This is a genomic window from Janthinobacterium sp. TPC_1, from assembly GCF_056037845.1.
In genome coordinates, this window is the sequence record NZ_CP195157.1 from 4,681,650 (window position 1) to 4,736,823 (window position 55,174).

Consider the following 55,174-nt stretch of genomic DNA (forward strand, 5'->3'; position numbering starts at 1 on the left):
GTTATAGTCCCAGCCATCTTTCCAACGCCACCTGACCTTGCCATGACCATTAGCACCAGCAACACCACCATCGCGCCCCGCACCTTCGGCACGCCCCTGTCTTCCACCGCCATCAAAGTCATGCTGTTGGGTTCTGGCGAACTGGGCAAGGAAGTGATCATCGCGCTGCAGCGCCTGGGCGTGGAAGTGATCGCCGTCGACCGCTACCCGAACGCGCCGGGCCACCCGGTGGCGCACCGCTCGCACGTGATCGACATGAGCGACGGCGTGGCGCTGGCTTCCCTGATCGCCCTGGAAAAGCCGGATCTGATCGTGCCGGAAATCGAAGCCATCGCCACCGAGACCCTGGCGGCGCTGGAAGCGGCGGGCCAGATCACCTGCATCCCGAATGCGCGCGCGGCCGTGCTGACGATGAACCGCGAAGGCATCCGCACGCTGGCCGCCGAAACGCTCGGCGTGGCGACTTCTCCCTACCGCTTCGCCAGCAGCCTGCAGGAGCTGCAGGCCGCTTGCCAGGAAATCGGCTTCCCGTGCGTCGTCAAACCAGTGATGTCCTCGTCGGGCAAGGGCCAGTCCAAGCTCGATAGCGCCGCTGACGTGGATGCGGCGTGGGCGTATGCGGCCAGCGGCAGCCGGGTCGATACGGGCCGGGTCATCGTCGAAGGCTTCATCGACTTCGACTACGAAATCACCCTGCTGACGGTGCGCGCCGTCGGTGCCTCGGGCCAGATCGAGACGCAGTTCTGCGAGCCGATCGGCCACTTGCAGGTGCACGGCGACTACGTGGAATCGTGGCAGCCGGCCCGCATGGCGCCGCTGGCCCTTGAGCGTTCGCGCGACATCGCGCGCAAGGTGACGGACAACCTGGGCGGCCTGGGCCTGTTCGGCGTGGAGCTGTTCGTCAAGGACGACATGGTGTGGTTCTCGGAAGTGAGCCCCCGTCCGCATGACACGGGCATGGTCACCATGGCCAGCCAGGTGCAGAGCGAATTCGAGCTGCACGCGAAAGCCATCCTCGGCTTGCCCGTCAACGTGGCGCTGCGTTCGCCCGGCGCCTCGGCCGTCATCTACGGCCAGCTGGAAGCGAAAGGCATCGCCTTCGAAGGCGTGGCCGACGCCTTGAATGTGCCGGGCGCCGACTTGCGCCTGTTCGGCAAGCCGGAATCGTTCGCCCGCCGCCGCATGGGCGTGGCACTGGCCACGGCCGACGATATCGACACGGCCCGCCAGCGCGCCGTGCTGGCCGCGTCCAAAGTGAAGCCGGTGGCGAAGTAAGCCTGTTTACGGATACAACAGTCATCAACATGGAAGCCGGGGCATGACGGAACTCGATACTTATCTCGCGCAGCACTATCTGGACGAGACGCAGCTGGCGGCAGCCGCCGCCATGGGCATGGACGAAATCGATGCCCTGATCCGGGCTGGCCTGGTTCCGGCGCCTGCATACGTGGTCGATGACGGCGGCAATCTGTGTTCCTTCGTCTTTGGCGCCATGGCGGCGCCCGGTTCCAGGGCCGGCCGCTATTTTCCGCCGGCCCAGCTGGGATGGATCGCCATTGCGCGCCACGCCCTCGCCGAGGGAGCGGAAACGGCGCAAGCGCGCCTGAAAGCGCAATTTACGTCGCGCTATGCGGCCGCGCTGGCGACCCTGAACCTGACGACCTGGCGCCTGCGCGACAGTTTCGACGACAGGGGCGGCCCGATCGCCGACGGTTTACTGGCCCGTACCGACAGCGCCTGGACATATTTTTTGAACGGCACGTTTTCCCTGTGCGTGGCCAATCCCATGTCGGAAGCGCACATCGCCTGGAAGGAAGTGCTGCAGGAAAAGCTCGCGCAGCAAAGCGAAAACGGCAGCAAGACGCTGCTGCCGCAGCAGCAGGCGCAGGAAATGCATGCGCTGATCGATGCCTATGCCGCGGCGGCCATGCCTTTTTCTCCCGTCGAATACGCCTTGAGCAGCCGCAAGCGCCTGGTCGAGGATTTGCGGGCCAACATGCGCGTGGCCGTCACGGACCCCGCATGACGGCATCCGTGACGCACAGCCTGCCGCTGGCCGACGCCGGCGGCGGCGACATCAAGCGCAAGCTGCGCGGCCACATCGCGCGGCGCAACCTGGCCGGGGCCGCCAATGACTGCAAGTGGAACGAGCTGCTGGCCTTCATGCGCGGGCGCACCGACTGGGTGCCGTCGTACCGCTACGGCTCCGTGTCCGGCTACGTGTCGCGCTGGGACACGGAGTGGGATTACCACCCGCCATTCCCGTTCATGGGCGTGGAATGGTTCGACATCGGCCTGACCTCGGAAGAACACGTGGCCATGCTGCTGCCGAAGAAACTCATCGACCATGGCGTGTGGATCGTGCCGGAGCTGGAACGCATCGGCTTCGATTTCGAGGTGCGGGACCGGGTGGCGCGCATCTGGGGCTATCTGCCCCGTTCCTACCATGACTTCCCGCCTGCCGACTAATTTAATGAGTATTGATATGCCTGACAACGATATTCCCCAAGTACCGCAACCGGACGACGCCGTCGTCGGCAAGGAAGCGGGTGCGCAGATGCTGGCGCGGCCTGCGCCGCGCGCGACGCCTTCTATGCCACCCTGGGCACCGTCGACGCCGACGTACTGGCGCCGCTGGTCAACCCGGCTTTCATGGGAGGCCCCCGCTGGCCGTCGCTGCGCCAGGCGTGGCGCGTGATCCGCCGTGCCGATTCCATCCTCATCGCCAGCGACGGCTTGAGCGATCCGTTCGAGGATGACGACGACGTGTTTGTGCCGCGCGGCCACCTGCTGGAAGTGTGCATCGAGGCGCCGCTGTCCGCCTTTGACGGCAAGGACGTGGCGCATTCCTGGCTGTTCGACGTGATCTACCAGGTCAGCCAGAACGTGGCCGACCACGGTTCCATCGATTTGCTGGTGCAGCGCCACGGCAGCGTCTCGATGGTGCTGGACGTGCAGGATGCGCCGGCAGGCCTCGAAGACGAGGATGAGCAGGTGGGCGTGCTGCTGGCCCAGGGAGCGGCCACGCTTCCTCCAGCGTTCGCCACGCCGTATGGCGAAGTACTGCTGCTCGCTGTCACCGCGCTGCAGCCGGCGGAACTGGCGTTCATCAGCGAGGCCGCCGACAAGGCGCAATCGCGGCGCGACCTGGCCGCCGCGCTGGCCGCCTCGCCGCCGGGCCACCTGAGCGTGGCCCGGCGGCCAGCCCTCATTCCCCGCTAGGTTCTTCGACCGGCGGCATGGCTGGTTCTTCCGTTTTCGGTGCTTCCTTCGCTTCAACGACGGCCGGCGCCGGCGGCGGTTCGCGCCACTTGCCCGCCGCCTTCAGCTTGTTCTTCAGCCCCGGCAAGGGAAAGCCCAGCGCATAGGCTTTTTGCGCGTGCGCGCTGGCCTTCTCGTACTCCTTCTTTTTCACGTACATCAGCCCCAGGTTGTACTGGATGGTGGCCTGCTCGGGCGCCAGGCGGCTGGCCGTGTCCAGCTGCTCCAGCGCCGCCGCGTCCTGGCCCGTGGCCAGCAGGTAGCTGCCGTACACCATGCGCGCCGTCACGTCGTGCGGCGCGAAGGCGATGGCGCGCTCGAAAAAACAGCTGACCGTGTAGCGGGCGCCCGGCGGCTGCGCGCTTTTCAGGCGCAAGCCCAGTTTCGCCATCGAGGCCAGCGCCCGGTGGTGGTTCGGAAAGTGCTCCAGGGTGTAGCTGATGTCGCCGCCAAGGCTGCTCGTCATGCCTTGCGTGAGCGTTTCCACGGCGCGCGAAAAATGGAATTTCTCGACCACGGACAGGCCTTCGCGGTCTTCCGCGCTCGTGTAGTCGCCGCCCGTGGTGCCCTTGACGTAGGGCGGGCATTCGGCCGCCGCCATGCCGCAGCAGGCGGCCAGGGTGCAGGCAAGTATGCGGTGCTTCATGCTGTTCTCCTGTGCCTGACCTGGTCCAGCACGTCGGCCAGGGCGTTGCTGCGGGCTTGCCGCGATTGCAGGGCGATGGCCGCGGGGCTGGCCAGCGGCGCGCGGCTCTGGCGCGCCAGTGCCAGGAAGCGCAGCAGCGCGTGCGCGCAATCGCCGCTCGAGGCCAGCTGTCCGATGGTGTCGATGCCGCAGTGGCGCAGCTTGGCCGCGCTGTCGCCCGCCAGGTCCGTCAGCGCGAGGATGGGGCGGCGGCAGCGCAGGTATTCATACAGCTTGGCGGGAATCTGCGCATTGCAGTTGGCCGCCTGCAGCAGCAGCAAGCCGTCGGCGGCCAGCATTTCCTGCAGCGCCGCGCCGTGCGGCTGCAGCGGTTCAAGGCTGACCAGGTCCCCGATGCCGTATTTCGCCAGCAATTGCGCCAGCCACGCATCGTGGCCGGTGGCGCGCAGCACCAGCTGGAAATTGCGCGCATGCAGCACGCCGTCGCGGCGCAGCCGGGCCAGGGCCTCGAACAGCGCTTGCGGATCGCGCTCGGACGGGTAGATCACGCCGCTGTGCAGCAGCAAGAAACGGCCGCGGCGGCCCGTGGGCGCAGGGCTGTCCGGGTAGCCGTCTTCGTCGTAGCCGTTTTCGATCAGGTGGAAACGTTCGCGCGCCAGCTGCGCCAGGCGCCGCCGGTGCGCGTCGATGGCGCCCGGCGTGGTGCAGATGATGGCCGCACTGCGCGCCGCGATGCGCTGCTCGATCCACGCATGCATGCGGTGCAGGCGCGGCTCGGGCGGATACGGCGCCAGCGGGTCGCTGTCGTCCAGCATGGGGTCGCGCTGGTCGGCGATCCACGGCAGGCCGCTGAGTTTTTGCAGGGTCAGCGCGATCAGGTGGGCCGTGGCGATCGGATACGTCGACCAGATGGCGTCGGGGCGGTACTCGCGGATCATGCGCAGGCCGGCCGGCACGGCGCTCAGCCACCAGGAACTCCAGCGGTCCGGCAGGGCCAGGCAGCGCGGATAGTGCCCGGCGATGGCCAAATGGCGCGCCGCGTCCAGCGCCAGGGTGCGCCGCACGGTGGCGCGCTGCCCGATCTGCGCCAGCTGCGACGTTCCTTTCTGCGCATACGCGACGGGGCTGGGACTGAGCACCAGCGGCTGCCAGCCCCAGCCGCAGTCGGGCAGATGGCGCGCAAAGCCCAGCGTGCGCAAAATGCCGCTGCCGCCGGCCAGCGGCGGAAAATGGTAGGCCACCATCAGCACCCGTTTTGGTCGGGCCGCGCTCGGTCGGGCCGCGTTCGGCGAGGTTTTTACCATGACCGCAGCCATTGTGCGCACCGCTGTTCCACTGCGCCGCGCCAGGCGGCGCTGGCGAACGTGTGGTTGGCGCCCGCCACTTGCGCCTGCGTCCATTGCGCGCGGGCGGCCACGGCGCGCCAGGCAGGATCGCCGGCGAGCAGCGCTTGCCACTCGCGCGCGCCGAGGTCGTCGCCGCTGAGAATCAGGAGCACCTTGCCCTGGAATTGCGTCAATGCCCGCAGCAGGGCCGGCGCGGGCGCATCGTTGTCTGGCGTCGTCTGTTCCTGCGTGGCGGCCGCCACCTGCCGCAGCGACGCCAGGCTGGCGCCCAGCCGCAGTCCGCCTTTGGCCAGCTTGCGCCAGAAACTGCCTTGCAGCAGGCGCTGCAAATAATAATGGCGCAAGGTGGCGCGCGCCAGGCCGGCGCTGCTGCGCACCCAGGGATTGAGCAGCACCAGGGCTTGGACGCGCGCGTCGCGCGGCGCATGGCAGGCGGCCGCCGTGGCGCCGTCGCACAAGCCCCACAGCGCCACTTCGCGCAACGAGGGCACGGCGTCGAAGAATTGCGCCAGCGCGCCGGCGATGTCGGGACCGGCGGCGCGGTAGTCGCGCGCGCTGCCCTCGCTGTCGCCCATGCCGCGCAGGTCGAAACGCAGCACGGGCCAGCCTTGCGCGGCCAGGGCGCGGGCCAGCAGGACGAACTGGCGGTGGCTGCCGATTCTGTACTGCGGCCCGCCCGTGACGATCAACACGCCGCGCGGGCCCGGTACGGCGGGCAGGCTGAGGATGCCGACCATGTGCGCCCGCGCCTCGCCGTCTTCGGCAGCGCTGCGAAAGCGCAGGGCCAGCTCGCGCACGCCGTGCCCTGCGCGTGGTGCGGCTGACTGCTGTCGCGTTTCATGGCCGCGTCCCTTCCTCGTCGAGCCAGTCGCGGCAGAGTAGCCGCGTGGCGTGCAGCAGCTGCGGACAGGCCAGCAGTTCGCCGCTGTGCCAGAACGGGCCGTCGCCGAAGCTGGCCACGTGCACGGCGGCGCCGTGTGCGCGCCAGTGGCGCGCCAGCGGCGGCAAGGGAGCGGCAGCTTGTTCCGGCGCCTGGTAATCGAGCCAGTAGACGGGCACGGACGGCAGCAGGGCGGATGCGCTGACACTATCGATGGCCTGCGCCAGTTCTGGCGCCAGCAGGTAGCCTGCCACTTCCACAGAATCTCCATTCGCCAGCGCGGCGCGGGCATGGCCGGGCGCCTCATGCGTGCCGCCGGCCAGCATGCCCGACGCCAGGCGCAGGCGCAGGAAGCGGTCGATGACGCGCCGTCCATCGGCTTCCGGTTGCCACAGCAGCAGGCGCGCCAGCGGCAGCGGCGCGCGGCTGGCGAAATCGAGGGCCAGCAGGGCGCCCAGGCGCAAGCCCCATACGCTCAAGGCACCGTCGACGCGCTGCGCCAGCCACGCGCAGGCCAGGTGCAGGTCGTTGTGCCAGATGTCCCAGCGCGCTTCGCCAAAGTCGCCGCTGCTGTCGCCGCAGCCGTACAGGTCGATCTGCAGCACGCTGTAGCCTGCGGCGGCAAAGGCGCGCGCCTGCGCGGCGGCCACGTGGCGGCTTTTATTGAGTTCTTCCGCAAATGGATGCACGTAGACGATGCCGCCGCGCGCGCTGCGGCCCGGCGCCGGAAGGTGCAGCAGGCAGTAGCGCTGGCCGCCGCTGGCGGGCAGGAAGAAGGGCAGCAGCGGCAGCGCGTCGAGGGCGGCGCCGTTCATGGCCGCAGCTGCGCAAACACGAAATCGTGCAGGGTGCCCACGGTGGCGAAGTGGCGCGCATGGATGTCGTCGTCGGCGACGATGATGCCGAAATGGTCTTCCAGCGCGGCGATCACGCCGATCACGGCCATCGAATCGAGTTCCGGCACGCTGCCCAGCAGCGGCGTGTGGGCTTCCAGCGCGCGCCCGTTCAAGCCCAGGGTGGTGTCGAGGATGCGTTTTACTGCTTCAAGATGCGGCATGTCAGCTCCAGGGAAGGGAAGTGCGGCAGGGTCGACGTATCGAAGGCGAGGCAGGGGATGTCGTCGGGGCGGCGCGACAGGTGGATATATGGCGGCAGGCTGGCGGCCATCCATTGCCAGCGCCCGCAGCGGATAAAGGTGGCCGTGCCCAGCGCGTGCGTGCCCAGGCGCGCATGGGCGCCCAGCGAGGCGCGGTTGAAGCGCGAGATGCGGCTGCACGTCCAGCGCACGCCCTGCGCGTGCAGCACGGCGTTGGCTTCTTCCCACAGGCGGGCGAAGACCAGGCCGCCCCGCCGCTCGGGATGCACCCACACGTCCAGGTCCCACGACGACTGGTTTGAGGCCAGCGCATAGCGGGCGCGCACCTCGTCTTCCTGGCAGCCGTGGCGCAACAGCCAGATCCAGCCGGCCATGCCGGACTTGTCGCGCGCCACCAGGCATTGCGCGCCTTGCCGGTAGCGTTCGCGCAGCGCGCCGGGCCGGCGTTCGGGACCGGGCGGCAAATCCGCCTCCGCCAGGCAGGGCGCGACGGCAATCGACTGGCCGCGTCCGCGGCACAGCGAACCGGGCGCCACGGCCTGCGCGACGAATTGATAACGATATAGCGCGCAGCGCCCGCCCGGCACGCTTTCCAGCAGGCGTGCCACGGCCAGCCAGGCGCTGTCGCGCCAGCCCAGCTGATCGAGGCTGGCGGCAAGCCGTTGCAGCAGGGGAAATCGCGGGGACGGAGCCATGGTGGTAACGGATGGGGCGGCTATGCAGCCAACGCTGTCCATTAGAACGCAGCGGCCGGGGGGCGATGTTGCGCCGGCTCAAGCTGTGCTGCTGAAACTGTTAATTGATCAAAATCAAGACCGTTGTGGCCGTTTGTCTGAATCATAGGGGAATGCATGGCAATCATGGCAACCCGGGGATGAAACGATGGCGACACTGATACACGATCTGATCTTTGATACGGCGCAGCGCGCGCCCCACGCGCCGGGCCTGTCGTGGCAGGGCGAAGAAACAAGCTATGCCGCGCTGGCGCAATCCGTGCGCGAAGCGGCCGCTACCCTGCTGACCCTGGGCTTGCGGCGCGGCGCGCGCGTGGCCGTGTACCTGGAAAAGCGCCCGGAAAACGTCAGCGCCATGTTTGGCGCGGCGGCCGCCGGCGGCGTGTTCGTGCCCGTCAATCCGCTGCTCAAGCCGGAACAGGTGGCGTACATCCTGGCCGATTGCAACGTGGCCATCCTCGTCACCTCGCGCGAACGCCTGGCCCAGCTGGGCCCCGCGCTGGCCGCCTGCCCGGACTTGCAAACGGTGCTGCTGACGGGCGAACCGCTGCCGGAATCGCGCCTGGGCAAGCTGCGCGTGCTGCCGTGGACTGCGGTGTCCAGCAGCGATGTGCCCGCTACCGGCGGACCCGCGCCGAGGCCGCATGCGGCGATCGACACGGACATGGCCGCCATTTTATATACCTCGGGCAGCACGGGGCGGCCGCCGAAAGGCGTGGTGCTGTCGCACCGCAACATGCTGGCGGGCGCGCTCAGCGTGTCGGGCTATCTGCGCAATACGCCGGACGACCGGATTTTGTGCGTGCTGCCGCTCAGCTTTGACTACGGCCTGAGCCAGCTGACGACGGCCTTTGCCAGCGGCGCCTGTGCCGTGCTGATGAATTATCTGTTGCTGCGCGACATAGTCGAAGCCGTGGAGCAGGAAGCCATCACGGGCCTGGCCGCCGTGCCGCCCCTGTGGGTGCAGCTGTCGCAGCTCAGCTGGCCCCTGTCCACGCCCTTGCGCTACATCACCAATTCGGGCGGCGTGATGCAGCGCGCCACGCTCGACCGGCTGCGCCAGTCGCTGCCGCGCGCGCAGGTCTACCTGATGTATGGCTTGACGGAAGCGTTCCGTTCCACCTACCTGGCGCCGGAACAGCTGGAGCGGCGCCCCGATTCCATCGGCCAGGCGATCCCGAACGCGGAAGTGCTGGTGCTGCGTCCCGACGGCAGCGTGTGCGACGCCGACGAGCCGGGCGAACTCGTGCACCGTGGCGCGCTGGTGGCGCTCGGCTACTGGAACGATGCGGCGCGCACGGCGGAGCGCTTCAAGCCCTTGCCGCCGCAGGCCAGCGGGCTGGTGCTGCCGGAACTGGCCGTCTGGTCGGGCGACACCGTGCGCCGCGATGCGGAAGGCTATCTGTATTTCGTGGGCCGCAGCGACGACATGATCAAGACATCCGGCTACCGGGTCAGCCCCGCCGAGGTCGAGGAAGTCGCGTATGCGAGCGGGCTGGTGGGCGAGGCGGCAGCGCTGGGCTTGCCCCATGCCGTGCTGGGCCAGGCCATCGCCTTGCTCGTCACGCCCGCGCCCGGTGTCGCATTGCAGCGCGACGGCATACTGGCCGCCTGCCGCGCGCGCCTGCCCAGTTATATGGTGCCGCTGTGGGTGGAAATCCGCGACGGCGTGCTGCCGCGCAATCCGAACGGCAAGATCGACCGCCCCTTGCTGGCCAGGGAACTGGCGCAGGCGTATGCGGTCCAATCAGGAGATGCGGCATGAAGGACTTGATCCGCTCGAACAATATGGAATTGCCGTTGCACGCGGCCCTGGGGCAGCAGTTCGCCGTGGAAAACGACGTGCTGCAGGTGGGCGGGGTGCCCTTGCACCGCCTGGCCCAGCGCGTGGGCAGCACGCCGTTCTATGCGTATGAACGGGCGCACATCACGCGCCGCGTGGCGCAATTGCGCGCCGCCTTGCCCGCTGGCGTGCACGTGCATTACGCGATGAAGGCCAATCCCATGCCGGCCGTGGTGCAGTGGCTGGCGGGCCTGGTTGACGGCATCGATGTGGCCTCGGGCGGCGAACTGGCGACCGCGCTCGATACGCCCATACCGGCCGAACGCATCAGTTTTGCGGGGCCGGGCAAGCGCGATGGCGAACTGGCGCGGGCCGTGGCCGCGGGCGTCTTGATCAACGTGGAGTCCGGCGCGCAGCTGGAAAGGACGGCGCTGGCCAGCGAACGACTGGGCATGACGGCCCGGGTGGCCGTGCGCGTGAATCCCGATTTCGCCTTGCGCCGCACGGGCATGCGCATGGGCGGCGGGGCGCAGCCGTTTGGCGTCGATGCGGCCCTGGTGCCCGCGTTGCTGGGCCGCATCGGCCAGCTGGGGCTCGATTTCCACGGCTTTCACCTGTATGCGGGGTCGCAAAGCCTGTCGGGCGCGGCCCTGGCCGAGGCGCAGGCGCTGAGCGTGCAACTGGCCCTGCAGCTGGCCGACAGCGCGCCGTCGCCCTTGCGCACCCTGAATATCGGCGGCGGCTTCGGCGTGCCGTATTTTCCCGGCGACCAGGCCCTCGATCTGGCGCCCGTGGCCGAAGGCTTGCAGCGGCAGCTCGATCTGCTGGCCCAGGCGGCGCCCGGGGTGCGCCTGAACCTGGAACTGGGGCGCTACCTGGTGGCCGAGGCCGGTATCTATGTGTGCAAGGTGCTCGAACGCAAGGTATCGCATGGACAGGTATTTTTAGTGACGGACGGCGGCTTGCACCATCACCTGGCCGCTTCCGGCAATTTTGGCCAGCTGATCCGCAAGAATTACCCGGTCGCCATCGGCAACCGGCTGCACGGCGGGCCGCGCGAAGTGGCGTCCGTCGTGGGGCCGCTGTGCACGCCGCTGGACTTGCTGGCCGACCAGATGGAAATGGCGCGCGCCGAGGAGGGCGACCTGGTGGTGGTGTTCCAGTCGGGTGCCTACGGTCTGACGGCCAGCCCGACGGCCTTTCTCGGCCATCCCTTGCCGGCGGAGGTGCTCGTATGAGCGGCCTGTGCGGTTGGCTGGGGAAGGCAGGCGGCGCTGCTGGCCTGGCCGCCGCCGATGCCGATGATGGCGCGGCCACGGCGCTGGCTGGCGGCATGGCCGCGCCCCTGTCGCGTTTCGATGGCGCGCCCCTGGCCGCCAGCCTCAGCGAAGTGGGCGGCGTGGCCGTGGCCGCCATCGACGGCAGCCGCCATGTGTATCAGCAAGATGGCTTGCAAGTGGCCATCTGGGGCCGGCCCGTGCTCGACGGTTCGGCCGACGACGTGGCGTGCCGCCTCGCGTCCCTGTGGCTGAGCCGGGGCGTGGCCGCCTGCGCCAGCCTGTCCGGGCCATTCTGTTTAGCCATCCTCGACGCCTTTTCCGGCTCGGCCCTGCTGGCCGTGGACCGCGCCGGCATGCATCCGCTCAGCTATGCGAGCAATGCGCAGGGGCTGTTCTTTGCCTCTTCCCACGATGCCTTGCTGGCCCATCCATCCGTGCGCGGGGCACTCGATCCGCAAGCCTTGTATCACTATTTGTATTTCCACATGGTGCCAGGCCCGGCCACGGCCTATCTGGGCCAGCAGCGCTTGCTGCCCGGCGAATCCTGCATGTACGGGGCGGCAAGCAATGCAAGGGCAGCTACTGGCAACTGGCTTTCCACGAGCCGGCGGCAGGGCGCGCGCGCGCCAGCTTTGCCGCCAACAAGCAGGAATTCCTGCGCCTGCTGCGCCAGGCCGTGGAAAGCAGCCTGGGCGCGGATGGGGCGGATACGGGCGCGTTTCTCAGCGGCGGCACGGACAGTTCCACCCTGGCCGCCATCATGGGGCAAGTGACGGGCCGCCCCGCGCGCACGTATTCCATCGGCTTCGATGCGCCCGGCTATGACGAAATGGCGTATGCGCGCCTGGCCGCCAGCCATGCGGGCAGCATCCACCACGAGCGCTACGTGACGCCCGGCGACGTGCTGGCCGCCATCCCCGCCATGGCGGCCATCTTCGACCAGCCTTTCGGCAATGCCTCGGCCATTCCCGCCTACTATTGCGCGCGCATGGCGCGCGAGGATGGCGTGACGCGCCTGCTGGGCGGCGACGGCGGCGATGAATTGTTCGGCGGCAACGAGCGCTATGCGCACCAGGCCTTGCTGTCGCAGTACGAGCGCTTGCCCGTCATCTTGCGCCAGGCCATCATCGAGCCGCTGCTGTTCCGTGAACGGATAAATCAACCGTGGCGCCTGGGCGACAAGGCGCGCCGCTATATCGAACAGGCGAGCTTGCCGCTGCCGGCCCGCCTGGACGGCTATAACCTGCTGCTGCGCCATGGCTACCGCACGGTGCTGGAAGCGGGTTTTATCGACACCATCGACCCGGGCGTGGCGCCCGGCTGCGTGAATGGCGCGTATTGGGAGCGGCAAGGCCAGGGCTTGAGCCAGATCAATGAGCTGCTGGCCCTGGACATGCGTTTTACCCTGGCCGACAACGACCTGTTCAAGGTGCGCAAGGCGTGCGAGCTGGCCGGCGTGGAAGCGGCGTTTCCCTTCCTGCACGACGCGATGGTGGCGTTTGCGTCGCGCCTGGCGCCACGGGACAAGCTCGACGGCCGGCAATTGCGGCCCTTCTTCAAGCGGGCGCTGGCGGAAATCCTGCCGCCGGCCATCGTGCGCAAGAAAAAGCATGGCTTCGGCTTGCCTTTCGGCCAGTGGCTGCACAGCCACGCCCCGCTGCGCGAATTTGCCTTCGACAACCTGACGCAGCTGCGCGGGCGCGGCATCGTGCGGCCCGCCTTCATCGACGATTTGAAGGGGCGCTTGCTGGCGGAACATCCGGCCTATCACGGCACCATGGTGTGGCTGCTGCTGATGCTGGAACAGTGGCTCAGCCAGCATCCGGCGGCGCTGGGGGCGCTTGCCGGCGGTTTTGCCGCAAGCGCCACAGAAACGCCAGCCGTCCTCGATCCCACGGCGTAAAGCGGGGCAGTTGCAGCAGGTCCAGCCCCGCGCCGGGGCGCGCCACGCCCCAGTCCGTCGCCACGGCCGCCTGGAAACCCAGGCGGCGCACCATCGCCACGTGCGGCGCGCCGTAATCGCGCCCGGCCTTGCCGTTCGGATACGCAAACAGGGTGACGGGCGCCTGTATCAAGTCTTCCAGCCGGCGCTTGCCATCGGCGATGTCGCGCTGCGCGGCGTGGTCCGGCAAGGTGGACAGAATCGGGTGGCTGGCCGTGTGCGCGCCCAGCCCCATGCCGGCCGCCTGCAATTGGCGCAGCTGGGCCGTGCTCAGCATGGCGGCCGGGCCCGCCGTGGCGCTTGCCTGGCGGCGGATATGCATGGCCAGCTGCTGGCGCCGGGCAAATGGCAGGTATTTGAGCTGGCCCAGCAAGGCGGCGATGGCCGCCTGCCGCTGCGCCAGGCTGGCGACGGGCAGGCAGTCCAGGCCGAGTTCCCGCAAGTCGAGCCGGGGTCCGGACGCGTGGCGCACGGCCTCGATCACCGTGTCATTCCACATCTGCCCCCCATCGAGGTAGCCCGTGGCGATAAAAAACGTGGCGTGCAAGCCGTGGCGCTGCAGCAGGGGCAGGGCCACTTGCGCATTGTCCGCATAGCCGTCGTCGAAGGTGATGCAGGCGGCGCGCGGCGGCAGGCTGCCATCCTGCAGCCGCTGCACGGCCTCGGACAGGGGCAGCGGCGCATAAAACCGTTTGACAAGGCGCAGCTGGCGCTCGAACAGGGCCGCATCGACTTCGCCGGGAAACAGCGGGTCGGGCCGCGCCAGCACGCGGTGGTAGATCAGGATGGACAAGGTGGCCGTCATGGCTGCTCCGCGACGGCGGCCCTGGCCTCGGCCTTGGCCTGGCGCGACATGGGCGCCGGCGCGCGCAATTCGCGCTCGACGACGATGCGCGTGGCGATCAGGGCGGCCATCAGGTAGTACGGCATGTCGAAATACAGCAGGCTGAGGAAGGCGCCGCCCACGGCAAAGCCGATCAGGCTGGCCTGGCTCATGGTGGCCAGGCCGTGCGCCCAGCGCAGTTCCGGCTGGCCCCGCGTGCGGCGGATGATGGCGGCCGCCGTGCGCCAGGTGGCGAAGCCCAGCGCCAGGTAAATCAGCAAGCCGACGAAGCCGTGTTCGCCCAGCGCCTGGAAATAGATGCTGTGCGCCGCATGCACGTCCATGGGGTTCGGCGCGTAGCGGGCAAAGATGGCGGCGTCGGACACGTCGAAGCCGCCGCCCAGGAAACGGTCGCGCGCCAGGTTCCAGGCCATGCGCCAGGCATTCAGGCGGCCCATGGCGGACACATCGTCCTGATAGGTGTTGATGGTGTCCATGCGTTCGGCCCAGCGCTCGGGCATGAAGGCCAGCAGCAAGGGCGTGACCGCACCGAGCAGCGCGCCCAGCATCAGCTTGCGTTCGCTTTTCAGCCACATGAACAGGCCCATGGCGGCAATCGCCAGCAGCGCGCCGCGCGAATACGAGCCCAGCGCGGCCAGGGCCGACAGCAGCATCGCGGCGGACAAGCCATGGCGCACCCAGCGCCGCTGTTTCTCCGTGTTTTGCTGCAGGTAATACATGAGGGGAATCGTGATGATCAGGGCCAGGGCCAGGGCATTGTTATCCCCAATAAATGTTTCCTCCGGTCCCCAGACCCGTTCCGTGCCGCCGCTGCGGATGGTGAAGATGCCGCCTTTCACGCCGTAATAGCCGATCGAGCCCACCAGCACCCAGATCAGGCGCACGATGTCGCGCCGCGTGCGTATCACCATCATGATCACAAAGCTCATCAGCATGATCTTCATGACCTTGTTCCACTGCACCCACGACGCTTCCGGCAGCAGGGCGAACGGGGCCGTGACATTCATCCACGCGACGAACAGCAGCAGCAGCACGCTGACGGGCGTGAGCGGCAGGCTTTTCGGCTCGCGCGTCATGAGCAGGCTGACCATGGTGGCGATGGCGATGATGAAGGCGAACGGCAAGTGGGTGGCAAAGCCCCAGGCTTGCGTGTGCGGGTTCATCACGCTGACCCATACCCACATCAGGCCGCCGATGGCCGGCGACTTCAGGATGAAGGGCAGGGAACCCAGGATGATGATGGTAATCAAGATGTCGCGCATGAAGGGGGACGCTCCTGGTTTTGCCCGGGTTGCCATGGTCTTGATGCCTGTCAACGGGCTGGCGGGCAGGCTCAGTACACTGGATCAATACTGTTGAGTGTTGTTGAAACCATCAATCAGTTTTGTCATGGTAAGACCAAGGAGGCATGTCCTTGTTGACCGTTCTCATGGCGACCTACAATGGCGCCGGCACCTTGCCCCAGGTATTGCGCGCCTACATGGGCTTGCGCCCGCCCGTGGGCGGCTGGCGCCTCGTCATCGCCGACAATGGCAGCACGGACGCCACGGCCCGGGTGATCGCCGCCTTTCGCGGGCGCTTGCCCTTGAACTATATCTATGTGGCGCGGCGCGGCCGCAGTCCCGCCCTGAACGGCGCCGTCGAACACGCCCTGCGCCTGGGCGGAGACGGCGGCGAGCTGTTCGTCTTCGGCGACGACGACGCCATGCCCGCGCCCGACTGGCTGTGCCGCTTGCAGGACTGCGCGCGCGCGCGCCCACCCCGGCTACGCCCTGTTCGGCGGCGCCATCGTGCCCGCCTGGCGGGAACGGCCGGCCGACTGGCTGCTGCGCCTGACCCCGGTCGGTTTGACGTGGGGCATCACCAGCCCCGATTTGCGCGACGCGCCCATCTATCCGGGCCTGGTGTGGGGCGCCAATATGGCGATCCGCCGCCGCATCTTCGAGGCGGGCGCCCGCTATGACGAAAGCATCGGCCCGCAAGGGGCCAATTACGCCATGGGCAGCGAAACCCGGCTCAACCTGGAGATGCATGCGGCCGGCAACCCATCCTGGTTCTGTCCGCAAGCGCGGGTGGCGCACATCATCCGCGCCCCGCAAGTGCGGCGCGCCTGGATACTGCGCCGCGCCATGCTGTTCGGCCGGGGCCAGTGCCGGCTGGCGACCTTTGCGCCGACCGTGGAGCTGCTGGGCGTGCCACGCTGGATGCTGGGCAGATACGTGCGCGATACCTTCGGCGCCGTGCGGGCCTGGCTGCGGCGCGACCACGCCGACCTGTTCCTGCGCCAGTGGGAGCGGGCCTGGCTGCGCGGCTTTTTCCATGAAGCGTGGCGCGGAAGGCGAAAACGGCTGCCGCGCATCGTCATCAGCAGTTATTCCGGCGAGCTGGGCGGCATGGAGCTGCGCATGGCGCAAGAGGCGACAATACTGGGCGCGAACGGCTATGACAGCGTGCTGGCGCTGCGGCGCTTTCCCGGTTTTACCGCCTGGGCACAAGACTTGCGCGCAAGGCAGGTGCAGGTGCGCGTGTATGAGCCGCCCCTGTTTCTCGAACACTGGGCCTGGCGCCGCTGGAACTGGCTGCGCGCCAGGGTCACGGGCGCGTGGCGGCTGCGGCGGCTGCGCCCGGACCTGGTGCACGTGGCGTTTTGCTGGACCGCATATGGCGCTTCCATCCTGTGGCTGGCGCGGCAATGCCGGCTGCCGGCCGTGATCAGCGTGCACAATGCGTTTCCGCTGGAAACCTTCAGCGACTGGCAGCGGGCCCCGGTTGCAGGAGGCGTTTCGCACCGTAAAGGGCGTGTATGCCGTGTCGGCCTCGTCCATGCGGCATTTCCTCGACCTGTACCGCGACATGCTGGCGCCGCAGACGCGGCTGGCCGTCATTCCCAATGGCGTCGATACGGATACGTTCATCGTCTCGCCCGAACGGAAAATACTGGCGCGCAAGGAACTCGGGTTGCCGCCGGACGCCCTCGTGCTCGGCTGCGTGGCCAGATTGTCCGCGCAAAAGCGTCCGCAAGCGCTGCTGGCCCTGTTCGCCGGGCTGGCGCCGCAATTTCCCCACTTATATCTGGTGCTGGTGGGCACGGGGCCGCTGGAAGCCATGCTGCGGCTGCAGGCGCAGCAATCGGGTTTGCACGACAGGGTCGTGTTTGCCGGCTTCCGGCAGCGCGTCGAGCTGCTGATGCCGGCCTTCGACTTGCACGTGCTGCTGAGCAAGAACGAGGGCTTCGGCATCGCCACCATCGAGGCGATGGCCTGCGGCGTGCCGGCCGTGGGGACGGACGTGCCGGGCACGCACGATATCCTGCACGATAGCGCAGGCGGGCTGCTGCTGCCGCTCGATGACGAGCACGCGGCCTGCGGCGCCGTGGCGCAGCTGCTGGCAGACGCGCCCCGGCGCGCCCGCATGGGACGGCTGGCGCGCGAGGAAACCGTGCAGCGCTATTCGATGCCGCGCCTGGAACGCCAGCTGCGCCAGTTCTATGCGGGCCTCGTGTAGGCGCCGGCCACGGGGATGAACGCCACCCGCCACTCGTTTTTCTTTTCGTTTGCCGAAAAATACACGGTGCTGCTGCTCGGTATCGTCGCCACCATGGTGCTGTCGCGGCTGCTGACGCCGGCCGAGGTGGGCGTGTATTCGCTGGGGGCCGTGCTGGTGGCGCTGGCGCAAGTGGTGCGCGATTTCGGCGTGGGGCAATACCTGATCCAGGAAAAGCGGCTCGATGCCGTCAAATTGCGGGCCGCGCTGGCCACCAGCCTGCTCGTCGCCTGGCTGCTGGCGGGCCTGGTGCTGCTGGCCAGCGCGCCGCTCGCGCATTTCTATGGCGAACCCCGGCTGACCCTCGTGCTGCGGCTGCTGTCGGTCAATTTCCTGCTGATCCCGTTCAGTGCCTTGACCTTGCCCATGCTGCGCCGTCAACTGCGCTTTCGCGCCATCTATGCGATCAATGCCGCCAACAGCGTGGTCAACCTGCTGGTGGCCGTGCTGCTGGCGCTGCAGGGCTACAGTTACATGAGCATGGTATGGGCGGCGCTGGCCGGTTCCTGCGCCTCGCTGCTGGTGAGCCTGCTGGTGCGGCCCCGCGAATTGCCGTGGCTGCCGGGACGGCGCGGCATCGGCGATATCGCCCGCTTTGGCGCGTATGCGACCGGGGGCGGCCTCGTCGACGAGGCGGGCGTGGCGGCGCCGGACCTGATCATCGGCAAGCTGATCGGCATTGAAAGCCTGGCCCTGTTCGGCAAGGCGCAAAGCGTGCTGAATATTTTTAACCAGGCCATCACCAGCGCCATTTCTCCCGTCGTGTTTCCCCTGTTCGCGGCCCGCGCGCGGGAGGGGAGTGGACAAGGGGGGCAGGGCGGGGCGGAACGCGTGTATCTGCGCACGATCAGCTACATGACGGCGCTGGCCTGGCCGTTTTTTCTGTTCCTCGCCTGTATGGCTTTGCCCCTGGTCAAGGTGTTGTACGGCACGCAATGGCTGGACTGTGTGCCCTTGATCCGCATCATGTGCCTGTCCTCGGCCGTGTATAGCATGTTCAGCATGGCCCGCTACCTGTTCGTGGCGACGGGCCAGTTGCATGCGCAGGTGCGGCTCGATGCCTGGGCGGGCGCCAGCAAGGTGGCGCTGCTGCTGGCGGCGGCGCCGTTCGGCCTGGTGGCCGTGGCCTGGGCCGTGGTGCTCAGCAATGTGCTGCGCAGCTGGATGAGCTACGGCTGCCTGCAGCGCTTGAGTGCACTCGACTGGCGCATCCTGGCGCGGGCCTTGCGCAAGAGCTTGCTGCTGTGCGGTGTCAGCGCCATCGCGCCCGTCGCTTCGCTGTTGTGGCTGCCTATTGACACGCCGGCGCTGCTGGCGCTGGCTGGCGGGCACGGCGCTGGCGACCTTGCTGTGCTGGCTGGCCGGTCTGTTCCTGTTGAAGCATGAACTGGCCGGTGAGTTTTTGTTGTTGCAACGCAAGCTGGCCGGCCGCTGGCTGGCCGTCAAATCACCGCACTGAGCCGTTGATAGCGGCGCGGGCGCACGAAAGGAAGACCATGCGTGTCGGTATCCTGTCCTACCCGATGCTGTTCCAGCGCGACGGCGGCTTGCAGATCCAGGTACGCGAAACCATCGCCGCGCTGAACCGGCTGCCCCAGCAACCGGCACGGCCCCTGGACGTGCAGCTGGTCGACGCCAACCATCAGCGGCTGGCCGATTTCGACGTGCTGCACGTGTTTTCGGCCAGTAATGGCACTTATCGCATCATGGAAATGGCCAGCGAGCAAGGCGAGCAAGGCGTGCCCGTGGTGCTGTCGCCGCTGCTGTCGCCGGGCTGGGGCCGCGCCAGCGCCTGGCGCGCGCGGCTGGCCGACCGGCTGGCAGGGCGCTTGACGGAGTGGATGGTGCAAACGAGCTATGCGCAAACGCGGCGCGCCCTGCAGCTGGCCGACGTGGTGATCGCGCTGGGCGAGGCCGAACGCGACGCCATCGTGCAAGGCTTCGGCATGCCGTCCGACGCCATCCGCGTCTTGCCGAACGGGATTAACCCGCATTTCTTCACGGCCAATGGCGATCTGTTCCTGCGCGAGACGGGCATCACCGGGCCGTTCGCGCTGATGGTGGGCAGCATTTCGCCGTATAAAAACCAGCTGGGACTGGCACAGGCGCTGGCGGGGGCCGGCTTGCCCCTGGTGCTGATCGGCGCCGCGCCCCGGGAACAGCAGGCGTATCTGCAGCAATTGCTGGACTTGCCGTACGTCAGGTGGCTGGGCGCGCTCGACCACGCCGACCCGCTGCTGGCCAGCGCCTACCATGCGGCAGCCGTGGCGGCCTTGCCCAGCCAGGGCGAAGTGTTTCCCTTGAGCGTGCTCGAAGCGCTGGCGGCCGGCACGCCCGTCGTCATGACGGCGCAAAGCGCGCTCGACTTGCCCGATTCCGCGTTCGCGCTGCGCAAGGTGGCCTGGGACGATGGCGCCGCGCAGCGCCAGGCCATCCTCGACCTGCTGGCGCTGCCGCCCGAACGCGCGCGCGTGCAAGCCCTGGTGGAACGCTTTACGTGGGAACGGGTGGCGGCCCGGATCGCCGAATGTTACTACCAGGTGCAATCCTTGCCTGCCAGGAGACGCCATGCTGTTTAATTCCTTCGCCTTCCTGTTCGCCTATCTGCCCATCGTGCTGGCCGGCTATTTTCTGCTGGACCGCTGGGCGACCTCCGGCGGCACCTCTGCCAGCGGGCGCCGCCTGGCGCCCGCGATTTGGCTGGCGCTGGCCTCGCTGTTCTTCTATGCCTGGTGGGACGTGCGCTATCTGCCGCTGCTGCTGGCCTCGATCTGCGTCAACTACGGCGCCGGGCGCCTGCTCAGTGCCAGCGCGGGCGCGGCCCGCAAGCGCGTGCTGGTGGCGGCCCTGGCACTGAACCTGGGCTTGCTCGCCTACTATAAATATGCGAATTTCTTCATCGACAGCGTGAACGCGGTCGCCGTCGCCGCCGGTGCCGCCGGTGCCAATACTGGCAGCCTGCCGTGGTCCGGCCTCGACATCATCTTGCCGATCGGCATCTCGTTCTTTACCTTCACGCAGATCGCCTTCCTCGTCGATTGCTACCGGGGCGAGGTGCGCGAGTACCGCTTCATCCATTACGTGCTGTTCGTCAGCTACTTTCCCCACCTGATCGCCGGCCCCGTGCTGCACCACCGCGACATGATGCCGCAGTTCGCCGACCCGGCCAACGCCCACCCGCGCGCGGCCAATTTCGCCATCGGCCTGTCGATTTTTACGATAGGCCTGGCAAAAAAGGTGCTGATCGCCGACAACCTGTCGCCGCTGGCCATGCCCGTTTTCGCGGCCGGCGCCACGCCGACCCTGATCGAGGCGTGGATCGGCGTGCTGGCCTACACTTTTCAGCTGTATTTCGACTTTTCCGGCTATTCGGACATGGCCATCGGCCTGTCGCGCCTGTTCGGCGTGAAATTGCCGCTGAACTTCAACTCACCGTACAAGGCGGCCAATATCGCGGACTTCTGGCGCCGCTGGCACATGACCTTGTCGCGTTTCCTGCGCGACTATCTGTACATACCCTTGGGCGGCAGCCGGCGCGGCGAAGCCATGCGCTACCGCAACCTGATGCTGACCATGCTGCTGGGCGGCCTGTGGCACGGCGCCGGCTGGACCTTCGTCATCTGGGGTGGCTTGCACGGCCTGTACCTGGTGCTGCAGCAGGCGTGGCAGCGGCTCTTCGGCGCGGCGCCGGGGTACCGCTGGCTGCGCTGGTGGCCCGGCGTCCTGACTTTTTTTGCCGTGATGCTGGCCTGGGTCTTCTTCCGCGCGCCCGACGTGGCCACGGCCTGGGACATCGCGGGCGCGCTGCTGGGGGCGAACGGCCTGAGCCTGCCGCGCGGCCTGGCCAGCCATGGGGCCAGCCTGGCGCAGTGGGGCGTGCATCCCGCGTTCGACGGCATCCGCTGGATCGAGCTGATGGGGCCGGGCTTGCCCGCGCTGCTGGCGGCCATGCTGCTGGCCTTCAAGGCGCCGAATACGCAAGAAATATTCTTTCTCTACGAGCCTGCCATTGAAAGAATATTTCAGCCGACAGGGCGCTGGGCCTTCAGCTGGCGCCCCACGGCCCGCTGGAGCGTGGGCTTTGCCGCGTTGTTCGTCGCCTGCATCTTCGGCATGAACCGGGTCACCGAATTTCTCTATTTCCAGTTCTGAGCATGGACGCCGCCGCCCGCCGCTACCTTGTCTGCTTCTGCGCCTGCGCCGGCCTGGCGCTGGGCGCCGTCTCGCTGCTGAATTACCAGGTCGACCCCTACCTGCTGCACCAGTGGGACAGTCCCTTGCTGCAGCGCCCGCGCCAGATCAATGAAAAGCTCGGTGCCTGGGCCAAGACCTATGCCGTGGCGCGCTACCGGCCGGCCATCGTCTACATCGGCAATTCGCGCACGGAAATGGGCTTGCCGACGGGCGTGCGCGCGCTGTTTGACGGCAAGCGCGTGTTCAACAGCGCCGTGTCCGGCGCCTCGATCGGCGACGCCATCCGCCTGGCCGAGCATGCGGCCAGGGTCAGCCGCATCGACACCATGGTGTGGGGCATGGACGCGCCCACCTTTTCCCTGGAGATGGGCGCGGCGCGCGTGGAAAACAGCCTGACGGGGACCGGACGGGGCTTTTTCGCCCGGCGCGCCCTGGTCAACCTGCAGCGCGGCCTGACGGTGGACATGACGCAGGACAGCGTGCGCATCCTCACCGGCAATGCCGGCGATACCTGCCGCTCCAGCCTGGCCGTGTATGGCCAGCGCGACGAGTCGTGCACCCGCAAGGGCATCGCGCACTGGCTGGGAACGAAGGACGCGATACCCGTGCGGCTGCAGGAATTCGGCGATGGCCTGGGGCCGACGCCGCCCTCGACGTTGGCGCTTGACGCCAGCATCGGCAAGCTGTGCCGGGAAGGCATGCGCTTGCGCCTGTATATCAACCCCACGCACGCGCTGACCTTGTACGCGCTGCACTGGCGCGGCAAGTGGGATGCCATGCAGGCCTGGCAGCGCGGCCTGGTGAGTATTGCCGAGCGACACCGCCGCCAGGGCTGCGACGTGCGCCTGGTTGATTTTTCCGGCTTTAACAGCATCACGACGGAAGCGACGCCGCTCGTCAGCGGCAAGCCCGACATGCATTATTACTGGGAAGTATCGCATTACCGGGACAATGTCGGCCACCTGATCCTGGCGCGCCTGTTCGGCGGCGGCACGCCGGCGCCGGCCGATTTCGGCGTGGAGCTGACGCCAGCCAACGTCGGCGCCCACCAGGCGGCCATGCGCGCCGCGCGCGACCGCTACCGTGTGGAACACGCGCGCGAAACGGCCTATGCGCAGCAGGTGCTGGACGGGCCGCTGATCCGGCGTTGATGCAAGACTCCGCATACGCCACTTCTGCACTTCCTATGCCGACCATGGACACTACCGCCCGCCGCTACCTCGCCATCTTCTTTGCCTGCGCGCTGGCCGCGCTGGCCCTGATCTCCGCCGTGAATTACCACGTCGATCCGTATCTGCTGCACCAGTGGGACACGCCGCTGGTGCAGCGTTTGCGTCCCACCTACGAAAAGCTCGCCGTGTGGGGCAAGACGTATGCCGTGGCCCGCTACCGGCCCGCCGTCGTCTACATCGGCAATTCGCGCACGGAAATGGGCTTGCCCACCAGGGTGCGCGCCTTGTTCGATGGCAAGAGCATCTTCAACAGCGCCGTCTCGGGCGCCTCGATCGGCGAAGCGATCCGCCTGGCCGAGCACGCGGCCAGGGTCAGCCATGTCGACACCATGGTGTGGGGCATCGACGCGCCCTCGTTTTCGCTGGAACTGGGCTCGGCCGGCGTGGAGCCGGGCTTGACGGCTGGCGGCCCCGCGTTTTTCGCGCGGCGCGCCTTGCTCAACATCAAGCGCGGCCTCACCGTCGACATGACCCAGGACACCTGGCGCATCCTCAGCGGCAGCTATGACGGCGTGTGCCTGTCCAGCCTGGCCCTGGACGGCCAGCGCGACCAGGGCTGCATCACGGCCCGCAACCATGGCTGGGTGGGTACGGCGCGCGCGTTCAAGCCGCGGTTGCAGGAATTCGGCGACGGCCTGGGGCCGACGGCGCCCGCGCTGCAAGCCTTCGATGCCAGCGTCGGCAAGCTGTGCCGGGGCGGCACGCGCTTGCGCCTGTACATCAACCCCACGCACGCGCTCACGCTCGACGCCCTGTACTGGCGCGGCAAGTGGGACGCCATGCAGCAGTGGCAGCGCGCGACCTGGCGCAACTGGCGCAGCGCCACCGCAGCCAGGGCTGCGACGTGCGCGTGTACGATTTTTCCGGCTTCAACAGCATCACCAGCGAGCCTATCCCGCAGGTGACGGGCAGGCGCGAAATGCGTTATTACTGGGAAGCATCGCATTACCGCGACAACGTGGGCCATTTCATCCTGGCGCGCCTGTTCGGCGGCGCCGTGCCGGTGCCGGCCGATTTCGGCGTCGAGCTGACGACGGCAAGCATCGCGGCCCACCAGGCGGCCATGCGCGCCGCGCGCGAACGCTACCACGCGCAGCACGCCGAGGAAACGGCCTACCTGCGCCACGTGCTGACCTTGCCGCGCGAGCCCAAATAGGCAGTCAAGGAGGCAGACGTACGCCGGGAAGCGGGGCGCTTGCGCTATGATGATGTTTTGCCATTCAGCAAGTTCCAGGACGCCCCATGAAAATCGCCTTCTTCGCCAGCCAGCCCTACGACCGCCGCTTCTTCGACGAAGCCTTGCCGTCCCAGCCCGATCCGGCTGGCATCGAACTGGTCTACCACAGCGCCTTGCTGAGCCAGGAAACCGTAGTGCTGGCGCAAGGCGCGGACGCCGTCTGCGTCTTCGTCAACGACGTGCTCGACGCGCCCGTGCTGGAAGCGCTGCACGGCTACGGCGTGCGCGCCATTTTGCTGCGCTGCGCCGGCTACAACAACCTCGACCTGGAAGCGGCCAGACGCCTGGGCCTGTTCGTTGCCCGCGTGCCCGCGTATTCGCCGGAAGCCGTGGCCGAATACACCTTGGCCCTGGTGCAGACCCTGAACCGCCACACGCACCGCGCCTACGCCCGCGTGCGCGAAGGCAATTTCTCGCTCGACGGCTTGCTGGGTTCCACCTTGCACGGCAAGACCGTGGGCATCGTCGGCACGGGCAAGATCGGCCTGGCCACGGCGCGCATTTTTAAAGGTTTCGGCTGCACGGTGCTGGGCCACGACCCGTATCCGGCGCCCGCGTTCGCGCAGCTGGGCACGATGGTGGAACTGCCGCAGCTGCTGGCCGAAGCCGACATCGTCTCGCTGCATTGCCCGCTGATGGAGAGCACGCGCCACATGATCAGCGAAGCCACGTTGCCGCTGATGAAGAAGGGCGCCATGCTGGTGAATACCTCGCGCGGCGGCCTGATCGACACGGGCGCCGTCATCGAGGCGCTCAAATCGCGCCAGCTGGGTTCGCTCGCCATCGACGTGTACGAGCAGGAAAGCAATCTGTTCTTCCAGGACCGCTCGTCCGACATCATCGACGACGACGTCTTCCAGCGCTTGATGACCTTCCCGAACGTGCTGGTGACGGGCCACCAGGGCTTCTTTACCATCGAGGCGCTGCGCGAGATCGCCGCCATCACCTACCACAACCTGCAATGCTTCCTGCAGGGCAAGGCGTGCGAGAACAGCGTACTAGCTGTTTGATGCCGTTTTTTTCGGCTTGGGCGGCGGCTTGGGTTTCGGCTGCGGCAAGGCATCGGCCGTGCGCCGCGCCAGCTGGGACAACCAGTCGCGCTCGTCCCACAGCCCGCCATCGATGAGGAAATACGGCTTGGCTTGCGGATAGGGCGGCGCTTCCTGCAGCGTGCCCATGGTACTGATCCAGGCGCGGCCCGCATCCGTCGGCTTGATGAAGAGCATGTCGTCGGCGACGATGGCGAACATCTTGCCGTCGCAATACAGGCCGTACTCGCCAAACATCTTTTTTGCGCTGATACTGCCCGCGCCCGCCATCTGGTCGAGCAAAAAATCCACCGTGCCTTGCTGTGATGCCATGTTGTCCTCCGTAGGAAGCAATAGTGTAGCGCACTGGCCAGGACAGGGCGGTGCGGCTACACTATCGCCATTATTTATTTTGCATTAGCTGCCATGACACCCCAGCATATTATTCACCGCGGCATCACCATCGCCACCCTGGCCGCCGATCAGGCGCTTGAAACCCATTGCGCGCCGGGCCAGACGGCCATCCGCGAACAGGGCGGCGGCTGGTGGCTGTATTTTGTCGATGAAGACGGCAATATCGACGGCTACGACAGCCCGTTCGCCAGCCACGCCGAAGCGCTGTGGGCAGCCAAGGCCGCAGCCGAGTTCAGCGCGCAATGAAGGCTAGTCCCTGGGCCTTCCTGGGCTTGCCGCAAGCGCCCGTGGCGGAAGCGGAAAGCGCCGACTACGGCGCCTGCCGCGCCGAACTGCACGGCAAGCGGCTGGTCTTGCGCGTGGCCAAGACCACGCCGACGAAAACGGGCCAGTTCGTCACCGTCTGGAAGCGCCCCCATCCCGACGCCGACATCGCCCCGCTGGACGAAGCCGACCCCGTCGATGCCGTCATCATCGCCGTGACCGACGACGGCGGCGCGCGGCACGGCTTTTTCATCTTCCCGCGCAGCGTGCTGCTGGAACGGGGCGTGATGTCGCGCGCCGGAGCTGGAGGCAAGCGCGCGCTGCGCGTGTATCCGCCCTGGTGCGCGCCGGAGTCGTTCAGGCACAGCGCACGCAGCGCTGGCAGGGGGAGTGGTTTGTGGCGGCGGGGGATCAGCGAAGGCTGGAACAGCTGCTGGGGCAGTGATTGTTTCCGTTCTCATGTTTGCGGCAGGGCAGTTGGAAGGCATGGCGCATGATGTTGCGCTCCATTTTGCCTGGTCCGCTATCGGTCCACAAGCGGACATTCGCGGTCGTGTGACAATGTGTGATTTTTTTTGCTTGGCAATCCGCTATTCTCTGGGGCCGCTGTCGTCCAGAAGCAGGACTTTCAGACGCTTATTTCTTCAGGGTTTTAAATGCGAATTAGATTTATCGGCGCCAGTGACGATCATGTAACAGGCTCATGCACACACTTTTCTTACGACCGCAAAGAAGTGCAATTCTTGGTTGACTGTGGTTTGCATCAGGGCGAAAACCATGCACTTCTCAAAAACCGGCAAAAATTTCCTTTCGATGCCGCCGACATCAAATTTGTGCTTCTGACGCATGCGCACATCGATCACTGCGGGCTCATTCCCAAACTTTATCGCGATGGTTTTCAAGGCGTCGTTTTTTGCACAACGGCCACGGCGCAGCTTGCACGGCTGTCACTGCTAGACAGTGTCCGTTTCTCTTCGGGCCTTTACTCTGAGGACGACGTCAAAGCGATTCAGTTCAGCTGCGTGGATCAGCGGCCTGATTTTGGCTTGTCACGCTATATTCCTGTCGATGACGATCTATTCGTGTCGTTCACACGCACTGCCCATATTCTCGGGGCGATGTCGCTCAAGATTTCATGGAATCGCGACGATGGCACGCGTGGAGATATTGTCATGAGCGGCGACCTGGGAAACAACACGAAGGACAATCCTTGCCAGCCGCTGCTCGCCGGTCGGCAGGAGCCGTTTGGTGTGCCTGAATATATGGTGGTGGAGAGCACCTATGGGGCACGGGTTCGCTCTCCGCATTTTTCAAATTATCTTGCACGCCTTGATGCGCTCACCGACGTGATCAGGATGCTGCGTTCAATCGAGGCAAGATTTTGATTCCCGCATTCTCGTTACAGCGGACGCAGGAAATTCTGTTGGATCTAGTTTGCATTCTTGAATCACCAAACGGCCGCTTGCCTGCCAATATTCCGATCTTACCGGTCTTCTCCATAGCCGATTGCATCGCTGCAGGTTCGTGGGATGAAGCCACCAATGGGCGCATCAAGCGGGCATTGGAAGCACAGTCCGAAGCGGTGCAAGAGCAGTGGCGTGATGCGATAGAGGCGCGTGAACCAGATGAGAGCAACGCACCGCGCTATGGATTTGTCGACAATGCAAAGGTGAATTTCGCTGAGTTCCGATCCATTATGATGGGATATACGAAACCACTGGCATTGAAAATCGATGTGGACTCTCCTCTGACGCTGAGGATGACCGGCGTTTTCGGTACCGAATTATGCCGCAGGCAAAAACGCGCTCCCGACGAAACGCTGTACCGCAACAGGCTTATGGCCGAACGCTTGCGACTGTCATCGGAAGCGGAAGTCGATGACAAGATCCGCACCATTTTCCCCATCAATAAAGAATTGACCGGCATCGAAATTGCGCTCGGGCCCCATCTGCTGCGCTACCAAGGACTGATTTCTTCGAAGAAAAACGATTACAAGAGTAAGAAGCCAGTACTCAGGCCAAAAGTTCCGCCACCAGCTCACATTACGATTTCGGGCGGCGGAATGTGCGAGGGAGGTCGCGTGGTCGATCACCTTGAACAGCTGTTACCTTCGAACCAGGCTGTGATTCTGATTACAGGTTATATGGCCAGCGGCACGCTGGGCGGAAAATTGGCACAATTAGGCAAATGCCGTATCGAAGGAGCGCTTCCTGACTTCACGGAAATCCAGGTCAACGACACGGTATTTCGCCTTGACGACATCCACGCGCAGATAATCGATGTGGGCGGCTATTACTCAGGCCATGCCGACCAGAGCGGATTACTGCAATACATTTTTACTGATCACAAACTTCCTCCGGAAGAAGGCGACAAAGCCACAACTGTGTTCTTGAACCACGGTACAAAACAATCGCGCGAGATGTTGAAAGAGGCGATCGAATTGCATGTTCCCGGGGCTCTGGAGCGCAAGGTTGCGAAAGTCGAGTTTGCGGATTCTAGCCGGTGGTACAGCCTGGATCTGCATGAATGGATCGATCCGCCCGCACCAGAACCGGCACTTGCTGACAACGGTTGGCAGGTCCTGGTGGCCGAGCAGAAGCGCACGAATGCGCTCTTGGAACGATTAATTGACCTCATGTCACCGCGGCAGTGAGCCCATGTATCACAAGCCTGCTGATTCAAATACCAAAGATGACCAAAGGCGGCAACTGTTCAGGAGCGGCCATTGCGATAGCCCGAGATTACCACACCCAGGAAAGGACTCAGATGGCTGCTGACGTAGCTTTCGTCGAAGGCCCCCTCAAGTTCCAGCTTTGGTTTGCAGAAGTAGATCCGATGGATCTCGGCGTCCGGTCCGGCTTGAAGTTGAGTATTCAAGCGGAAGCCAGAGTTTCAACTGGACTGCGGAGCACCTTTGGTTTGCGTATGACGCCCTCGTTCAATTCGAAAGTGACCTCCGTGACGGCAGCGACGCGGGACTGCATGACATGAGCGAGTACCCAATACTTCACTTCGAACGGCATTCATCTGAGGAGTATCTAACGATCAATCCTCGTTCGAAAAGGCAGTCACAAGATGGCGACAACATCGCAATTCGACTGAAGATCAATGCCGGGTCAATGCTTGCGCTGCATTTAGCGCTCAACAAGTTCGGCAAATGGTGGTGACGCGATTACGTCCGCTCTGGGGCGCAAGCTGCCAATAGCAGCAACCGCCCAGAAGCGCTCGCGCCCGCCAATGCGGCCCGCAACCCATCCGGGAAAATGACCGCCCATGACTGATATCTGACGGCCTGTCGCAATGCTGCATGGTGGCCGGGCAAGGTGACGTATCGTCAACCTTTCCTTACTGATATCCGTCATTCACCATTGAAAGAGGCGCTCATGCGAGTTCATTCCCTGGCAGTAATCGTTACCCTGTTGTTCGCAAGTGGCGCCCGGGCGGACGCATTGGACGACATTATCAAAGCCGAAATGCAGATGCGGAAGATCCCCGGACTGTCGCTTGCCATCATCGACAACGGCAAGATTGTCAGGGTGCAAGGGTACGGTGTCACGGAAAAGGGCGGCAAGACGCCGGTCGGTCCGCACACACTGTTCCAGGCCGGTTCGGTCAGCAAGCCGGTAGCCGCGCTGGGGGCGCTGCACCTGGTAGAGCAGGGCAAGCTTGCCCTTGACGAGGACGTCAATACCCGGCTGCTCACGTGGAAGCTGCCGGACAGCGCCCTGACGGCCGAACAGAAGGTGACCTTGCGCAGGCTGCTCAGCCACAACGCGGGGCTGACCGTGCACGGCTTCCCCGGTTACGCCAGCAATGCGCCGCTGCCCACCGTCGTCCAGGTGCTGAACGGCGAGCAACCGGCGAATACCGTGCCCATCCGCGTTGACATCGTTCCAGGCAGCAAGGTGCGTTACTCCGGTGGCGGCTATACCGTCATGCAGCAAATGGTGGCCGACGTGAGCGGCCAGGCGTATCCCGATTACATGCGCGACGCGGTCCTCATGCCCTTGGGCATGCAGGAGAGCTCCTATCTGCAACCGCCGCCAGCCGAACGCGCGCGCCTGAATGCCAGCGGCCACCTTGCCGACCGCAGCCTGGTGGCGGGACGCTGGCACCTGTATCCGGAAATGGCGGCGGCCGGTTTATGGACCAACGCGTCGGACCTGGCGCGCTTCGCCATCGGCGTGCAGCAATCCTTGGCCGGCACGTCCAACCCGGTCATCTCGGCAGCCTTGACGCAACAGATGCTGACCCCGCAAATAGAGAACGCGGGCCTGGGCGTCTTCCTGCACGGCAGCGGCAGCGCGCAACGCTTCTCGCACGGCGGGCGCGACGAAGGCTTCGATACCTTGCTGACGGACGGCATTTTCCCGCACGGGCCAGGGCGCCGTGATCATGATTAACGCGAATGACAATTCCCGCATGATGGACCGCCTGACCGCCGCCATCGGCCGCGCCTATCGCTGGCCGGATGCCGACTACGACGTATTGCGCAAGCAGCCCGCCATCCACATCGATGCCAGGGCGCTCGGCCGCTACACGGGCCGCTACGAGTTGGCGAACAACACGATGGGCACCTTCGATATGCAGGGTGGCCAGCTGCGCAGCATTTACGATGGCTTGCCCGACGAAACTTTCGTGCCTGCCGGCGCGCACCGTTTCCATTCGACGTCGCGCAATTGCGAACTGGCTTTCGTCGTCGATGCACAAGGAGAGGTGACGGACGTCGTCGTGACGACCAAGGGCAAAGCCAACAAGGCGCCGCGCATCGGCCCGCTGATGCACACTTTGAAAGCGCGCCCCGACCCCCAGCCTGCGCGTACCCGGAGTGTGCAGGCCTTGCTGGCCGACATTGCGCGTGGCGGCAGCGCCCTGGCCAATTCGGCCTTCGCCACAGCGGGCGTCAAGAACAACTTTGGCACGCAAGCCATTGGCGAACTCGTCAATGTTAAGTCGCTCACTTTTTTGCACGAGCAAGTGGTTGCTGGCCGGGAGATCGAACGTCATGGCAGCAAGGTGGACAGCGTCCTTGCCTACCATGTCAGCGGAATCAAGCCGGAGCGCAAATTGCTGGTTTACCTGACCGCGGACGGTTTGCTTGCCGACTTCGATCTGGTGGACGACTGAATGCCCGGCGTGCCCAGCCTTCCTTCTTTTGCCAGCCTGGATCCGCACTCACTGACAGGCCTGCACTTGTCATATCGTTAATCCTGCAGGACTTCTTGTGATGAAAATACGCGTTTACATGGCAATAATAAATCAAATCAGAATCTCCATACTGAAAGAAAAACGATGCTGCCACTGAAAATATCCGCGCTATATTTTTTTGTTGACGATCTCCGCATGCGTGCATGCCCCAGGTTGGATAGCATTCACATGCGGAAAAGGCAGATGATTATTCCGCCAAAATCGACAGCGTGGCAAGATCAACAAGTCCAAGAAGTTTCAATGGCGTCATCCTCCTCACGAAATATGGCCAGACCAGATACTCAAAAGCCTTTGGCTATTCGGATATTGAAAATAGAACACGGTTAAATCCGGGCGATAATTTTCGGATCATGGATAGACTTGCAAAGGCCCGTGAGTAGATACCTGCCCGATTTGCCACAGGTCTGGGCCTGGGATTTACATCCATTGAAATGTATTTTCCTGAGAAAAAGGTCGAGGTCATTGTTTTGGAAAATCAGTTTGGCGAAGATAGTGGCGTTAATTGCCATTTCGAAATAAAAGTATCGGCTTCATATTGCATGTTTTTCCTTGTTTTGCCTTGTAAGTTGGGCGCGATTAAAAATACAATATAAGAAAATTACCAAGGGGAAATATGGGTATCAAATATCGCGTCGATGAAGACCTCGCATTCCTGCCGTATTGCAAGGAAGAGGATTTGCGTGTTTTGGCGGGCTATCTCACGCACGACAAAGATGGATCGGCTCGCATCGCCAGCGAACTTCTTGAGGACGACAACTTCAAGAAGTTTGCTGGAAAGAAGGACCAGCACCGGCAATGCTGGAAGTTGATTGCCGGCGAGCTTCAGCATTTCGGCGGCGACACGATCGTCAACCTGTTTCGCGGCGATGGCGTGCTTTACAAGGAGATTTTATCGGACGTGTGCGATAACCAGAAAGTCAAGACGGAAAAAAACAGTTCCGCCTATCTGATGGAAAACAAGCTGCTGGAGAAATTCATCGGCGATGCCTGGGAAAAGCTCGGTGCGGAACAACGTGCTTCGCTGCTGAAGGAATTTGATATCGGCAATAACTTACGCGATGCGGAAGGATTGGCCTTGCTGAAAGCGGCCTTGTCGAGCGGCATCGGTTCTTTGCAGATATCGGCACTGATCGCCACATCCGCTGCAAGCATGTTCGCGGGACGGGCACTTGGCGTCATTGCGACAGGTGGACTGGGCAGAAGCCTGGCCATGTTTGCCGGACCGGTCGGATTGGCCGTGTCGGCAGCGCTCACCGTGCCCGCAATCAGCGGCGCCGCATATCGCGTAACGATCCCTGCCGTCATTCAGATCGCTTATATGCGGCGGGAATGCGAAGCACGTGAATTTTTCTAAGGAAATGTAAATGTTGCAAGAAACGATATGGATCATCGACCAGGCCAAATTGAAGCCGGTGTTGATACAAGCGATGGCGGAAGGCAAGGCAGCCATACATGACGGCGTGGCATACTGGGCCGAGGGTAGCGGCGGGTCTGGCATCATCCAGCATCTTCCATTCAAGGAAAGTGCGGCCAAGAGCGTGGAAGAAGCGCTGAAAATGGCGCAGGCGACGACGGCGATCGCCGCGGCCGTTTCGACCGGCATTATTCTTGCCGCGATCGTGGTGCAGACAAAATATCTGGCAAAGAAACTGGATAAAATCCAGGCCACTGTCGATGTCATTGCGCAAGATGTGCGCTCGCAGCACATTGTATTTTACATGGATAAGATCAGTGAATATGTAGGACTGGTGGAGGCAGCGCGAACCTTGTTGCAGGATCGTAGCCTGGCATCGGAAATACGCGAGCTTGCCATTCCGCTGTTGACCAGCATGGCGGCGAAACGCAATGAAGTGTTGTCCTTTATCGATAATATTCTTGCCTTGACGAAGTCGTCCAAAGACGTGTCCGCAACGCATTTTGAGCTGATCACCAATTTCGCCCAATTAATGCTCGACATGATGCCTGCGGGAATTCATATCGAATACCTGCTTTGCGCGCGTATCGGCAAACTGCGGCTTGCAGAGCATATCCTGCTCGACGGTGCAGGGCGATTCAACGATGGTCTGCAAATTTTCCGTCATTTCATGAATGAGTTACACCGCGAAGTGATACGCGGCGTCGCCGGAGCGCGCAGCGAGGTCTATCGTTCGATCGAGGCCAATGCGAAACAGCTTTTCCAATCCGAGCACGGAAAAATGCTGCTGTCGCTGCCGGCGGGCCGGGTGGCAATGTAACGCAGGTTGCCTGCCTACGCCACCTCGCTCACCACATAGCGGTACTTGCCCGACGCCTCCGCCGCGATCTCGTCGACTTCCTCGATGGCGATGTCGACTTGCGCGCCCAGCCTGGCCTGGAAGCCCCTGACGATGGCGCTGCGCGTGGCGTCGTCCAGGCGCGGCTGGCAGACCAGCAGCACGCGCGTGCGCAGCAGGCTTTCCTGGATGATTTTAAAGCTGCGCACCTGCGGCAGTTCGCGCACGATGTAGACGAGGGCCAGGCCGTGCATGACGGTGCCGTCGAGCGCCGTGAGGAAATCCGTGCTGCGCCCTTCGATCTTTTGCAGCAGGGGCAGGCCGCGTCCGCAGGCGCAGGGCTGCGTGCCCAGCGCGCCCACGTCGCCCGTGGCGTAGCGGATGAAGGGGTAGTCCTGCGTGGCCAGGTGGGTGACGACGATGTCGCCCGTGACCCCTGGCGGCAGCGGCTGGCCCTGGCCATCGACAATTTCCACGATGATGTCTTCGGCCGTGATGTGCATGCCGCCGTCCGGGCATTCGTGGGCGATGAAGCCCGCGTCGCGCCCGCCGTAGCCGTTGGCGACGGGGCAGCCGAAGGCGGCGGCGATCTGCGCGCGCTGCTCGTCGTACAGGCGTTCGGCCGTGACGAAGGCCACTTTGACGCCCAGGCCATCGAGCGGCAGGTCGCGCGCGCTCGCGTGGCTGGCGATGCGGCACAGTGCCGACGGATAGCCGAACAGCATGCGCGGGCGCCAGCGGCGCAACTGCCGCACGTAGCCGTCCAGGCGGTCGGGCGACATGGCAAACGCGGGCAGCAGGGTGGTGCGCAGCAGCGCGTCGCGCAGGCGGCGCACGCGATCCTGCGCATGCAGCTCGATGGGCGAGCCCCACAGCACGGCTTCGCGGTCGCCGATATCGACGCCCCACCAGCGCGTGGCGCGCCACTTGGCGGCGATGTCGTGGCTGACCCTGCGGCGTCCCAGGAAAAACTGCAGCGGCTGGCCGCTGGAGCCGCCCGTGGCGAACGGGCGCAAGCCCACGGCGCGGGCGGATTTGAAGCTGTCGCGCGCGCCCGCAATGTCAGCCTTGCGCAGCAGCGGCAGGCGCGCCAGGTCGGAAAGCTGGCGCAGCTGCTCCGGATCGAAGCCGCAGCGGGCGAACAGGGCGCGGTAGTAGGGCACGTGCCGGCCCGCGTGGCGCAGCAGGTGGCGCAGGCGCGCCAGTTGCCACTCCCCCGCAGCTGCTCCGCGCTCCACCACTGCGAGCGTTCCAGGCGGCGCAGCAGGCGCGCACTATGGTGGCCCTTGAGCCATTCGTGCAGGGGAAACAGCCAGCGGGCGACGAGCCGCGTATAGGCGCCGGGGCGCGGCGCGGCGAGGATGCGGCGGTAATGCGCGGCCAGCCTGGGCCTGGGCGCGATGCCGGGCCAGCCAAAGGCGGCCCCATGTGCCAGGCCCGCGTCCGCCAGCGCCCGCGCGCGGCGCGGGTCGCGCAGCAGCGCCACGATGGCCTGCGCCATGGCGGCCGGATCGCCGGGCGGCACCAGCAGCGCCGTCACGCCGTCTTGCAGCAGGGCGGGAATGCCGCCCACGTTGGTGCTGACGACGGGCACGCCGCAGGCCAGCGCCTCGAGCACGGAATTGGGCATGTTGTCGGCCAGGCTGGGGTTGAGCACGATGTCGCTGGCCTGGTACAGCGCCGGCATGGCGGCGTTGTCGACGGGGCCGGCGAAGCGCACGGCAGCGTCCACGCCCAGGGATCTGGCCAGGCGCGCCAGCGCAGCGCGCTGCGGCCCGCCGCCGGCCAGCACCAGGCGCGCCGTGGGATAGCTGCGTCGCACGATGGCCAGGGCGCGCACGGCGCTGGCATTGTCGTACAGGCTTTCCAGGTGGCGCGCCACGAGGATGCACGGGCCGGCAGCGCCATGCGCACGCGGCGCGGCGGGCGCAAAGCGCTGCAAGTCCACCACGTTGGGCACGATGTGGGCCGTATGGCCGTACTGCTCGAAGATGCCGGCCAGGTAGGCCGAGGGCACGACGATGGCGCTGGCGCGGCGCAGGCTCATGGAGACCAGACGCGGCGAACGGGCGAAAAAAGCGGCCGCTTCGCCGCCCCGGTAGTTGAGCAGGGCCGGCTTGCCTTTCAGGCTGGCGATCCACAGGGCCGGCGCGGCCTGCAGATGCCAGGACCAGCCGGAATTGGCCATGATGTGGAACAGGTCGACCGTATTGGCGGCGCGCCACAGGCGCCACAGGTGCACGGGCAGGCGCAACGCGGCGCGCAGGTAGCGGATGCGCGCCAGCCAGGGCGGCAGCGCGGGACCGTTGACGGCCAGCAGCTGCACTTGCGCGCCGTCGTCGCGCAACAGCTTCGCCAGCTGCGCCGTCTGATTCGCCATGCCGCCGGCCGGCGGCGGCAGCGGGCCGACCAGCGCGATGCGCAAGCCCGTGAAGATCATGGCATCGCTCCCGCCGCCACGCGCGCCGCGGTTACGCGCGCATACACTGGCGCATAGCGGCCCACGCTGGCGCCCCAGCTGCGCTCCGTCTCGACGAAGGCGCGCGCCTGGCGCCGCAGCAGCGGCCAGCTGTCGGGCGCCAGCAGCAGGTGCAATACGGCCTGCGCCAGCGCCGCGGCGTCGCCGGCGCGAAACAGCATGCCCGTCTTGCCATGTTCGACCAGTTCGCGGTGGCCGCCCACGTCGGAGGCCACCACCAGGCGCCCCTGCGCCATCGCCTCTAACGGTTTCAAGGGCGTTACCAGTTCCGTCAGGCGCATGGGCAGGCGCGGATACACGCAGATGTCGACCAGCTGATAATACGCGGCCACCTGCGCGTGCGGCACTCTGCCCGCGAAGACCACTGCACCCTCGATGCCCAGTTGCGCCGCCAGCGCGCGCAGCGCCGCTTCCTGCGGGCCGCCGCCGGCCAGCAGCAGGCGCAATGCCGGATGCGCCGCCAGCAGGCGCGGCATGGCGCGCAGCAGCAGGGCCAGTCCCTCGTAGGCATAGAAGGAGCCGATGAAGCCGATGACCAGGTGGCCATGCAAGCCCAGTTTGTGCGCCAGCCAGAGGTCGTCGGGCGCGGTGGTGCTGAAAGCGCCGGCATCGACGGCGTTCGGGATCACCGTGATCTTATGCGCGGGCACGCCGCGCGCGCACAGTTCGCGCCGCAAGCCCTCGCAGATGGTGGTGACGGCGTCGGCGCGGCGCAGCGCATAGGTTTCCAGCGCCCGCGTGAGGCGGTAGCGCAGGCCGCCGGGCCGGCTGCTGCCATGGTCGGCGGCCGCGTCTTCCCAGAAGGCGCGCACCTCATACACGACGGGGATGCCCAGCGCGCGTCCCGCATTGATGGCGGCGATGGCGTTCAGGGCGGGCGAGTGCGCATGCAGGATGTCGGGCTCGAGCCGTTGCGCCAGCTGGCTGGCGCAGGCGCACGGCCAGGCCGAGGATGACGGCCACTTGCCGCAGCACGGGCAGGCGCGCCCACCAGCGGGCATCGGGCGCCGTGCGGTAGAAATGCCAGCCTTCCACCAGCTGCTGCGCGCCGTCGGCCGGCCCCTGCTTGGCACTCGTGAGCTGCGTGGTGTGCCAGCCCAGCGCGCGCTGCTGCCGCAGGATGGCCAGGGTGCGGAAGGTGTAGCCGCTGTGCAGCGGCAGCGAGTGGTCGAGGATGTGCAGGATGCGCATGGATTCACTCCATGGCCATGGCCGGCGCGGCTACCGCCGCCTTGCGGCCATCGACGGGCAGCACCTGGCGCAAAAAGGCTTCGAACATCAGCAGCGCCCACAGGGGCGCGCTGTAGTCGCGCCGCCCGCTCGCATGCTGTTCCAGCAGCAGGCGCACGTAATCCATGTCGAACAGGCCGCACTGCGCCAGGGTGGGCCCCAGCAGCCGCTGCTGCAGGCGCTGGCGCAGCGGGGCCGCGCAGCCAGTCGGCCAGCGGCACGGAAAAGCCCATCTTCTGGCGGTACAGCAGGCTGTCGGGCAGCAGCGGGCGCAGGGCTTTTTTCAGCAGGTACTTGCCTTCGCCGCGCCGCAGCTTGAATTGCGGCGGCAGGCCCGACATCCACGCCACCAGTTCATGGTCGAGCAGGGGCGAGCGCACTTCCAGCGCATGCGCCATGCTGGCCCGGTCGACTTTCGTGAGGATGTCGCCAGGCAGGTAGGTTTTCAGGTCCAGATACTGCACCTGCGACAGCGGATCCTGCGCGGGACTGGCCAGCGCGTGGCGGCGCAGCACCTCGACGGCGCGGTAGCCGTGCAGGCTGCGGCGCAGCTCGGGGCTGAACAGGCGCGCGCGCATGGCGTCGCCCAGCAGGCTGACGCCGTGAAAATACGCGTCCGTCGTGTCGCGCGCCAGGCCTTCGAAGGTGGTCTTGGCGCGCAGGAAGCGGGGTGCCCAGTCGGCCTTCGGATACAGAGCCGCCCCAGGGTGCCGAACAGCGACTGGCGCAGGCCGGCCGGCAGCAGCGGATCCATCGCCTTGCGCACTTTTTCCTCGCGCGTGTGCAGGCGGTAGCGCCGGTAGCCGGCCAGGCTTTCATCGCCGCCGTCGCCCGACAGGGCCACCGTGACCCGCTGGCGCGCCAGCTGGCAAACGCGGTAGGTGGGCATGGCGGAACTGTCGGCGAACGGTTCGTCGTACAAATTGGCCAGCAGGTCGATCAGCTCGAAGTCGTCTTGCTCGACCTGGCGCGCGTGGTGCGCCGTGCCGTAGCGGCGCGCCACCAGGTCGGCGTAGCGCGCCTCGTTGTACGCCGGGTCGCCGAACGAGATGGAGCAGGTGTTGACGGGCGTGCTGCTGGCCCCCGCCATCAGCGCCACGACGGCGCTCGAATCGACGCCGCCCGACAGGAATGCCCCCAGCGGCACTTCGGCCACCATGCGGATGCGCACCGCTTCGCGCAGGCGCGCCAGCAGTTCGTCGGCCGCCTGCGCCTCGCTGGCGGGGGGATTCGGCGTGAACGGAATATCCCAGTACGCTTGCGGCGCGGGCAGCGGCTGGCCGGCGCGGATCGACAGGGTATGCCCGGGCGGCAGCTTGCGCGCATGCTGGAAGATGCTGCGCGGCTCGGGCACGTAGCCGTAGGCGAAATACTCTTCCACGGCCAGCGGGTCGAGCGCGCGCGGCATGGCCGGATGCGCGAGCAGGGCTTTCAGTTCGGAGCCGAACAGCAGGGTGCCGTCCTGCGCCTCGCCGTAATACAGGGGTTTGACGCCCAGGCGGTCGCGCGCCAGGAACAGCAGGTGGCGCCGGCGGTCCCACAGGGCGAAGGCGAACATGCCGCGCAGGCGCCGCACGCATTGTTCTCCCCACTGTTCCCAGGCGTGGACGATGACTTCCGTGTCGCTGCTGGTGCGGAAGGTGTGGCCGAACTGGCGCAGTTCCGCCATCAGGCTGCGATAGTTGTAGATTTCGCCATTGAAGACGATGGCGATGCTGCGGTCGGCGTTGAACAGCGGCTGCTGGCCGCTGGCCAGGTCGATCACGGACAAGCGCCGGTGCGCCAGGCCCAGTCCCGGTTCGCGGTGCAATCCTCCTTCGTCCGGCCCGCGGTGGCGCAGGCTGTGGTTCATGCGCGCCAGCAGCAGCACGTCGATGTCGCGCTGGCCCTGCAAATCAAAGATGCCGCTGATGCCGCACATGGGAGGCCTTTCAGGGATAGGTGGACAGGGGAGAGGGCTGGCGCGCGCCCGTCAGGCGGTCGTACACGGCCAGGTAGGCGCCGGCCATGGCGGGCAGGCTGTGCTCGGCCAGCACCTGGCGCCGCCCGCGCGCGCCGTGGCGCGGACCGAGTTCCGGCATGCTGTAGTAGTCGAGCATGGCGTCGGCCAGCATCTCGGGCGAACCGGGCGGCACCAGCGTGCCGCTCCAGCCCGACTGCACCAGTTCCGCATTGCCGCCCACCTGCGTGGCGACGACGGGCAACCCCGTCGCCATGGCTTCGAGGATGGTGTTCGAACTGCCTTCGGCCAGCGAGGGCAGCACGAACAGGTCCATGGCGCGCAGCAGCTGCGCCACGTCGTCGCGCGCGCCGGGCAGCCAGGCAAGGTGCGCCACGCCGGACTGGCGCAGCAGGTCCAGGCACGCCTGGCGGCACGGCCCGTCGCCGACGATGATCAGGCGCAGGCGCGCGCGGGCGCCCGGCTGCGCCAGCAACAGCAGGAAGGCTTGCACCAGCGAGGCATGGTCCTTGACGGCGGCCATGCGGCCCACGCTGCCGATGACGAAGGCGCCGTTGCACAGGAAGCCGGGCGGCCCGACGGCGGCCGGCGGCCCCAGGCGCGGGTGGAATTGCACGCTGTCGACGCCATTGCCGATGTGCGACACCTGCGCGGGCGCCGCGCCGATGACGTCCACCAGCCATTGCCCCAGGTCGGCGCTGACGGCGATGAAGTGCTGCACCAGCGGCAGCATGCATTTGCGCGCAGCAGCCGGTATTTGCGGCGGGTGCCGTGCAAGTCGCTCATGTCGCGCCCGTGTTCGCCATGCACGCGCAGGCGCACGCCGGCCAGCCAGGCCAGCAATTGCGCTTCGAGGCAGCCCAGGTTGCGCGTGTGCACGAGTGCCGGATGCAGCTGTTTCAGCACGCGGTACAGGCGCAGGTAGTGGCGCCAGTCCTTGCCTTCGCGCTTGTCCAGGCTGATCACCTCGACGCCTGGGGTGGTCAGGCGCTGGCGAAACGCGGTGGCGTTTTTCAGGCAGACGATGGCATGCCGGTAGCGTTCGGGCGGCAGATGGTTGATCAGGTTCACCAGGCCGTTTTCCAGGCCGCCCACGTCGAGCTGGTGGATCACGTGCACGATCAGGGGGGCGCCGCCGGGCCCTTCGGCCGCTTGCCGGGGGCGGACGGTAGCGAGGTCAAGGGCCATGCGGCAGCTCCTGCAGGCGTTGTTCGATGACAGGCAGCGCCGCTTGCAGGAAGGCTTGCAGGTGCGCGCGCGGCGGCGGCGCCAGCTCGTCGTAGGCGGCAAAGACGAGGATGTCGGCGCCATCCTGGCGCCTGCCCAGCAGCTTGGCTTGCGCCAGCAGCAGCTTCACCAGCACGGGCCGGGCCGTGACGATGCCGCCCTGGCGGTAGACGCGCCACACGAGCAGGCGTTCGCCGCCGTGTCCCAGCACGCTTTCGCGCACGCCCAGGACGCCGCTGGCCACGCTGACGGGCCGCATGCGCTGCGCCAGCGCCATCCAGCGGGGGCCGTAGGGCAGGGCCTGGTGCGTCAGCAGTTCGGCATCGCGCGCCTGGCGCGCATACCAGTGCAGCTGCAAGCCGACCGGCGCGCCGTCGCCATCCCGGCGCGCATACGTGGCGGCAAAGCGCGCCGGCGCGCCCGCATACGGCGCTTGCCAGACGGGCGGCGCGGCATGCAGACGGCGCCAGGCGGGCGGATCGGGCAAGGCCAGCACGGCGGGGGAGCCGGGCGCCGCCGTGCCATCGTGGCGCTGGCTGGCCAGGGCCAGCGCCGGCCACAGCGCCGCCAGCAGCAGGCAGGCGATGCTGGCGCGGATGACGGCGCGCGTGCTGGCCGCAGCGGCGCTGGCGCCAGGCCGGGCGGGCAGTGTCAACGGCCGCGCGGCGCGCGCCAGCGGCAATTCGCGCCAGCGCGCGGCCAGCCAGAACAGCAGCAGCGCCACCAGGCCGAAGAACAGCCAGCCATAGATCAGGTGGTCGACGCCCACGGCCAGGCGCATATTGCTCAGGTGGCCCAGCATCACGATCAGGTAGGCGCGCACGCCATTGGCGAGGATGGGCACGAGCAGGGCGGCGGCCATGACGGCCAGGCGCCGCCGCGTGCTGTGGAAATTGACGTGGGCGAACAGGGCGCCCAGGGCCAGCGCGGCGATCAGGTAGCGCAAGCCGCTGCACGCTTCCACCACCGACCAGTTGCCGGTGGGCAGAGAAAAATTGCTGCCGTCGCGGAACACGGGCACGCCCGTCCATTGCAGCGCCGTTACCGTGAAGGCGGCCGTGAAGTCGATCAGGGGATCGAGGAAGACTTCGCCAAACGGCACGGCGAGGAACAGATACGCGAGGGGAAAGGCCAGCAGGCGCACGGCCGGCCAGCCGAGGATGGCCAGCACGCAGGCGGGCAGCATGGCCGTGGCCGCATATTGCTCCACCACGGGCACGTTGGCGGCGTCGGCCAGCAGCCAGGCCAGCCCCAGCGCGCCCAGCAGCAGCAAGCCGCCCCGCGACGGCTGGGGCGCCAGCGCGGCCAGGGGCGCCCGCTGGCGCCAGGCCAGCCAGCAGCTGATGGGCACGATCAGGAAGCCGTGCGCGAAGGTCTGCGAGCGCGACCACAGTTCCACCATCGACCAGAAGGTGGCGTGGTACAGCAGCACGACGGCGGCCAGGGCCAGCAGCAGGATCGCCAGCGCTTGCTGCTGATTCTGCGCATGCGGCAGGACGGCCGCGTCCGGCAATCGGGCCAGCTCGTCGAGTTGCAGACTCATGTAGATGGCTCCCGCACGGGCAGCAAAGGCGCGGCGGCGCCGCTGGCAGGCGCATCGGTACCGGCCTCGGCCGATACACCCAGCATGGCGCCCAGGCCCCGCAGGTTGCGTTCCCAGTCGTAATCCTGCAACACCAGCTGGCGCGCCGCCGCGCCGATGGCCGCGCCGCTGCCTTCGGTCCCGCCGCCCTGGGCATTGCGCAGCACGCGCGCGGCATGGTGGATGAATTCGGCGTCGTCGCGCGCCAGCAGCAATTCCAGGCCCGGCTGGGCGGCGATGCCTTCCAGCGCCTGCGGCGTGGCCAGCACGATCTTGCCCATCGCCATCGCTTCGAGCACCTTGTTTTGCACGCCGCGGGCGATGCGCAGCGGCGCCACGGCCAGCGCCGCGCCGGCCAGGTAGGGGCGGATGTCGGGCACCTTGCCCGTCACCACCACGCCGGCCACCCGGGCCAGCGCCGTCACGGCGGGCACGGGCGCGCTGCCGACGATGTAGAACTGCAGCTGGGGAAACTGGCGCCGCAGCGCGGGCCAGACATGGCGCACGAACCATTGCACGGCGTCGATGTTCGGCCAGTAATCCATGGCGCCCGTAAACACCAGCGCCTGCACGCCGGGCGCATAGATTGCGGGCTGGGCCGCCATGGGCGCGAAATACGCCGTGTCGACGCCATTGTTGAAATACCCCGTCTTGCGCCGCGCCATCGGCGCGCACTGGCGGAACAGGGCCGCTTCGGCGGGCGAGACGAAGCTGGCGGCCGTGAACTGCTGGGCGATATGGCGCTCGTACTGCAGCAGCAGCTGCGCTTCGCGCCGGTACAGCAGCGACACGGGCCAGGGCTTGCTGTCGCCGTACTGGCGCCATTTGTCGGAATCGACGTCGACGAAATCGATCACGCGGTGCAGGGCGCGGCCCGCGCTGCCGTCGATGTATTGCGCCATCGGCCCGGAAAAGGCCAGCGCGTGGCGCACCTTGCCGCCCGATAGCACGCCATCGACCCATTGCAGCAGCCGCGCATCGCGGTAGTACTGCACGCTCATGGCTTGCCGCGACAGCAGCGCCTGCAGGGCGCGCCAGCGGGCCGTGCCGCGCCGCAATTCAATGAAGCGCGTGCTGGCGCACAGGGCGGCCACGCTTTTCGCGTGCTGCCAGTCGTCGTCATCGTCGATGAAACAGCCCAGGTGGACGCGGAAATGCCGGCTCAGGTACTGCAGCATGTGCCACGAGCGTATCTTGTCGCCCTTGTTGGGCGGATACGGCAAGCGGTGTGAAAGGAAGAGCAGTTCGCGCATGGCGTGTCCCGGTGCTTAGCCCAGTTGCCGCACGATGTGCGGCCCCAGCAGGTTGGCCAGCGGCAGCGGCAGGCGGCGCCAGGCGCGGATGAACAGCGCGTACCTGGGATTGAGTGGATTGACCTCCGGTAAGGCCCTGGCGCGCACCAGCTGGCTGGCATACGGCAGCGGCTGCGGCGTAAAACCCCAGTTCTTCTTGAAGTCGTATGCCCCGGTGCCCAGCTTGCTGCGGCCGAAATCGAACAGGCGGTAGCCGCGCGCGCTGGCGCGGCGCATCGCTTCCCAGTACATGAAGTCGTTGGCGCCCGTGCTGCGCGCCAGCACGCTGCCGCCGCCGTAATACGGCAGCACTTCATCGCGGAAATAGAACAGCAGCACGCTGGCCTGCGCCTGCTGGCCGTGATACACGGTGAGGATCTCGCAGGCGTCGCCGAAAACCGCGCGCAGCAGGGCAAAATGGCGGCGCGCGAAGACGGGCGTGCCCAGCCGGTGCACGCTGGCCGCGTAGATCGGGTAGAAATGGCGCAGGTCATAGTCGATGGCGCTGTGCAGGCCGCCGGCCATGGCCTTGCGCACGACGGCGCGCTGCTTGCGGGGTATGGCCAGCAGATTCTGCTCGGCATCGGGACTTAACGGCCGGCGGAAGGTGGCGTACAGGGGTTTCTGCAGCCAGGAAGTCGCCATGTTTTCCGGCGCTTCGCGCCAGCGGTATTCCAGGTGGCCCACGCCGAGGCGCCGCGCCAGCGCCAGCGCGGCACTGTCGAGCGCCTGGCGCACGGGAGCACTGCCGCCGGCGGTGCCGCCGTACACGCAGAACGGCAGCGAAACGAGGGAAGCGCCGAACAGGCGGCTGCGCAGATGGGCCAGCGGCAGCACGCCGGCGATGCGCCCGTTCTGTTCCGCGTACAGGAAATAGCTGTCATGGTGAAAACCCTGTTCCATGATGGTGTGCCAGCCAGCCCGGTGAAAGAAGGTGGCCTCGGGGCAGGCGTCGACAAAGGCATCCCAGCGCGCGTGCTCGTGCGGCTGCAGCGCGCGCACGGCGATGGTGTCGCTGGACTGCGCCGTGTCGGGAAGAAGACTGGCCTCGTGCATCATGTGCTTTCCAGAAAAATGCGGTCCATGCGGTCCCAGACGAAGTCGCGCGTCAGGCGCGCCAGCCGCGCTTCCATGCACCCCAGGTTCAGGTAGTGGCGAAAGCGCGTCTTTGCGCTCAGGCCCGGCGGGCGCGGCTGGCCGGGATCGAGTTCCCAGGGATGAAAATAGAATATGCCAGCTTGCCCGTCGCGCGAATTGATGCGTCGCAAAAGCCAGCGCGACAGTGCATACGGCAGCAATCGGAAATAGCCGCCGCCGCCGGCCGGCAGGTTGCGCCCGCGCAGGCGCACGGTGCTGACGGGCAATTCCAGCACGCCCTGCGGTCCGCGCGGGCGCCAGGCGAAGCGGGGCGCATCGGGCATGCCGTAATGGTCGTGGCGGATCGGATAGATGCTGGAACTGTAGCGGTAGCCCGCTTCCTGCAGCACGTCGAAGGCCCATAGATTGGCCGCGCCGATGGAAAAGCTGGGCGCCCGGTAGCCGCGCACGGCCAGCCCCGTCAACTGTTCCAGGATGGTCTTGCTGCGGCGCACGTCGTCGGCGAACTGCGCGGCCGACTGCTCGCTGGCGCGCAGGTGCGCATAGCCGTGGCTGGCCACCTCGTGCCCGGCGGCGGCCACGCGGCGCAGCATGGCCGGATAGCGCTCGGCGATCCAGCCCAGGGTGAAAAAGGTGGCGTGGATGCGGCGGCTTTCCAGCAGCAGCAGGATGCGCTCGATGTTCGCCTCGACCCGGCATTCCAGGCGGGGCCAGTCGGCGCGCGCGATGTGCGGCGCGAAGGCGGAGACCTGGAAATAGTCTTCCACGTCGATGGTCAGCGCGTTGCGCAGACGGACTGGCGGCGTCATGGCGGCCCCCGGCGCGCCGCCAGCCAGGGCGCGATGACGGCGGCGATGCGCGTGGCCGCGTGGCCATCCCACAGGGGCGGAATGCGGCCCCGCTTGCCGCCCGTGTCCAGGATGGCGCGCGCCAGCGCCAGGATGGCGGCGGGATCCGTGCCGGCCAGGGTATTCGTGCCATCGGTGACGGTGACGGGGCGCTCCGTGTTGGCGCGCAGGGTCAGGCAGGGCACGCCCAGGGCCGTGCTTTCTTCCTGGATGCCGCCCGAATCCGTCAGCACCAGGCGCGCGCCCTGCATCAGGCCCAGCATTTCCAGATAGCCCAGCGGCGGCAGGCGGACGATGGCGTGCCGCGCCAGCAGCGGTTCCAGGCCCGCCAGGCGCAGGCCGGCCGCCGTGCGCGGGTGGATGGGAAACAGCAGCGGCAGCTGGCATGACAGTTGCCCCAGCGCCTGCAGCAGCGCTTCCAGTTGCGCCGGATCATCCACGTTCGACGGCCGGTGCAAGGTCAAGAGTCCGTAGGCGGGCGGACAGGCGTGGCCATGCGCGCGCACGGTGATGTCGGGCCGGACTGCGCTTGGCAGCTGCTGCCGCAGGCTGTCGATCATGACGTTGCCCGTGAAGTGGATGCGTTCGGGGGCGATGCCTTCGCGCAGCAGGTTGGCGCGCGCGCCTTCCTCGCTGGTCAGCAGCAGATCGGACAATTGATCCGTCAGCACGCGGTTGATTTCCTCGGGCATGCGCCGGTCGCCGCTGCGCAGGCCCGCCTCGACGTGGATCACGGGCGTGCCGCGCTTGGCCGCCACCAGCGCGCAGGCGAGGGTGGAATTGACGTCGCCCACTACCAGCACGGCATCGGGCGCCAGCGGCGGATGCGCGTCGAGCACGGCGTCGAAGCGCCGCATGATCTCGGCCGTCTGCTGCGCGTGGTTGCCGGAGCCGACGTCGAGGGCAAGGTCGGGCGGGCGCATGTCCAGGTCGGCAAACAATTGTCCGTTCATGGCCGAGTCGTAATGCTGGCCCGTATGCAGCAGGGTCACGCGCACGGCGGGCGCCTGGCGGGCCAGGGCGGCCAGGATGGGCGCCATCTTCATCAGGTTGGGGCGCGCGGCCACCACGCACAGCAGGTGCGCCGGCGCGGCGGACGCAAGATCGGGGTCGGACATTGCGGGCTCCTTAGAATTGCATGTTGAGCGTGGCGCTGACGCCGTTTTCGCGGTAATCGCCGCCGTGGTTGCTGGCGTGCCGCGTATGCCGCACGTCGATGCTGACCGTCATGTCCGGCTGCAGGATGCGGCTGTAGCCGGCCGTGACGGTGATGTTGTTGTTGCGCGCCGGGGCACGCTCAGCGAGCGCACGCTGGCGTAGCCGGCATTGACGTTCACGCTGGTGCGCGCACTGGCTTGCCAGCTCCAGCCCACGTTGCTGCCGATCTGGCGCGTGCGGTCTTCGCTGCCGAACTCCATGTCGGGCAGCAAGCCGCTGTCGATGCCGCTGGCCGTTTGCGCCGTGCGGTCGACGGCCGTGATGCCGGCGACCATCGTGCTTTTCGCCGTGGCGCGCGCCATCGTCAGCTTCAGCTGCTTTTCCAGGAAATAGCGGTGGCTGAAGTAATTGATGGCGCCCCGTTCCGGCCCCAGGCTGTTGGCGTAGCGCAGGAAGGCATTGATGCGCAAGCGCCGGTCGCGCGCATTCGGAAAGAGGCCGCGCCACAATTGATCGAGCAGCTGGGCCGCGCGTCGCGGTCGTCGCCCAGGCGCGCAAACTGCGTGGGCAGGGTGGTGATGTTTTCGCTGTAGCTCAGTTGCCAGTTGGTATGGCGCTGCAGGAAATTGGCGTCCAGGCTGTAGGTGGTGCCAAAGAAGCGCTTGCCCGTGCTGAAGGCCACGCTGGTGCGCGGCGACGGGGTCCACACGCCGCCCAGCGACCAGAAGCGGCCCGCCGGCGCCTTGCCGCTGGTCGACGCATAGCCTTCCTTTTCCATGCCGCCGCTGGCCGTGGCCGCCCACTTCCTGCTGAACGGATAGCGCAGGCCCACGCTGCTGCGCTGCATGCGCACGGAAGCGAGCTTGCTGTCCTGCGTGCGGCGCACGTCGTGGCTGGCATTCCAGGACCAGCCGCCGGCGCGCGGCTCGCCGCTGAGCAGCAATTCCATTTCATCGCTGTGCACGGACAGCAGACCGCCGCCGCTGGCGACCGTGTTGCGCGTGTAGCGCAGCTCGGCCGTGGCCAGGCCGCGGAAACGGTGGCGCAGGTAGGGGCTGATGCTGGTGGTGCGCACGGTGCTGGTATTGTCCGTGTCGGGCAGCTCGGCTATCAGTTGCGGGCCGAACGGCGAGATGTTGCGCCGGCTCACGCTGGCATGGGTATCGATGAAGAACCAGTCCTTGACCAGCTCGGCGTCGGCCGCGGCGTGCAGCTGGTGGTCGTCCGTATTGCCGCGCTGCCCGGAGATGAATTTGTGCCAGCTGTAATCGAGGTCGACGCGCAGGCGCGGGCCCGTGCCGATGAGGGCGATGGCGGGCGCGATTTCCGTGATGAAGTCCGATTGCGCCTGGCCGGGCGGCGCGCGCGTGGCATTGTCCGTATAGCTTTCGCGCAGGCGCAGCGAGGGCTTGACCAGCCAGTCGACCGCGCCGGCCGGCAGGGGCAGCAGCAGGGACAGCAAGGGCAGCAGCGGCAGCGGAATCCGGCGGCTAATCGTAATGGCCATAGCCGTAGTAGTCGTTGCCGGGGAACGATTTGGTCTTGTTGTAGATAGATCAGATGAATGTGTTCGCATCCTTCGATCTGGCGCAGCGCTTCCTTGACGGCGTGCTGGGTCGTCGTTTCCGCCTCGACCACCATCACCACTTGCCCCATCTGGCCCACCAGCGCGTGCGCCTCGCTGGTGATCAAGAGGGGCGGCGAGTCGAAGACGACGACGCGGTCGGCGTAGCGGCTGGCGATCTCGGCCAGCAGGCGGCTCATGGCGCGGCTGGCCAGCAATTCCGTCGCGTGCTTGTTGCTGCGCCCGGCGGGCAGGATGCTCAGGTTGGCCACGTTGGTTTTCAGGATCACGTCGGCCATGGCCAGCTGCGGGTCGAGCAGCACGTCCATCAGCCCCGGCTCCGGCGGCAGGCCCAGCACTTTCAGCACGGACGGGCGCGCCACGTCGGCATCGACCAGCAGCACCGTGATATCCATTTCCATGGCGATGCTCATGGCCAGGTTGACGGCGCAATACGTCTTGCCTTCGCCGGGCCGGGCATGGCGCTGGTGACGACGATCAGGTTGCCGTTGCGGATGGCCTCGGCGCCGCTGGCGCGCGCCTGGCGCAGCAGCGGGCGCTTGATGATGCGGAAATCCTCGGCCACGGCGCTGCGCCCGCCATCGTGCGTGAGCATGCCTTGCTCGGCCAGCCGGTCCAGGTTCAGGGGCCGGTACTGCGGCGACCTGGCCGCCTCCGCGCCATCCACGCCATACGGCACGCTGGCCTCGGCCACGCCGAGTATCGTCGGTTCCTGCTTGCCGCTGTCCTTGCTGCTCATCGTCGCTCCCCTGGTGGCTCTAGAATTTCAGCAGCGCGGCCGTCATGACCCCGCCGTACAGCAGGAACAGGCTGCCCAGGCAGGCGCTGAACACATAGCGGGCGCGGCGCCGGCGCACCTGCTGCAGCGGCGTCCAGTTCATCGATACCGTGCCCAGCACGTTCAAGCCCGTGGCGTCGCGCAATTCGGAAGGGCTGAGGAAGGTGGGGCGCACCTGGCTGATCAGCAGGGCCGTGGCCACGCCGGCCACCAGGGCCGCGCCCAGCGCCGCGGAAAACAGCAGCGGGCGGTTCGGGCCGACGGGCGCATATTGCACCGTGGGCGGATCGATGATCTTGAAGGCCATCATCTCGGTGGTGGAGCTGAGTTCGCCCGACAGCTTGGCCGCTTCGCGCCGGCCGATCAGCTTTTCATAGTTTTCCTTGTTGATGATGTAGTCGCGGTTGAGCTGCGCCAGCTGCGATTCCACCTCGGGCACGGCATTGCTTTGCGCCAGCAGGCGCTCGTTGCGCGCGCTGTATTCCTGCACCCGGGCGCGGATGGCGGCCACCTTGGCGTCCGCGTCCGTCAGCGCCACCTTCAGCTGCTGCAGCATGGGGCTGTAGTTCTTGCCCGGGTCGCCGGACGCCGTTTTCAGCTTGCTTTCCTCGATCTTGCGTTCTTCCAGCTGGGCGATGAGGCGCTTCGAGGCGATGATGTCGGGATGCAATTCCGTAAATTGCATGCGCAGGCTGTCGAGGTTCTTGTTGAGCGTGGCGATGCGCTCGTCGAGTTCGGGATTCGTGATCGATGCCGCGTTCGGCTCCAGGTCGAGCACGGGTTCGTCGCCCTCGATCTGGCTCTGGATGGCCTTGCGCGCCTGTTCCGCCTCGACCAGTTCCAGCTTGGCATTGTTCAGGCTATCGGACGACATCAGCAGCTGGCTGCCATAGTCGATGCCCTGGCGCGGCAGCAGCAGGTTGTTGCGGATCTTGAATTCCTTCACCAGGTTTTCCGCCGCGCTCAGCTTGTCCTCGTAATTCTTGATCTGTTCGTCGATGAATTGCACCGCCTTCTGCGAATCGCCCTTCTTGCCTTGGAAACTGCCTTCGACGAAGATGGTCAGCAGGCTTTGCACCACGTCGCGCACCAGCTTCGGGTCGCGCCCGCTGTAGCTGATGGTGTAGATGTCATACGCATTGGTGCCCGTGATCTTGATGCGGCTCATCAAGTCATCGAGCTGGCTGGGCTTCGTGCTCGCGCGCCGTCTTCGAATCGAGGTCGAGGTCGACCATGCGCATGACGCGCTCCACGTTCGGGCGGCTGAGCAGGGTGCGGCTCATGATGGCCACCTGCTGTTCCGTGTTCGGCACGCTGGTCATGCCGGCCAGCAGGGGCTTGAGGATGGTTTGCGTATCGACAAACACGCGCGCCGACGTCTGGAAGTCGTCGGGCAGGGTGATCACCTTGATGAAGCCGGCGATGGCCACCAGCCACGCCACCAGGACCGCATGCCAGCGGTATTTCCAGATGCCTTTCAGACCGGAAAGCAGTTGCTGTATCAATTGCTCCATGTCGCTTCCTTCGGGTAACGGTGCTGCACGGCAGATGGGCGGGCGACGGCGTCTTGCAAGAAATGCTTGCCTGTTGAGTAAGCAAAGTATAGGGCGGCTGAGGGGCAAGATTTCCCCAAATGATTGCTTCTTGATACGCCTCAAGGTTCACTTGCCCGGTTTTAATAATCATAGGAAGTTCGCGGCCCAGGCTGGTTCTGCGGGGCCGCCCATGGACGCGCCATCGACTCGAAGAGGCTCCGCATGAATCTGTTTCGCCGTGCATTTGTCATCAACGCGCTGGTCCTGGCGGGCAGCGCCAGCCTGCTGGGCGCCTGCCGCACGCCCCATCCGCCAGCGCCCACCGATGACAGCGCGCCCATGCACGATTACCTGATCGGGCCGGGCGACTCCGTCAACATCATCGTCTGGCGCAATCCGGAAGTGTCGCTGACGGTGGCCGTGCGGCCGGACGGCAAGATCACCACGCCGCTGGTGGAAGACCTGGCGGCCAGCGGCAAGACGTCGACCCAGCTGGCGCGCGACATCGAGCAAGCCCTGGGCAAGTTCATCCAGCAACCGGTGGTGACCGTCATCGTCACCAATTTCTCGGGGCCGTACAGCGAGCAGATCCGGGTCATCGGCGAGGCGGCCAAGCCGCAGGCGCTGCCGTACCGGCTGGGCATGTCGCTGATGGACGTGCTGATCGCCGTGGGCGGCATCACCGACTTTGCCGCCGGCAACAAAGCCAGCATCATCCGCATGCGCGAAGGCAACCAGCAGCAGCTGGGCGTGCGCCTGGACGACTTGCTGAAGAATGGCGATATTTCCGCCAACGTCATGATGCGGCCGGGCGACGTCTTGCTGATACCGGAGAGTTTCTTTTAGGCGCGCCTTCAATGGTGTCAAAACAGCATTTATATTTGCAATTTTGCACTGTTTGGCAAATTTTATCGTGTAATTTTGCCATTCAAATGTAAATTTCTTCTGTTTTTTTGTATTTGCTGGGAACTTCTCCAGTTTTTGTCTTGTCACAAGGCATTGGCTTCAGTCCGTTTCGACGGCTGCCGATGAACGTGAGGACAAGATGAGCTTTGACGACGAACCCATTATTTCCTTCGACACGCCAGGTACTTTCAGCGACCTGGTGGTGGGCGAGGGGCAGATCGATCCGGCCATGGAGCACGAGCTCGACCTGCAGCGCTTTCATATCCGCATGGCCAATTCGCGTGGCCGGCGCGAAGCGGCCAGTTTGCTGATCCGCAAGATGTACGGCTGGCGCGGCTATGCCGTCGATCCCGATCCCGGGATCGCGCATGCGCTCAACAAAATTACCCTGTTCGCGGAAACGGCCGGCTCCACCGTCGGCACCATGACCCTGTGCCTGGACAATGACGAGACGGGCTTGCCCGCCGACGAAAACTTCCGCGACAAGCTCGACGTGCTGCGCGAGGAGGGCCGCCGCCTGTGCGAACCGTCGCGCCTGGCCATCGACAAGGGCGTCAGCAAGCGCGTGTTTGCGGCGCTGATCCATATTTCTTATATCTATGCCCACAATATTCACGGCTTTACGGATTACGTGATCGAAGTCAATCCGCGCCATGTGGTGTTTTACAAGCGCATGCTCGGTTTCAAGGACTTCGGCGGCGAACGAGAGTGCACGCGCGTGGGGGCGCCGGCCGTGCTGCTGCGCCTGGACCTCGACTACATGGGGGCCCAGATACGCAAGTACGGCGGCATGATGGAACAGCATGGGGGTGAACGGTCGTTTTACCCCTTTTTTTTTCCGACATGGGATGAGCCTGGCATTACCGACCGGCTCAGGCAGGGGCGCAACTGATTTATTTGCTTTTCAGCAGGATCGCCTGCATGTGGCTGCCCGGAATCGCGTACGTGATGCCGCTGGGCGCGGTGATGGCCGCCTCTTTCAGGCCCTTCACATACACCATGTTGACGATGCCGTAGACGAGACCGGTCTCGGGATCGAACAGGGGGCTGCCGCTGCTGCCCGGGTATGCCGTCGCGTCCAGCTGGAACACCGTGTACGGTGCTTTCTGCAGTTGCGCCAGGCGCCGGGTGTCCAGGCGCTGCGCGTTGGCGCTGGGCCTGACTACCGGCGTCAGCGATGACACGGTGGCGCGGTGCGTCACGTGGTGCAAACCCAGCAAGCTGCCCAGTGGAAACCCCGTAAACGCCACGCCATGGCCTGGCCTTCGCGCACCGTGGCCGCGTCGCCCAGCGCCAGGGCCGGCAGCGGTGCGCCGGCCAGGCGCAGCAAGGCCAGGTCGTGCTCCGTGTCCACCGCCTCGATTCTGGCGGGGCGAAATTGCGCCCGCTCGCCCTGGCCCGTGAGTATGCCGAGCGATTCGTCCGGATTGGCGTCGAGCAGTTTCTGCACCACATGGGCGCAGGTCAGCACGCTCAAGCCGTCGCCCGCCACGAAGCCCGTGCCGAGAAAATTCACCGGCGGCGTGCGCGTCGTCTGCAGGCTGCCCACGCCGACGATGGACGGCTTGAGGCGCGCGATGGTTTGCGCCAGCGGCGCTTCCGCGCGGCACGGCGTGCCGGCCAGCAGCAGTGCAAGGCAGAACAGCTGGGCGCGGAAAAATGTCGACGGCAGGGCTTTCATGGCGGCGTGCTTTCAAGGGGCGGAGGTGGCGGGGAGGGGGCCGGGCCGAGCAGCGCGCACAGCAGCATCAGATAGCACAACAGGGCGATGCGCGGCACGTCGAGCAGGCTGTCGAACAGGCCGACGACGAGAAAACCCAGCAGGGCGGCGGCGCAGGCCAGCGCGCCCGGGTCGCCCCGCGCCGCCTGGCGCAGCAGGCGCAGGCCGGCCACGGAAAGCAGGGCCAGCAGGGACAATGCGCCGCACCAGCCCGTTTCCACCAGCAGGTGCAGCGCCATGCTCTTGATATGCCACGGCAAGTGATGGTGGTCGCTGCTGAAAAACCAGTAATTATTGGCCTGCCTGAAGCGTCCGTTGGCGATCAATTCCTCGCCGCCCGGCGCGCGCAAGCTCAGATTGTCGACCTCGAGCACGGACGAGTCAGCCGTGCCGCTGGCCGCCAGTTCCAGCTGCACGGGCGGACGCAGCAGCCAGGCGCCGGCGCCCAGCCAGGCGCTGTCGAACGGCACTTCATGGTGCTGCCAGGCGCCGGCCGGCGTGCCAGGCGGCGGCGCGTGCAGGCGCAGAGGGATGTTCACGCAAGCTTGTGCATATAGCAATTGTCGCTGGCACAGGCGCACCAGCAGCACGGGCATGGGGCCGGCGCGGCGCGCATCGAGCGCCAGGGTATAGCGCGTGGCCGGCTGCACGGGCAGCCGTTGCAGCAGGCGCAGCAGTTCGCCATAGCCGGCGCTGTAGCCGGGACTGGCCAGGCGCACATAGGTGTTGGGGGAATTGCCAGGCTGGCCGTCTTCTTGCGCATACGCGATGCTGGCCGGCACTTCGCGCCCCGGATTGTGCCAGTAATAGGTGGCGGGAAAGCTGCCCATGCCCATGCCGAACAGGCGGTCGCCCCAGTCGGGCGGCTGCATGGCCAGCACTTGCCGCCAATGGCGTAAGCGGCCCTGCATGTCGAAGGCCGTGGTGGCGAAACGTTCGGTGGCGTAATAGCTGGCCGAGACGGGGATGGCCAGCAGCAACAGGATGCCGGCCGCGCCCGCGATGCTGAGGCTGGCCCGGTCCAGCCGCCACAGCGGCGTGCGCAAGCGGCCGTTGTACAGCATCAGCATGGCCAGCAGCACCACCAGGCCGGCCGGCGTCAGGGCGGCAGCACCCGCCCAGTGCCAGCCTATCCAGGCCAGATTGCAGGCCAGCATGGTCCACGCCATCATCGCCAGACCCAGCCTGGCCGCGCCTTTGCCGGCGTGACCGGCCGGCCGCAGGGGGCCGGGCAGCAGCACGGCCGCCAGCAGCATGGCGGCCAGCAGGAACAAAAAATACGGGCCTTTCAGCCAGCCGGCCGCCTGGTGGCCGGACGGTTCCGGCCACCAGGCGGCCAGCACGCCCTGCAGGCACAGCGCGCACAGCAGGCTGGCCGGCGCCAGGCGCCACGGCAGGGGCCGCGCCGCCAGCACGAAGCTGGCCGCGAGCAGGACGACGGCGGCGAGCAAGCCCCGGTAGCCGGCCACGCCGAACATGTACACGAGCAGGACGGTGCCCAGGGCGGCCAGCAGCAGTTTCAGCAACAGGCTGCGCCCGCGCCGCCGGTCGGGCGGACGCGGCGCGCCGGGCGCCGTCCGCAGGGTTTGCGACAAGGCCAGCAGCATGGCTGCCGCCAGGGCCGCGTACAGGCCGCGCGAAAAAGTGGTGAACGCCGCATGCAGGGCCAGGGCCAGCAGCAGCATGGCCAGCGCCGCCTGCCAGCGGCTGCGGGCGCAGGCCAGCCACAGCGCGGCAAACGGCAGGCTCAGGGCCAGGTAGCCGTCGAGTGCGGCGCCGCCCGTGTGCATGGCGGAAAACGGCGCCGTGATGCGGTAGTCGCTGGACAGGTTCAGCAGGCCGGGAAACACGGCCCGTTCCCACAGCGCGAACAGCGAGACCATGGCCAGCCCGGCCAGCATGCCCGGCAGCGCATAGCGGCGCAGGGTGGACGCATCGCCGTCGCGCAGCAGCAGCGGCAGCAGCAGCATGCTCCAGGCCCAGGCCTTGCCGAGCCGCAAACTGTTGTAGGGACTCAGATAATTGTCCCAGGCATTCGCGTCGAGGGGGGCCAGCGGCAGGACGCCCCGCAGCAGCGCCGCCAGCCAGGCCAGGCTGCACAGCAGCAAACATATGCGGGCGCCCGGCGAGAGCCGCGCCGCCGCGCTCTGGGGCGGTCCGCCCAGGCGCCAGTAGCCGCACGCCACCGTCAGCAACAGCAGCACGTCGATTTCTTCGAGGAAGAACCAGCCCGTCCACGGCGCCAGGTCCAGCACCGGCAGCAGCGCGGGCACGCAGAACAGCCAGCTGGCGGGACGCCAGCACAGCAGCAGGAAATAGGCGGGCAGCAGGACGGCAAACAGCAGGCCGGGCCAGCCGTGGCCCAGCGGGTAATGGCGCAGGGCCAGCGCGCAGGCCGCGCCCGCCAGCAGGGCCAGCGGCCGCGCTGCCAGGCCGGGCAGGGCAGCTTGCATGGCCTTAGAGCCGGGTCAGCAAGGCCTGCGCCGCGGCCCGCTGCGGAAAGTCCTTGTTGGCGGCCAGCAGTTGTTCCAGTTGCTTGCGCGCGCCGCCCTTGTCGCCCGCTTGCGCCAGGGCCGCGCCCAGGTGGTACTG

General features: G+C 66.4%; 56 protein-coding genes and 4 pseudogenes (1 of these 60 running past the window's edge). 30 read left to right on the forward strand and 30 right to left on the reverse strand.

Annotation, left to right across the window (positions count from 1 at the left end; translation table 11 throughout):
* Positions 1–42: 42 nt before the first annotated feature.
* From purT to ACQVLG_RS22830, 4 genes are all read left to right on the forward strand, one after another.
* The gene (gene purT, locus ACQVLG_RS22815) at positions 43–1,275 is read left to right on the forward strand and encodes a formate-dependent phosphoribosylglycinamide formyltransferase (protein WP_474291108.1); all 1,233 of its coding nucleotides are present in this window, start codon (positions 43–45) and stop codon (positions 1,273–1,275) included.
* Positions 1,276–1,318: 43 nt separating this feature from the next.
* On the forward strand, positions 1,319–2,026 hold the full coding sequence (locus ACQVLG_RS22820; RefSeq protein WP_474291109.1) for a DUF6058 family natural product biosynthesis protein: 708 nt from the start codon (positions 1,319–1,321) through the stop codon (positions 2,024–2,026).
* A complete protein-coding gene (locus ACQVLG_RS22825) occupies positions 2,023–2,469 on the forward strand; it encodes a DUF6678 family protein (protein ID WP_474291110.1) in 447 nt (148 codons plus the stop codon). Before ACQVLG_RS22820 ends, ACQVLG_RS22825 begins: the two co-directional genes overlap by 4 nt.
* A 183-nt stretch (positions 2,470–2,652) precedes the next feature.
* On the forward strand, positions 2,653–3,222 hold the full coding sequence (locus tag ACQVLG_RS22830; protein ID WP_474291111.1) for a hypothetical protein: 570 nt from the start codon (positions 2,653–2,655) through the stop codon (positions 3,220–3,222).
* On the opposite strand, the gene ACQVLG_RS22835 is transcribed toward ACQVLG_RS22830, so the two are convergent.
* From ACQVLG_RS22835 to ACQVLG_RS22860, 6 genes are read right to left on the reverse strand one after another with little or no spacing between them, the layout of a single operon-like run.
* The gene (locus ACQVLG_RS22835; RefSeq protein WP_230538082.1) at positions 3,209–3,907 is read right to left on the reverse strand and encodes an ABC transporter permease; all 699 of its coding nucleotides are present in this window, start codon (positions 3,905–3,907) and stop codon (positions 3,209–3,211) included. The genes ACQVLG_RS22830 and ACQVLG_RS22835 overlap by 14 nt on opposite strands.
* On the reverse strand, positions 3,904–5,211 hold the full coding sequence (locus tag ACQVLG_RS22840; RefSeq protein ID WP_474291112.1) for a glycosyltransferase: 1,308 nt from the start codon (positions 5,209–5,211) through the stop codon (positions 3,904–3,906). The genes ACQVLG_RS22835 and ACQVLG_RS22840 overlap by 4 nt, the downstream gene beginning before the upstream one ends.
* Positions 5,205–6,050: a hydrolase 1, exosortase A system-associated gene (locus ACQVLG_RS22845; protein ID WP_474291113.1), complete on the reverse strand. Its 846-nt coding sequence runs from the start codon at positions 6,048–6,050 to the stop codon at positions 5,205–5,207. Before ACQVLG_RS22845 ends, ACQVLG_RS22840 begins: the two co-directional genes overlap by 7 nt.
* A gap of 40 nt (positions 6,051–6,090) precedes the next feature.
* Positions 6,091–6,948, reverse strand: a complete 858-nt coding sequence (locus tag ACQVLG_RS22850) for a hydrolase 2, exosortase A system-associated (protein WP_474291114.1) — start codon at positions 6,946–6,948, stop codon at positions 6,091–6,093.
* A complete protein-coding gene (locus tag ACQVLG_RS22855) occupies positions 6,945–7,190 on the reverse strand; it encodes an acyl carrier protein (protein WP_230538078.1) in 246 nt (81 codons plus the stop codon). Before ACQVLG_RS22855 ends, ACQVLG_RS22850 begins: the two co-directional genes overlap by 4 nt.
* Complete coding sequence (locus ACQVLG_RS22860; RefSeq protein ID WP_474291115.1) at positions 7,169–7,924, reverse strand: N-acetyltransferase family protein; 756 nt, start codon at positions 7,922–7,924, stop codon at positions 7,169–7,171. Before ACQVLG_RS22860 ends, ACQVLG_RS22855 begins: the two co-directional genes overlap by 22 nt.
* A gap of 187 nt (positions 7,925–8,111) precedes the next feature.
* Here ACQVLG_RS22860 and ACQVLG_RS22865 point away from each other — a divergent pair, with 187 nt between their 5' ends.
* Genes ACQVLG_RS22865 through ACQVLG_RS22880 form a run of 4 tightly spaced genes read left to right on the forward strand, consistent with a single transcriptional unit; the run spans position 8,112 to position 12,929 of the window.
* Positions 8,112–9,728, forward strand: coding sequence for an acyl-CoA ligase (AMP-forming), exosortase A system-associated (locus ACQVLG_RS22865; RefSeq protein ID WP_474291116.1), 1,617 nt, complete (start codon positions 8,112–8,114; stop codon positions 9,726–9,728).
* Positions 9,725–10,984: a pyridoxal-dependent decarboxylase, exosortase A system-associated gene (locus ACQVLG_RS22870; RefSeq protein WP_474291117.1), complete on the forward strand. Its 1,260-nt coding sequence runs from the start codon at positions 9,725–9,727 to the stop codon at positions 10,982–10,984. Before ACQVLG_RS22865 ends, ACQVLG_RS22870 begins: the two co-directional genes overlap by 4 nt.
* Entirely contained in the window at positions 10,981–11,799 is an 819-nt protein-coding gene (locus tag ACQVLG_RS22875) for a hypothetical protein (protein ID WP_474291118.1), read from the forward strand. Before ACQVLG_RS22870 ends, ACQVLG_RS22875 begins: the two co-directional genes overlap by 4 nt.
* On the forward strand, positions 11,703–12,929 hold the full coding sequence (locus ACQVLG_RS22880; protein WP_474291119.1) for an asparagine synthetase B family protein: 1,227 nt from the start codon (positions 11,703–11,705) through the stop codon (positions 12,927–12,929). The genes ACQVLG_RS22875 and ACQVLG_RS22880 overlap by 97 nt, the downstream gene beginning before the upstream one ends.
* On the opposite strand, the gene ACQVLG_RS22885 is transcribed toward ACQVLG_RS22880, so the two are convergent.
* A complete protein-coding gene (locus ACQVLG_RS22885) occupies positions 12,838–13,773 on the reverse strand; it encodes a polysaccharide deacetylase family protein (protein ID WP_474291120.1) in 936 nt (311 codons plus the stop codon). The genes ACQVLG_RS22880 and ACQVLG_RS22885 overlap by 92 nt on opposite strands.
* Positions 13,770–15,074: a putative O-glycosylation ligase, exosortase A system-associated gene (locus tag ACQVLG_RS22890; RefSeq protein WP_230538073.1), complete on the reverse strand. Its 1,305-nt coding sequence runs from the start codon at positions 15,072–15,074 to the stop codon at positions 13,770–13,772. The genes ACQVLG_RS22885 and ACQVLG_RS22890 overlap by 4 nt, the downstream gene beginning before the upstream one ends.
* Before the next feature lie 152 nt (positions 15,075–15,226).
* Here ACQVLG_RS22890 and ACQVLG_RS22895 point away from each other — a divergent pair, with 152 nt between their 5' ends.
* From ACQVLG_RS22895 to ACQVLG_RS22940, 10 genes and pseudogenes are all read left to right on the forward strand, one after another.
* Positions 15,227–15,775: a glycosyltransferase family 2 protein gene (locus ACQVLG_RS22895; protein WP_474291121.1), complete on the forward strand. Its 549-nt coding sequence runs from the start codon at positions 15,227–15,229 to the stop codon at positions 15,773–15,775.
* Positions 15,776–16,217: 442 nt separating this feature from the next.
* Positions 16,218–16,499: pseudogene (locus ACQVLG_RS22900) on the forward strand (glycosyltransferase); the annotation flags it as partial.
* Between the two features lie 121 nt (positions 16,500–16,620).
* Complete coding sequence (locus ACQVLG_RS22905; RefSeq protein WP_474291122.1) at positions 16,621–17,316, forward strand: glycosyltransferase; 696 nt, start codon at positions 16,621–16,623, stop codon at positions 17,314–17,316.
* A gap of 15 nt (positions 17,317–17,331) precedes the next feature.
* Positions 17,332–18,741, forward strand: coding sequence for a lipopolysaccharide biosynthesis protein (locus tag ACQVLG_RS22910; RefSeq protein ID WP_474291123.1), 1,410 nt, complete (start codon positions 17,332–17,334; stop codon positions 18,739–18,741).
* Positions 18,742–18,851: 110 nt separating this feature from the next.
* Entirely contained in the window at positions 18,852–19,934 is a 1,083-nt protein-coding gene (locus ACQVLG_RS22915) for a glycosyltransferase family 4 protein (protein ID WP_474291124.1), read from the forward strand.
* On the forward strand, positions 19,924–21,507 hold the full coding sequence (locus ACQVLG_RS22920) for an MBOAT family O-acyltransferase (RefSeq protein ID WP_474291125.1): 1,584 nt from the start codon (positions 19,924–19,926) through the stop codon (positions 21,505–21,507). The genes ACQVLG_RS22915 and ACQVLG_RS22920 overlap by 11 nt, the downstream gene beginning before the upstream one ends.
* 2 nt (positions 21,508–21,509) lie before the next feature.
* Positions 21,510–22,700: a hypothetical protein gene (locus ACQVLG_RS22925; protein ID WP_474291126.1), complete on the forward strand. Its 1,191-nt coding sequence runs from the start codon at positions 21,510–21,512 to the stop codon at positions 22,698–22,700.
* A gap of 44 nt (positions 22,701–22,744) precedes the next feature.
* Complete coding sequence (locus ACQVLG_RS22930; protein ID WP_474291127.1) at positions 22,745–23,686, forward strand: hypothetical protein; 942 nt, start codon at positions 22,745–22,747, stop codon at positions 23,684–23,686.
* Positions 23,626–23,937, forward strand: coding sequence for a hypothetical protein (locus ACQVLG_RS22935; protein ID WP_474291128.1), 312 nt, complete (start codon positions 23,626–23,628; stop codon positions 23,935–23,937). The genes ACQVLG_RS22930 and ACQVLG_RS22935 overlap by 61 nt, the downstream gene beginning before the upstream one ends.
* Before the next feature lie 86 nt (positions 23,938–24,023).
* Positions 24,024–25,028 (forward strand): 2-hydroxyacid dehydrogenase, encoded by a 1,005-nt coding sequence (locus ACQVLG_RS22940; protein WP_474291129.1) that lies wholly within the window; start codon positions 24,024–24,026, stop codon positions 25,026–25,028.
* Here the strand turns inward: ACQVLG_RS22940 and ACQVLG_RS22945 are convergent.
* On the reverse strand, positions 25,017–25,379 hold the full coding sequence (locus ACQVLG_RS22945; RefSeq protein ID WP_474291130.1) for a TfoX/Sxy family protein: 363 nt from the start codon (positions 25,377–25,379) through the stop codon (positions 25,017–25,019). The genes ACQVLG_RS22940 and ACQVLG_RS22945 overlap by 12 nt on opposite strands.
* Before the next feature lie 93 nt (positions 25,380–25,472).
* On the opposite strand from ACQVLG_RS22945, the gene ACQVLG_RS22950 reads away from it, so the two are divergent.
* The 10 genes from ACQVLG_RS22950 (at position 25,473) to ACQVLG_RS22995 (ending at position 33,166) form a co-directional block, all read left to right on the forward strand.
* On the forward strand, positions 25,473–25,706 hold the full coding sequence (locus ACQVLG_RS22950) for a hypothetical protein (RefSeq protein WP_230538064.1): 234 nt from the start codon (positions 25,473–25,475) through the stop codon (positions 25,704–25,706).
* Positions 25,703–26,221, forward strand: a complete 519-nt coding sequence (locus tag ACQVLG_RS22955; protein WP_474291131.1) for a MepB family protein — start codon at positions 25,703–25,705, stop codon at positions 26,219–26,221. The genes ACQVLG_RS22950 and ACQVLG_RS22955 overlap by 4 nt, the downstream gene beginning before the upstream one ends.
* Positions 26,222–26,458: 237 nt before the next feature.
* Entirely contained in the window at positions 26,459–27,109 is a 651-nt protein-coding gene (locus ACQVLG_RS22960; RefSeq protein WP_474291133.1) for an MBL fold metallo-hydrolase, read from the forward strand.
* Positions 27,106–28,377: a hypothetical protein gene (locus tag ACQVLG_RS22965; RefSeq protein WP_474291134.1), complete on the forward strand. Its 1,272-nt coding sequence runs from the start codon at positions 27,106–27,108 to the stop codon at positions 28,375–28,377. The genes ACQVLG_RS22960 and ACQVLG_RS22965 overlap by 4 nt, the downstream gene beginning before the upstream one ends.
* Positions 28,378–28,490: 113 nt before the next feature.
* Positions 28,491–28,715 (forward strand): hypothetical protein, encoded by a 225-nt coding sequence (locus ACQVLG_RS22970; RefSeq protein WP_474291135.1) that lies wholly within the window; start codon positions 28,491–28,493, stop codon positions 28,713–28,715.
* On the forward strand, positions 28,712–28,891 hold the full coding sequence (locus tag ACQVLG_RS22975) for a hypothetical protein (protein ID WP_474291136.1): 180 nt from the start codon (positions 28,712–28,714) through the stop codon (positions 28,889–28,891). The genes ACQVLG_RS22970 and ACQVLG_RS22975 overlap by 4 nt, the downstream gene beginning before the upstream one ends.
* Before the next feature lie 216 nt (positions 28,892–29,107).
* Positions 29,108–30,127 (forward strand): serine hydrolase domain-containing protein, encoded by a 1,020-nt coding sequence (locus tag ACQVLG_RS22980; protein ID WP_474291138.1) that lies wholly within the window; start codon positions 29,108–29,110, stop codon positions 30,125–30,127.
* Positions 30,128–30,146: 19 nt separating this feature from the next.
* Positions 30,147–30,851, forward strand: a complete 705-nt coding sequence (locus ACQVLG_RS22985) for a hypothetical protein (protein WP_474291139.1) — start codon at positions 30,147–30,149, stop codon at positions 30,849–30,851.
* Between the two features lie 694 nt (positions 30,852–31,545).
* Positions 31,546–32,286, forward strand: coding sequence for a DUF3944 domain-containing protein (locus ACQVLG_RS22990; protein WP_230538056.1), 741 nt, complete (start codon positions 31,546–31,548; stop codon positions 32,284–32,286).
* A gap of 10 nt (positions 32,287–32,296) precedes the next feature.
* Positions 32,297–33,166, forward strand: coding sequence for a hypothetical protein (locus ACQVLG_RS22995; protein WP_230538055.1), 870 nt, complete (start codon positions 32,297–32,299; stop codon positions 33,164–33,166).
* Between the two features lie 14 nt (positions 33,167–33,180).
* Here the strand turns inward: ACQVLG_RS22995 and ACQVLG_RS23000 are convergent, their stop codons facing one another.
* From ACQVLG_RS23000 to ACQVLG_RS23080, 17 genes and pseudogenes are all read right to left on the reverse strand, one after another.
* Positions 33,181–34,425: a phenylacetate--CoA ligase family protein gene (locus tag ACQVLG_RS23000; protein ID WP_474291140.1), complete on the reverse strand. Its 1,245-nt coding sequence runs from the start codon at positions 34,423–34,425 to the stop codon at positions 33,181–33,183.
* A 245-nt stretch (positions 34,426–34,670) separates the two neighbouring features.
* Positions 34,671–35,624: pseudogene (locus ACQVLG_RS23005) on the reverse strand (glycosyltransferase family 4 protein); the annotation flags it as partial.
* A complete protein-coding gene (locus ACQVLG_RS23010) occupies positions 35,621–36,664 on the reverse strand; it encodes a TIGR04063 family PEP-CTERM/XrtA system glycosyltransferase (protein WP_474291141.1) in 1,044 nt (347 codons plus the stop codon). The gene ACQVLG_RS23010 and the pseudogene ACQVLG_RS23005, both read right to left, overlap by 4 nt.
* A gap of 194 nt (positions 36,665–36,858) precedes the next feature.
* Positions 36,859–38,814: pseudogene (locus tag ACQVLG_RS23015) on the reverse strand (XrtA/PEP-CTERM system amidotransferase).
* A gap of 10 nt (positions 38,815–38,824) precedes the next feature.
* Positions 38,825–39,376: a glycosyltransferase gene (locus ACQVLG_RS23020; protein ID WP_474291142.1), complete on the reverse strand. Its 552-nt coding sequence runs from the start codon at positions 39,374–39,376 to the stop codon at positions 38,825–38,827.
* Positions 39,289–40,041, reverse strand: coding sequence for a glycosyltransferase (locus tag ACQVLG_RS23025; RefSeq protein WP_474291143.1), 753 nt, complete (start codon positions 40,039–40,041; stop codon positions 39,289–39,291). Before ACQVLG_RS23025 ends, ACQVLG_RS23020 begins: the two co-directional genes overlap by 88 nt.
* Entirely contained in the window at positions 40,031–41,623 is a 1,593-nt protein-coding gene (gene xrtA, locus ACQVLG_RS23030) for an exosortase A (RefSeq protein WP_474291144.1), read from the reverse strand. Before xrtA ends, ACQVLG_RS23025 begins: the two co-directional genes overlap by 11 nt.
* Complete coding sequence (locus tag ACQVLG_RS23035; protein ID WP_474291145.1) at positions 41,620–42,915, reverse strand: TIGR03087 family PEP-CTERM/XrtA system glycosyltransferase; 1,296 nt, start codon at positions 42,913–42,915, stop codon at positions 41,620–41,622. The genes xrtA and ACQVLG_RS23035 overlap by 4 nt, the downstream gene beginning before the upstream one ends.
* Positions 42,916–42,930: 15 nt before the next feature.
* Entirely contained in the window at positions 42,931–44,010 is a 1,080-nt protein-coding gene (locus tag ACQVLG_RS23040; RefSeq protein ID WP_474295768.1) for a FemAB family XrtA/PEP-CTERM system-associated protein, read from the reverse strand.
* Positions 44,010–44,861, reverse strand: coding sequence for an XrtA system polysaccharide deacetylase (locus ACQVLG_RS23045; RefSeq protein ID WP_474291146.1), 852 nt, complete (start codon positions 44,859–44,861; stop codon positions 44,010–44,012). Before ACQVLG_RS23045 ends, ACQVLG_RS23040 begins: the two co-directional genes overlap by 1 nt.
* On the reverse strand, positions 44,858–46,018 hold the full coding sequence (gene wecB, locus ACQVLG_RS23050; protein WP_474291147.1) for a non-hydrolyzing UDP-N-acetylglucosamine 2-epimerase: 1,161 nt from the start codon (positions 46,016–46,018) through the stop codon (positions 44,858–44,860). Before wecB ends, ACQVLG_RS23045 begins: the two co-directional genes overlap by 4 nt.
* Before the next feature lie 108 nt (positions 46,019–46,126).
* Complete coding sequence (locus ACQVLG_RS23055) at positions 46,127–46,528, reverse strand: hypothetical protein (protein WP_474291148.1); 402 nt, start codon at positions 46,526–46,528, stop codon at positions 46,127–46,129.
* Positions 46,429–47,520: a TIGR03016 family PEP-CTERM system-associated outer membrane protein gene (locus tag ACQVLG_RS23060; protein ID WP_474291149.1), complete on the reverse strand. Its 1,092-nt coding sequence runs from the start codon at positions 47,518–47,520 to the stop codon at positions 46,429–46,431. The genes ACQVLG_RS23055 and ACQVLG_RS23060 overlap by 100 nt, the downstream gene beginning before the upstream one ends.
* A gap of 176 nt (positions 47,521–47,696) precedes the next feature.
* Positions 47,697–48,056 (reverse strand): annotated as a pseudogene (locus ACQVLG_RS23065) (P-loop NTPase family protein); the annotation flags it as partial.
* On the reverse strand, positions 48,053–48,382 hold the full coding sequence (locus ACQVLG_RS23070) for a hypothetical protein (RefSeq protein WP_474291150.1): 330 nt from the start codon (positions 48,380–48,382) through the stop codon (positions 48,053–48,055). The pseudogene ACQVLG_RS23065 and the gene ACQVLG_RS23070, both read right to left, overlap by 4 nt.
* Before the next feature lie 19 nt (positions 48,383–48,401).
* The gene (locus ACQVLG_RS23075; RefSeq protein ID WP_474295769.1) at positions 48,402–49,589 is read right to left on the reverse strand and encodes an XrtA system polysaccharide chain length determinant; all 1,188 of its coding nucleotides are present in this window, start codon (positions 49,587–49,589) and stop codon (positions 48,402–48,404) included.
* Positions 49,590–49,593: 4 nt separating this feature from the next.
* Positions 49,594–49,935, reverse strand: a complete 342-nt coding sequence (locus tag ACQVLG_RS23080; protein WP_474291151.1) for a Wzz/FepE/Etk N-terminal domain-containing protein — start codon at positions 49,933–49,935, stop codon at positions 49,594–49,596.
* Positions 49,936–50,178: 243 nt separating this feature from the next.
* Between ACQVLG_RS23080 and ACQVLG_RS23085 the strand changes: the two genes are divergently transcribed.
* The gene (locus ACQVLG_RS23085; RefSeq protein WP_230538044.1) at positions 50,179–50,802 is read left to right on the forward strand and encodes an XrtA/PEP-CTERM system exopolysaccharide export protein; all 624 of its coding nucleotides are present in this window, start codon (positions 50,179–50,181) and stop codon (positions 50,800–50,802) included.
* Positions 50,803–51,001: 199 nt separating this feature from the next.
* The gene (locus ACQVLG_RS23090) at positions 51,002–51,754 is read left to right on the forward strand and encodes an N-acyl amino acid synthase FeeM domain-containing protein (RefSeq protein ID WP_474291152.1); all 753 of its coding nucleotides are present in this window, start codon (positions 51,002–51,004) and stop codon (positions 51,752–51,754) included.
* A gap of 1 nt (position 51,755) precedes the next feature.
* On the opposite strand, the gene ACQVLG_RS23095 is transcribed toward ACQVLG_RS23090, so the two are convergent.
* The 4 genes in view from ACQVLG_RS23095 to prsT are tightly spaced (at most 4 nt apart) and all read right to left on the reverse strand, a layout consistent with a single transcriptional unit that may run on beyond the window.
* The gene (locus ACQVLG_RS23095) at positions 51,756–52,082 is read right to left on the reverse strand and encodes a trypsin-like peptidase domain-containing protein (RefSeq protein WP_474291153.1); all 327 of its coding nucleotides are present in this window, start codon (positions 52,080–52,082) and stop codon (positions 51,756–51,758) included.
* Positions 52,061–52,543: a S1 family peptidase gene (locus ACQVLG_RS23100; protein WP_474291154.1), complete on the reverse strand. Its 483-nt coding sequence runs from the start codon at positions 52,541–52,543 to the stop codon at positions 52,061–52,063. Before ACQVLG_RS23100 ends, ACQVLG_RS23095 begins: the two co-directional genes overlap by 22 nt.
* A complete protein-coding gene (locus ACQVLG_RS23105) occupies positions 52,540–55,035 on the reverse strand; it encodes a hypothetical protein (protein WP_474291155.1) in 2,496 nt (831 codons plus the stop codon). The genes ACQVLG_RS23100 and ACQVLG_RS23105 overlap by 4 nt, the downstream gene beginning before the upstream one ends.
* A 4-nt stretch (positions 55,036–55,039) precedes the next feature.
* A protein-coding gene (prsT, locus tag ACQVLG_RS23110) for an XrtA/PEP-CTERM system TPR-repeat protein PrsT (protein ID WP_474291156.1) crosses the window boundary here: on the reverse strand, positions 55,040–55,174 show its 3' portion. Its footprint extends 2,037 nt past the window's final position; only the last 135 of its 2,172 coding nucleotides appear in the window; its start codon lies beyond the right edge, outside the window; its stop codon occupies positions 55,040–55,042.

Excerpts from the sequence above, each read along its gene's own strand:
- ACQVLG_RS22945 (WP_474291130.1), bottom strand. The coding sequence starts at position 25,379 with ATGGCATCACAGCAAGGCACGGTGGATTTTTTGCTCGACCAGATGGCG.
- ACQVLG_RS23045 (WP_474291146.1), bottom strand. The coding sequence starts at position 44,861 with ATGACGCCGCCAGTCCGTCTGCGCAACGCGCTGACCATCGACGTGGAA.
- ACQVLG_RS23100 (WP_474291154.1), bottom strand. The coding sequence starts at position 52,543 with ATGAAAGCCCTGCCGTCGACATTTTTCCGCGCCCAGCTGTTCTGCCTT.
- ACQVLG_RS22825 (WP_474291110.1), top strand. The coding sequence starts at position 2,023 with ATGACGGCATCCGTGACGCACAGCCTGCCGCTGGCCGACGCCGGCGGC.
- ACQVLG_RS22995 (WP_230538055.1), top strand. The coding sequence starts at position 32,297 with ATGTTGCAAGAAACGATATGGATCATCGACCAGGCCAAATTGAAGCCG.
- ACQVLG_RS22925 (WP_474291126.1), top strand. The coding sequence starts at position 21,510 with ATGGACGCCGCCGCCCGCCGCTACCTTGTCTGCTTCTGCGCCTGCGCC.
- ACQVLG_RS22980 (WP_474291138.1), top strand. The coding sequence starts at position 29,108 with ATGCGAGTTCATTCCCTGGCAGTAATCGTTACCCTGTTGTTCGCAAGT.
- xrtA (WP_474291144.1), bottom strand. The coding sequence starts at position 41,623 with ATGAGTCTGCAACTCGACGAGCTGGCCCGATTGCCGGACGCGGCCGTC.
- ACQVLG_RS22990 (WP_230538056.1), top strand. The coding sequence starts at position 31,546 with ATGGGTATCAAATATCGCGTCGATGAAGACCTCGCATTCCTGCCGTAT.
- ACQVLG_RS22885 (WP_474291120.1), bottom strand. The coding sequence starts at position 13,773 with ATGACGGCCACCTTGTCCATCCTGATCTACCACCGCGTGCTGGCGCGG.
- ACQVLG_RS22870 (WP_474291117.1), top strand. The coding sequence starts at position 9,725 with ATGAAGGACTTGATCCGCTCGAACAATATGGAATTGCCGTTGCACGCG.
- ACQVLG_RS22975 (WP_474291136.1), top strand. The coding sequence starts at position 28,712 with ATGAGCGAGTACCCAATACTTCACTTCGAACGGCATTCATCTGAGGAG.
- ACQVLG_RS22850 (WP_474291114.1), bottom strand. The coding sequence starts at position 6,948 with ATGAACGGCGCCGCCCTCGACGCGCTGCCGCTGCTGCCCTTCTTCCTG.
- ACQVLG_RS22875 (WP_474291118.1), top strand. The coding sequence starts at position 10,981 with ATGAGCGGCCTGTGCGGTTGGCTGGGGAAGGCAGGCGGCGCTGCTGGC.
- ACQVLG_RS23070 (WP_474291150.1), bottom strand. The coding sequence starts at position 48,382 with ATGAGCAGCAAGGACAGCGGCAAGCAGGAACCGACGATACTCGGCGTG.
- ACQVLG_RS22915 (WP_474291124.1), top strand. The coding sequence starts at position 18,852 with ATGCGTGTCGGTATCCTGTCCTACCCGATGCTGTTCCAGCGCGACGGC.
- wecB (WP_474291147.1), bottom strand. The coding sequence starts at position 46,018 with ATGTCCGACCCCGATCTTGCGTCCGCCGCGCCGGCGCACCTGCTGTGC.
- ACQVLG_RS22930 (WP_474291127.1), top strand. The coding sequence starts at position 22,745 with ATGGACACTACCGCCCGCCGCTACCTCGCCATCTTCTTTGCCTGCGCG.
- ACQVLG_RS22890 (WP_230538073.1), bottom strand. The coding sequence starts at position 15,074 with ATGCGCGACATCTTGATTACCATCATCATCCTGGGTTCCCTGCCCTTC.
- ACQVLG_RS22835 (WP_230538082.1), bottom strand. The coding sequence starts at position 3,907 with ATGAAGCACCGCATACTTGCCTGCACCCTGGCCGCCTGCTGCGGCATG.
- ACQVLG_RS22830 (WP_474291111.1), top strand. The coding sequence starts at position 2,653 with ATGGGAGGCCCCCGCTGGCCGTCGCTGCGCCAGGCGTGGCGCGTGATC.
- purT (WP_474291108.1), top strand. The coding sequence starts at position 43 with ATGACCATTAGCACCAGCAACACCACCATCGCGCCCCGCACCTTCGGC.
- ACQVLG_RS22855 (WP_230538078.1), bottom strand. The coding sequence starts at position 7,190 with ATGCCGCATCTTGAAGCAGTAAAACGCATCCTCGACACCACCCTGGGC.
- ACQVLG_RS22950 (WP_230538064.1), top strand. The coding sequence starts at position 25,473 with ATGACACCCCAGCATATTATTCACCGCGGCATCACCATCGCCACCCTG.
- ACQVLG_RS23080 (WP_474291151.1), bottom strand. The coding sequence starts at position 49,935 with ATGGAGCAATTGATACAGCAACTGCTTTCCGGTCTGAAAGGCATCTGG.
- ACQVLG_RS22955 (WP_474291131.1), top strand. The coding sequence starts at position 25,703 with ATGAAGGCTAGTCCCTGGGCCTTCCTGGGCTTGCCGCAAGCGCCCGTG.
- ACQVLG_RS22910 (WP_474291123.1), top strand. The coding sequence starts at position 17,332 with ATGAACGCCACCCGCCACTCGTTTTTCTTTTCGTTTGCCGAAAAATAC.
- ACQVLG_RS22920 (WP_474291125.1), top strand. The coding sequence starts at position 19,924 with ATGCTGTTTAATTCCTTCGCCTTCCTGTTCGCCTATCTGCCCATCGTG.
- ACQVLG_RS23025 (WP_474291143.1), bottom strand. The coding sequence starts at position 40,041 with ATGGCCCTTGACCTCGCTACCGTCCGCCCCCGGCAAGCGGCCGAAGGG.
- ACQVLG_RS22840 (WP_474291112.1), bottom strand. The coding sequence starts at position 5,211 with ATGGTAAAAACCTCGCCGAACGCGGCCCGACCGAGCGCGGCCCGACCA.
- ACQVLG_RS23040 (WP_474295768.1), bottom strand. The coding sequence starts at position 44,010 with ATGCACGAGGCCAGTCTTCTTCCCGACACGGCGCAGTCCAGCGACACC.
- ACQVLG_RS22970 (WP_474291135.1), top strand. The coding sequence starts at position 28,491 with ATGGCTGCTGACGTAGCTTTCGTCGAAGGCCCCCTCAAGTTCCAGCTT.
- ACQVLG_RS23010 (WP_474291141.1), bottom strand. The coding sequence starts at position 36,664 with ATGCCCGCTGGTGGGCGCGCCTGCCCGTGCTGCGGCAAGTGGCCGTCA.
- ACQVLG_RS23090 (WP_474291152.1), top strand. The coding sequence starts at position 51,002 with ATGAGCTTTGACGACGAACCCATTATTTCCTTCGACACGCCAGGTACT.
- ACQVLG_RS22940 (WP_474291129.1), top strand. The coding sequence starts at position 24,024 with ATGAAAATCGCCTTCTTCGCCAGCCAGCCCTACGACCGCCGCTTCTTC.
- ACQVLG_RS23035 (WP_474291145.1), bottom strand. The coding sequence starts at position 42,915 with ATGCGCGAACTGCTCTTCCTTTCACACCGCTTGCCGTATCCGCCCAAC.
- ACQVLG_RS22820 (WP_474291109.1), top strand. The coding sequence starts at position 1,319 with ATGACGGAACTCGATACTTATCTCGCGCAGCACTATCTGGACGAGACG.
- ACQVLG_RS22865 (WP_474291116.1), top strand. The coding sequence starts at position 8,112 with ATGGCGACACTGATACACGATCTGATCTTTGATACGGCGCAGCGCGCG.
- ACQVLG_RS23085 (WP_230538044.1), top strand. The coding sequence starts at position 50,179 with ATGAATCTGTTTCGCCGTGCATTTGTCATCAACGCGCTGGTCCTGGCG.
- ACQVLG_RS22860 (WP_474291115.1), bottom strand. The coding sequence starts at position 7,924 with ATGGCTCCGTCCCCGCGATTTCCCCTGCTGCAACGGCTTGCCGCCAGC.
- ACQVLG_RS22985 (WP_474291139.1), top strand. The coding sequence starts at position 30,147 with ATGATGGACCGCCTGACCGCCGCCATCGGCCGCGCCTATCGCTGGCCG.
- ACQVLG_RS23105 (WP_474291155.1), bottom strand. The coding sequence starts at position 55,035 with ATGCAAGCTGCCCTGCCCGGCCTGGCAGCGCGGCCGCTGGCCCTGCTG.
- ACQVLG_RS23020 (WP_474291142.1), bottom strand. The coding sequence starts at position 39,376 with ATGGCCGCCGTCAAGGACCATGCCTCGCTGGTGCAAGCCTTCCTGCTG.
- ACQVLG_RS23075 (WP_474295769.1), bottom strand. The coding sequence starts at position 49,589 with ATGAGCCGCATCAAGATCACGGGCACCAATGCGTATGACATCTACACC.